Here is a 56,592-nt window from a genome sequence, read left to right on the forward strand (position 1 = left end):
GGCGGCGGGCGCCGGCACGGACGAGGTCCGCACGACGCTGGCGAGCTACACGCTGGGCAGCAACGTCGAGAACCTGACCTACACGGGCACGGGTGGCTTCAGCGGTACCGGCAATGCTTTGGCCAACGTCATCACCGGCGGTGCCGGTGCCGACGTGCTGGATGGCGGGGCCGGGGCGGACACGCTGATCGGTGGTAGCGGCAACGACACCTACCTGGTGGACGACGCCGGTGACGTGGTGACGGATGGTGCTGGAGCGGACACGCTGATCGGCGGTGCGGGCAACGACACCTACCTGGTGGATGATGCCGGTGACGTGGTGACGGAGGCTGCCGGCGCCGGCACGGACGAGGTCCGCACGACGCTGGCGAGCTATACGCTGGGCAGCAATGTCGAGAACCTGACCTACACGGGCACGGGTGGCTTCAGCGGTACCGGCAACGCTTTAGGCAACGTGATCACCGGCGGTGCCGGTGCCGACGTGCTGGATGGCGGGGCCGGGGCGGACACGCTGGTCGGCGGTGCGGGCAACGACACCTACCTGGTGGACGACGCCGGTGACGTGGTGACGGAGGCTGCCGGCGCCGGCACGGACGAGGTCCGCACGACGCTGGCGAGCTATACGCTGGGCAGCAACGTCGAGAACCTGACCTACACCGGCACGGGTGGCTTCAGCGGTACCGGCAACGACCTTGATAACGTCATCACGGGCGGCTCGGGCGATGACACCTTCGCTGGCGGGTTGGGGAATGACACCTATGTCTTCGGCCTGAACAGCGGTTCTGACGTCATCACCGATGGGGTGGGCGCCAACGTGCTGGTGTTTTCCTCCGACGTTGATCCGGGCAGCCTTGTCTTCCAGCAGTTGGGCAATGACCTGGTGCTGTCGCTGACGACGGGGAACACGGTGGTGACTTACGCCAATTACTACAGCGACCCCACCGTCATTGGATCCGTCCAGGTGGGCAGCACGGTGTTGGTCCCGCCCTTCTCCCACAGCTGAGGCCTCAAAAGGGCGGCCCCTCCTTGCGGAGATCGCCGCCCTTTCTCCCCCCTTACTGTCTTCAGATCGCGCGCAGGCGGGCGAAGAAGCCGGTGATCTCGGCGTTCAGGGCGTCGGCGTCCTGGCGCAGGGCTTCCGAGGCCGTGTGCAGGGCGTTGGCCGACTGGCTGGTCTGCTCGGCTGCGCCCGCCACGCCGACGATGTTGGTCGACACCTGCTGGGTGCCCATGGCCGCCTGGTTGATGTTGCGGGCGATTTCCGAGGTGGTGGCGCCCTGCTGTTCCATCGCGGACGCAATAGCGGTGGCGATCGTCCGCATGTCACCCACCACCGTGGCGATGCTGCCGATGGCCTCCACCGCTCGCGTGGTTTCCTGTTGGATGCCGGTGATGTAGCCCTGGATTTCGTCCGTGGCCTTGGTCGTCTGGCTGGCCAGGGTCTTCACTTCGCTGGCCACCACGGCGAAGCCCTTGCCCGCCTCACCGGCCCGCGCCGCCTCGATGGTGGCGTTCAGCGCCAGCAGGTTGGTCTGGCCGGCGATCTCCTGAATGACCTGGATGATGTTGCCGATGCTCTGGGCCGCGTCCGCCAGGCCCTGCATGGTGACGCCGGTCTGTTCGGCCTGGGCCACCGCCCGCTCCGCGATATCGGTGGAGCGCGTGACCTGGCTGTTGACCTCTCCCACGGCGGCGGCCAGTTCCTCGGCCGCGCTGGCGATCATCTGCACATTGCCGGTGGTTTCGGCCGAGGCGTGATTGGCCATCTCCACCATGCCGCGGCTCTGCGTCGCCATGTCGGCCAGGCCCGAGGAATGGTTGCGCACGTCTTCCGAGGCGTGCACCACGTTGCTGAGCACCCGGGCGGTGCGCTGCTGGAAATCGGCCAGCGAGGCCTCCACCGCTTCTTGCCGGCGCCGCTTCTCCTCCTGCTCGGCCAGCTGGGCCTGGGTCAGTTCGGCGTTGCGCAGGCCGTTGCGCTTGAACACTTCCAGCGCGCGGGCCAGGCGGCCGATCTCATGGCGGTCGTTCAGCAGGGGGATGTCGACGGTCAGGTCGCCATCGGCCAGCTGGCCCATGCGCTCCGTCATCAGCTTCAGGGGCTTGGCGATGCTGCGGGCCAGCAGATAAGCCACCAGGCCGCCGGCGACCACGACGACGGCGGTCAGCATCAGCATATCAATCAATATATCATGATAGATCTCATCGATGTCGTCGACGTAGATGCCGGTGCCCAGCGCCCACTGCCATGGCTCGAAGCCCAGGCTGTAGGTCATCTTGGGGAAGTTTTCGGCGGGGCCGCCCTTGTTACCCGGCCGCGGGTAGGTGTAGGTGAAGGACCCGCCGCCCTGCTTGGCGGCCTCGATGCCCAAACGCACGGTCTCGACGCCATCGGCCGTCTTGAAGTCCATGCGGTTCTTGCCTTCGAATTCCCGCTTGATGTGGACGACGGTCAGGCCGTCGTACTGGTTGACGTAGACATACTCGCCATTGCCGAAGCGCAGCTTGCGGATGTCGTCCTGCGCGCCCTTCTGCGCCTGGGCCCGAGTCAGCTCGCCCGACTGTTCGCGGTCGTACCAGTTCTGCGCCACCCCACGGGTGACCATCAGGATCTGCTTCAGCTCTTCCTTGCGGTCCTCGGTCAGGGTGTGGCGCAGGGTGGTCAGGGCGAAGCTGACGGCCAGCCCCAGGGCCAGCACCAGCATGGGCATGAACAGCGCCAGCCGGTGGGAAATCTTCAATTTGTTCAGCATGATCGGATCTTTCGCGCAGGGCGTAGGGGGTCAGGCGACAGCGGCGGCGGAGGGGGCGTCACCCTCACGGAGCAGGCCGCGGGGCAGATCGAGGTCGCGGGCGCAGGCGGCCGCGCTGCGGGCGTAGACCTCATCCACACCATGTCGGCGCAGCAGATCCAGGTCCGCGTCCGTGACGGCCCCCCGGTCCCGGTCCTGATAGGCGTAGCTGCCGATGCCACCCGTCTGCTGGTGCAGGCCCGGGGCGGCATAGGCCTCCGGCTCCACCGGGAACAGGATGCGCGACTGGCTGTCGTCCAGGCTGTCCATCCGCTGCCAACTGGTCACCGTTTCGGGGGTGAAGTAATCGGACAGGCCCAGCCGGTGGAACAGGGCCGCGGCCGCCAGCACCGGCTGCCGTGCCGCCTCATGAACGTAGTGGGTCACGGGCACGCCCTGCCGGCGGGCATAGTTCTCGACCCGCACGGCGTTCAGCGTGGCGACAACGAAATTCTCCAGCAGCTGGTCGCGGTTGACCCGGTGGGACCATTTGCGCAGCCACGACGCCAGGGCGTGCACCGGCTGGCGGTCCAGCATCACCAGGTGCAGGCGGCTGGCAGGGTAACCCGCCTCGATCAGCATCTGCAGTGGGATGTACAGGCACTCCGCCGTCAGATAGGGGCCGGCCACGTCCTTGCAGAAGATGTGGGGCGCCTGGTCGGCCAGGGGAACGGCCCAGGGGCCGGGGCGATCAGCGGCCAGCACATGGCGCATGACCGCCTTGGTCGGCTGGTAGTAGGAGGGGAGGCCGGCCACGCCGAACAGGTTGGCCATGGCTGTTGAGCCGACACGGGCCCGTCCCCAGGCACAGGTCAGGTGGGGAAAATCCTGTTCCGTCCGCCCGCCGAAGCCGGCAGCCAAGTAGGAGGCAACCTGGTTGGTTAAGCCATCCAAATGGAATTCCCGAACCTGATACCGCGCATCGGAGGCCAGGCAGACCTTTCCCAGGGAAGCGTCGTCCGTTTCCACCAGTTCTGCGAGCGTGTCTAAATCTATGATTTGCTTATAGAAAGCGACCATTTCTTTCCCCGCCAAGGATAGTCGGCCGACGGCCCGGATGCGGCATCCCTCCGCCTCAAGTCACGGCTCTAACCCAAAGAATAGGAAGGGAGTTATTAAGGCAATATTAAGAGAGGCAGCTGCGTAAAAATCTACTACCAACGAATTAGAAAATGAATACAAACGTATTTACGCAGTGTTTATATTGCATTTGTATTTATTGTTCCAGGGCGCTTTCCCGCCCGCTTAGACACTTGAATTTATATAAACATTCACTGGATCGCCACGAAGGTTAACCACAACGTGTAAGGCTGACGGGTCCCCACCAACCCCTGGGCGCAAACGTCCTGCTCCAGGGGAACTGTCCGGGCTTGGTCTGAGAGGGCCATTCGCCGCGTGGTGCCATGCGCGCTCCGACAAAAAACGGCCCAGCCGATGAGGGCTGGGCCGCTGTCAGAAGGGACGGGAGAGAGAATCAGTGATGGGCTTTGGCCAGGCCGCCGTTGCCGTCACCCACGCCGATCTCCACGTTCTGCATCATGCCCTGGTCCTCATGGTCCAGGATGTGGCAATGCAGGACGTATTCGCCGATGTACCGCTCATACCGTGTGCGGACGATCAGGCGGTAATAGCCCTTGGTCTTGTCCGTCAGTGTGGCGCCGAACGGGATCTTGGTCTTGACCCACAGCGTGTCCTTCCAGGCGCCGCGCAGGCCGGCGTACTGGGTATCGCCATCCTTCTCGACATAGCCCGGGGCGCTGACGTCGTTGTTGTCGGGGTCCAGGATGGCCACGATCTGGAACGGGTTCACGTGGATGTGGAAGGGGTGGTTGACGCCATAGGACCGCAGTTCCCAGGTCTGGGCCTGCCCCAGGATCAGCGAGCGGTCCACGACCTTCGGGTCGTAGGAATGGGTCTGGGGCCTGCCGTCGGCGCCCAGCTGGAAGGTGTTGCCCACGGTGAAGATGGCGGGTCCGTTCGGATTGTTGAGATCCTTCGGCCCCAGATAGAACAGCATTTCCTGCGTCGGGTTGCCCGCCACCTCGCCTTCCTGAATGGTGGGGTGGGGGACGAAGCGGGTCAGCAGGATGTTGGGCTTGCCCTTGGCGTCCTTGGTCGTCAGGTCGGCGACGATCTGGTTGCGGACGTCCGCCGGCATGTTCTTCTGGGCCGAGGCTACCAGGGTGTTCACTAGTGTCTGGATGGGATCGGCGGTGCGGGTGCCGCCCCGCACGGTGACCACGCCCAGCAGGCTGCGCAGCGTGCCGGATCGGCTGACGGTGACGTCCGCGGCCATCGGGCTCTGGGTCACGCAGTAGTTGCCGGGCTCGGGGAAAACCACCATCAGGTCATAGCGATAGCCGGGCTGCAGGGTGGTGTTGGTGTTGGTCAGGGTGTTGCCCATGGTCAGGCCATCGGCCGCCACCACCTGGTAAGGCACGGCGGGGCCGGTGCACACCGTGTCGACGAACTTGTCCGCGCCGTTCTTGCTGGGGCGGGCGGTGGCGGTCGTGGTGTCCGCCATCTTGTGGAATTCCACGTTGATGGTCTCACGCACGCCGGCGTGGATCAGGCGCCAGCGTTCCGCCGTGCCCGCCTGGGCGTCGGTGAAGGTGGGCATGATGACGCCGTTGATGCTGGTCCAGCGCCCCGACTGCGCCCAACTGCCGGGGCTGAACTCGTCACTGGTCGGGGGGACGGTTCCCGGGGGGTTTTGCACGGCGCCGTATGTTTCGATGATCCCCGTCTGGTTGGCCTTGCAGTCCCAGGTCGGCGTCTTGTTGTCGTCCAGGCAGTAGTACTGGATCTGCTGGAACACCAGGGTGCGTTCCTTGAGGGGCTTGCCGTCGGCGCCGATCAGCAGGGTATCCAGGTCGCCGTTGACCTGGGGCGTGGGCTTGCGGTCACCACGGATGATCAGCGCGCCGGCCATGCCGCTGCCCACCTGCAGGGCCGTCGAGCCGTGGCGGTGCGGATGGTACCAGAAGGTGCCGGCCGGATGGTCGGCCGGGATGTTGTACTCATACTGGAAGCTGACGCCGGGATTCAGCGAGATCAGAACGTTGTCGCTGTTGCCCGCGGGGCTGACCCACAGGCCGTGCGAATGCAGATTGGTGCCGTTGAAGCAGTGCGGCGTGTCCGGCGTGATGCTGTGGTCGTTGCAGCTGGGATCGGCCGGCAGGTCGTTGTGCAGGGTGACGCGCACGGTGTCACCAGGCGTCACGTCGATCTCCGGCGCCACATAGGGCGTGCCGGGCGACACGCCGGTGCCGACATAGCTGCGCAGGTGCACGCGCTGGTACCGCTGCTCCCCTGGGTCGTACAGGGCGGCGTCGGTGTACTGGATGTGCAGGTCGAAGGCCCGCTCCTTGCCGGCGTGAGCCGCCGGGGCGGTGGCCAGGCTGATGGCCGACGGCGCCTTGGGCAGGCCGGGAACGTTGGCTGAGCCCGTGGCCGGCGCCGTCTGGGGCAGGCTGGGGGGATTGGCGAAGGTGCTCTGCGCCGCGGCCGGCGGGGCGGCCCCCAGCAGCATCAGGCCCAGGCCGGCGACGCCGGCCCCCAGGCTTACCTTCAGTGACGCCCCGCGCGTCTGATATCCTCGCATGCTCCACCCCCTCTTCGCGGCCCGCGCCGCCTCTGGTTGAGTTATTGGGGTGCAATCTAGCAGATAAGGGCCACCAATCCACCCGTTTAACGGGTATGTGAGATTGATATACCCTCCGCGGATGTAATCGGCCTTTTAACGGCGGCACGGGAAGGTCTGTCATCGGCGGTATCGCTGGGGCTACACTGGCCATTCTTGCGATGATGAAAGGCAGCCCAATGACCGACCCTCTCTCCGATTTCGTCCGCGGCCTGCCCAAGGCGGAGCTGCACCTGCACATCGAAGGCAGCCTGGAACCGGAGCAGATGTTCGACTTCGCCCGCCGCAACCGGGTTAATCTGCCCTTCCGCACGGTGGAGGAGGTGCGGGCGGCCTACGCCTTCACCAACCTTCAGGACTTCCTGGACATCTATTACCAAGGGGCCCAGGTCCTGCGTACGGAAGAAGACTTCCACGACTTGGCGATGGCTTATTTCCAGCGGCTGGCAGCCGATGGTGGCGTGCATGCCGAGATCTTCTTCGATCCCCAGACCCATACCGACCGGGGCATCCCCTTCCAGGTGGTGGCCGACGGCCTGCTGGCCGGCATGGCGGCGGCGGAGCGGGAGTTGGGCGTCACCTCCCGCCTCATCCTCTGCTACCTGCGCCATCTGGATGAGGAGTCGGCCTTCGCCACGCTGAGGACGGCGGAGCCCTATCTGGACCGCATCACGGGCGTTGGCCTGGATTCATCCGAGGTCGGCAACCCCCCGTCGAAATTCGCCCGGGTGTTCCAGGCGTCACGGGAGCGGGGGCTGAAGCTGGTGGCCCACGCGGGGGAGGAGGGGCCGCCCGACTATGTCTGGCAGGCGCTGGACATTCTCGGCGTGGATCGCCTGGACCATGGCAACCGCGCGCTGGAGGATGCGGCCCTCACCCGGCGGCTGGTGGACCAGGGCACGACGCTGACGGTGTGCCCGCTGTCCAACCTCAAGCTCTGCGTCGTGCCCAGCCTGGAGACGCATCCCCTGCGGCGTATGCTGGACCTGGGGCTGAGGGCCACGGTCAACGCCGACGACCCGGCCTATTTCGGCGGCTATCTGCTGGACAATTACGTACGGGTGGCGGCGGCTTTGGGCCTGGACCGGGCGCAGCTGGCGCGGCTGGCCCGCAACAGCATCACCGGGTCTTTCCTGGGTGCCGCGGCCCAGGCGCCGCATCTGGCCAGGCTGGACGCTATAGTGCTTTAACCGCCAAAGCCTCCCAGGGTGTGGTCGTACAGCACCTTGGCGCCGATGCCGATCAGGCCCAGGCCGCCCAGCACCTCGGCCCAGCGGCCCAGCACGGGGCCGGCGGCCCGGCCCAACATCACCCCGCCGAAGGCCATGGTGAATGTCACCAGGCCGATCAGGGCAATGGTGGTGGGCACGTCGACATTCATATAGCCCAGGGTAATGCCGACGGCGGTGGCGTCGATGCTGGTGGCGATGGCGGTCATGGCCAGCGCCAGGGGCGAATGCCGGTCGGCCTTGGGCTTGTCCTCATCGTCGTTCTTCCACGCCAGCCAAGCCATGCGGCCGCCCACGACCAGCAGCAGGCCGAAGGCGATCCAGTGGTCGTAGGCCTCTATGTAATGGGCGAAGGACAGGCCCAGGCCCCAACCCAGAATGGGGGCCGCCAGCTCGAACAGGCCGAAATAGGCGCCCACCCGGGCCGCCTCCCGCACGCCGGGGCGGTTGAGGCTGGCGCCCTTGCCCAGTGAGGCGGCGAAGGCGTCCATGGACAGGCTGAACGCCAGGGCGAAGGACGTGGTGATGGGCATGATACAGACCTCGGGGACGGCAATGCGACAGGCCAGGCGGACGACAGCAGCAGTCGGCGTCCGGCCCGGCCAGGGCGGACGCGACATGCCACTGGTCTCGCCAACGATCCGCGCAGGGCGGATCGGTCGCACGCGCCATGGGCCGCACCGGTGAGGCACCGAATGGTGATGCACCGATGGGGCCCAAGTCTGTTGACGCGGCGCCCGCTCAAAATCGGCGGGCGGCTACTCCCCAATGATGGGCGGTGATTAGCGGCTGACGAGGCGGTCTGTCAAGGCTCCTTTCGCACTGCACAATACCCGTGGTCATGGATCCCGTGACGGGGGAACCGACGGCGTATCGCTGGCGGGAAAGCTTTCCTCCAGCGCCTCGTCCAGTAACTCGTCGACATGGCGGTCGTTGACCTTGGCGGGGCCGTTGGTACCGGTTTGGCCGGGGGTGGGGGACGGCGGCGTATGGGTGGGCATGGGCTTCCTTTCACATGATATCCTGCCGGGGACGCCAGGATGATGAGGGGGGTGCCCGCGACCGTCCCGTGCCAATGCCGTGACAGACTGTGAAGATTTGATGGCGTTGGCGGCCCGTGGCGATGCCGCGCGACGAATGTCCGCTGCGCTGGCTCCCCGCCGGCTGCGACATTCCAGATTGGTTGGCGCCCTTGATGTTACCGGTAACTTGAGCAACAGTGGCCCCGAAAACGATTACAAAATGGGGTTGGGAACGCTGTCATGACAGGAAACTCGCATTCCACGCGGGCGCGACGCCTGCTGCTCGCCTCCGTCGCGGCTCTCGCGTTGGCCGGCTGTCAGACTGATGGCAGTCAGAAGGCACCGTCCGTCGCCGCCGCGCCATCGGCGCCGCAGGGGGCCGTGCTGACCGGCCAGGCGCCCTATCACTGGAAGAACGTCCAGATCGTGGGCGGTGGCTTCGTCGACGGCATCATCTTCCATCCCACCGTGCCCGGCTTGCGCTATGCCCGCACCGATATGGGTGGCGCCTACCGCTGGGACGAGGGGGCCAAGCGCTGGATCCCCCTGCTGGACTGGGTCTCCTACGCCGATACCAACCTGATGGGCGTGGAAAGCATCGCGCTGGACCCGCACAACCCCGATCGTGTCTACATGGCGCTGGGCACCTACACCGCCCCGCAGGCGCCCGCCGGCGCCATCGTGCGCTCCGACGACCGGGGGCGGACCTTCCGCCGCGTCGACGTGCCCATCAAGTTCGGCGGCAATGAGAACGGCCGTGGCAATGGCGAACGCCTGGCGGTCGATCCCAACGATCCGGACACCCTCTACCTCGGCACCCGCCATGACGGCCTGTGGGTCAGCCACGACGGCGCGGCCACCTGGAACCGCGTCGCCAGCTTTCCCGACGTGACGGAGGATCTGTCGAAGGAGATCGCGGCCGGCGTGTCGCCCTGGGCGCGCGGCGGGGCGGGCCTGGTGTTCGTGATCTTCGACCCCAAAAGCGCCACCAAGAACGGCAAGGGCAGCCGCACCATCTACGTCGGCGCCTCCCTCAAGGGGCGGGACAACCTGTTCCGCAGCACTGATGGCGGCCGGACCTGGGCGCCCGTGCCGGGCCAGCCCACCGCCAACCGGCCGACGCGCGCCGCGCTGGCGGCCGACGGCACACTCTACGTCTCTTACGGCAGCAGCCCCGGTCCCACCCGTATGACCGACGGCGCCGTGTGGAAGCTGAACACCCGGCGGGGCAAGTGGACCGACATCACGCCGGAGAAGCCGGACGCCGCCAAGGGGGCAGCCTTCGGCTATGCCGCCGTGGCGGTGGACGCGCACAATCCCAAGGTGGTCATCGCCAGTTCCTTCGACCGGCACCGCCAGCCGGGGTCTTACCCTGGCCTGGGGGAGGACATTTTCCGCAGCCTGGATGGCGGCAAGACCTGGCACGGCGTGTTCGGCGGCCCCAAGGGCGATGGCAAGAACGGTGGCGTCTACGACTACAGTCTGGCGCCCTATGTGAGGCCCACGCCCATCCATTGGCTGTTCGATATCGAGATCGATCCCGCCAACCCTGACCACGCCATGTTCACCACGGGCTACGGCGGGTGGGAGACGTTTGATCTCACCGCCGTGGACAAGGGCCAGCCCAGCCACTGGCAGGTGATGAGCACCGGCATCGAGGAAACGGTGGGCATGGCCTTCAACAGCCCCGTCCAGGGCGCCCCGCTGATTTCCGCCATCGGCGACTATGGCGGCTTCGTGCATTGGGACCTGGACAAGCCGGCGCCGGAGGGCGCTGCCTCCTCGCCCCGGTTCGGCAACACCGACAGCGTGGTGTCGGCACCGCTGAACCCCGGCGTGGTGGTGCGTGTAGGCATCCATGACGAACGCTATCCGGCGCCCAACATCGGCTATTCCCTGGATGGCGGCCGCAGCTGGAAGCCGGCGGTGATGCCGGTGCCGGAGGCCAAGCGTGGCAAGGTCGCCGTCTCCGCCGACGGCGCCACCTGGGTGTGGACGCCGCAGGGGGCGAAGGAGGGGCTGGTGTCCGGGGCTTTCGTCACCACCGACCACGGCACCACCTGGACCTCCGCCCAGGGGCTGCCGGACGGCGTGCGGGTGATCGGCGACGCCGTTGATCCCGACACCTTCTACGCCCTGTCCCTGTTCGACGGGAAACTGTACGTCAGCACCGACCGCGCCGCCCATTTCCAGGCGCGGCCCTTCACCCTGCCGAACGGCCTGCCCACGCCGGCGGCGGTGCGCAACGGCCGGGGCGATCCGCGTGGCGGCCAGGATGCCCTGTACGCCACGCCGGGCCGCAGGGGCGACCTGTGGATCGCCGCTTTCGATGGGCTCTACCACGGCACGGCCGATGGTGGGGCCTTCACCCGCCTGCCCGGCGTGGAGGAGTTGCACGCCTTCGGCTTCGGCAAGGCTGCCCCCGGGGCCGACATCGCCGCCCTTTACCTGGTGGGCACCATCGATCGTCAGCGGGGAATCTTCCGCTCCGACGATGCCGGGCGGCATTGGGTACGGGTGAACGATGACCAGCACCAGTGGGGCCTGATCCTGCAGGTATCGGGCGACCCCAAGCGGTATGGCCGCGTCTATGTCGGGACCCATGGCCGGGGTATCGTCTATGGCGATCCCCAATAAGACTGCAGTTTGGGAATCGTAAATCACCCAAAGGGTTAGTGTCGTCCGGGCAGATCCGGGCGACACCAAGCCCGTATCCCTTGCAGCTTTGCCATTATAGGATGGGGTCCACGCCGCAGGACCCCATCCCATGCCGACCCCGCCACCCACGCCGTCCTCGTTCCGCCACCGTCTCGGCGCTTGCATCCGCCGGCAGCGCCTGGGCGAGCCCCGCCTGTGGTGGACCGTGCGGCGCAAGCGCTTCTGGGCCGTCCTCATTCTGGCGCTGTACACGCTGGTGGGCTTCTTCGTCGCCCCGCCCCTGCTGCGGCGGGAAATCGTGGACGTGACGCAGAAAGCCTTCCAACGCCCTGCCAGCCTGGACGAGGTGCACATCAACCCTTACGCCCTCAGTGTGGAGTTGCGCGGCTTCCGCCTGACGGAGGCCGATGGCGCCCCTCTGCTGGGTTTCGACCGGCTGTATGTCCGCCTGGCGCTGGGCGGACTGCTGCGCTGGGCCTGGGGCGTCAACGACATCCAGCTGGATGGCCTGAAAGCCACCCTGGTGCGCTATGGCGAGACCGACACCAACATCGGGCGCCTGATCCAGGCCGCCGCCTCCGGCGATGACCAGGCCAAGGCCGAAGCGCCCGGCCAGGGCCTGCCGCGCCTGCTGATCCATCGCGTGACCGTCACCAACGCAGCCGCCGACGTGACCGACCAGGTGCCGGGCACACCGTTCAAGACTAAGGTCGGCCCCGTCAGCATGGAGTTCAACGACCTCAGCACCCTGCCGGAACGCCAGGGGCAACAGCACCTGCAGGTGGGGCTGGAGGGCGGCGCCACCCTGGAATGGACGGGCACATCCGGCCTGAACCCCATCGTCTCCGCCGGCCATGTGGCGGCGCGCGGGCCTTACATTCCCCTGGCGGCCCGCTATTTCGGCGACGTTTTCAAGGTCACCGTGCCCACCGGCACCCTGGCGGCTGACCTGGATTATCAGGTCAGCCGTCGCGCCGACGGTGCCTATGCCCTGGCGGTCACCCATGCGGGTGTGGTGTTGCGCGACCTGGCGGTGCATGAGTCCGGGGTGGCGGCGCCTTTCCTGACCCTGCCGGAACTGCGCCTGGCTGGCGGGCGCCTGGCTTGGCCCGAACGCACCGCCGCCGCCGACAGCCTCAGCGTGGACGGCTTGACCGTGGCCTTGCGGCGCCAGGCGGACGGCCGCGTCGGCCCCATGCCCTGGCTGGTGGGGGTTGCCGATCCAGCGGCCGTGCCGGCAGCGAAGGGGGCCGACGCGCCGCCATGGACCGCCACACTGGGCAAGGTCCAGGTGCGCAAGGCCAAGGCGGTGGTGGAGGATCAGGCGCTGCATGAGCCGGCGCGGCTGGAGCTGACGCCCATCGACGTTACCCTGGACAACCTCTCCAACCAGGCGGACGCCGCATTCCCCTTCACCCTGACGGCGGCGCTGTCGGGCGGGGGCCAGGTGACGGCGCACGGCAAGGTCACGGCGCTACCGGCCCTGCGGCTTGAGGCCACGGCCGCCCTGACCGACCTGCCGGTCGCCGCTGCCCAGCCCTATGTGCGCGAAAGCGCCCGGGTGGACATCAACGATGGCCATCTGTCGGCGGAGGGTGACATCACCATCACACCGCCCGAGGGCAAGACGCCCGGCGGTCTCACCGCGGTCGGCAAGGGCGAGGTGCGGTCGCTGGCGGTGGCGGAGCAGGGCGGCGGCATCCCGGTCGTCTCCTGGGACAGGCTGAGCATCGACCGCTTTGAATACAGCCAGGCGGGCAATGAGCTGCGCGTTTCCCAGGTCACCGTGGCGGCGCCCTATCTGCGCCTGCAGGTGGCGGCCAACCAGACCACCAACTTCAACCATCTGATGGTGCCACGGGCCAAGGCCACCGCCGGGGCGGCGGCACAAGCTTCAGCCCCGGCCCCGGCGGTCAGCGTGGGCCGGGTGGTGGTTACCGGCGGCAAGGCCGATTACGGCGACGCCTCCCTGCCACTGCCCTTCTCGGCCCACATCACCGACCTGCAGGGGGAGGTGGCGGCGCTCAGTTCCAGCGCCACGGCGTCCTCGCGCCTGGCCTTGCGCGGCCAGGTGGGCGACTTCGGCCAGGTGACCGTCGACGGCCGGCTGGTGCCCTTCGACCCCGGCCGCGATTCCAACGTCAACATGCTGTTCCGCAACGTCGAATTCCCCGACCTGTCGCCTTACACGGTGAAGTTCGCCGGGCGGCGCATCGACCGGGGGCGTCTGGACGTCGACCTGCACTATCTGGTCAAGGGCGGCGCGCTGAACGGCGCCAACCGCGTCGTCATCCGGGACATCAAGCTGGGCGACCGGGTGGACGTGCCCGGCGCGCTGGATCTGCCCTTGGACCTCGCCATCGCGCTACTGAAGGATGATGAGGGCAAGATCAACGTCGACCTGCCGGTCAGCGGCAACATCAACGACCCGCGTTTCGACATCGGCAGCGTCATCCGTGCCGCCGCCGCCGACCTGCTGACCAATCTGGTCACCGCCCCCTTCCGCGCCCTGGCCGCGCTGTTCGACGGGGCGGACGCGGACAAGCTGGACCATATCGACTTCGCCCCCGGCCGGGCCGACCTTTCCCCGCCGGAGCAGGAGAAGGTCGTCCATCTGGCCCAGGCGCTGGGCGCCCGGCCGCAATTGGCCCTGGTGGTGCCCGGCGTCGTGGCGCCGGAGGCGGACAAGGCACAGTTGCAGATGGACGCGCTGGACGCCCGCATGGCTCAGGCCCTGGCCGACCACTACACCCTGGAAGGCCAGCGCCAGTTCCTGGAGGCGCAGTTCGTCGAGCGCCTAGGCGCCGACCAGCTGCCGCCGGTGCGCGATTCCTTCACCCATACGCCCCCAGCGGCCCCCGGCGCCAAGACCCCACCGACCCCCGTGCTGGATGAAACAGGCTATGTCGGCGCCCTGCGCGACCGTGTCGCCAAGACCGAACCGCTAGCGGAACAAGCCTTGAAAGCCTTGGCGCAAGCCCGGGCGACCGCGGTGGCCGGCGCCTTGAAGCAGCGGCTGCCCAACCTGGATCCCAAGCGGGTCAGCCTGCGCGGCGAGGTCCAGGCGAAGGTGGACAGGGAAGGATTGATTCCCCTGAAGCTGGACGCGGCCAGCGCCGGCGACTAGGCCGTTACCGCCTCATAGCTCCGTCCATTCGCGCATCAGGTTGGCGTAGATGCGGGCCAGGGCGTCGAACTGCGCGCTCTTGCCTTCCAGGCTGTGCAGATGGGTGCGGGCCTGGCCCAGGTCATACAGCATGGACCGATGCTCCGGGCGGCGGATCATGCTTTGCAGCCAGCCCACGGCGGCCATGCGGGTGCCCCGCGTCACCTTGGCCACGCGGTGGATGGCGCCGGACGGGTAGGCGACCAGCGACCCCGCTGCCGGCTTGAACGCCTGTTCGTGCCCGCCTTGGTCGATGATCAGTTCCCCGCCGTCATAGGACGCGGGATCGCACAGGAACAGGGTGAAAGAGATGTCCGCCCGCACCGCCCCACGGTCCGGTGTGAAGATCACCGGCATGTCGTTGTGGGCGCCGTACTCCATACCCTCGTCATAGCGGTTGAAGGCCAGTGGCGCCATGAACAGGGGGAACAGGGCGCGGCGGAAATCCTCGTACCGCTCGATGCCGCGCACCACCGTGCGGAAGGCGCCGTCATAGCCCGGCATGCCCGCCTGCAATTGCAGGTTCTTCTTCACCTGCCGGATCTGCTCCCCCGCTGTGGCGGCGCCATCGGCGAACGGCGTGCCGCGCAGGCCCGCCAGCAATTGGCCGATTTCCTGGGGGCTCAGGACATTGGGGAAGATGGTGATCATGGGCCCGCGGCGTCCCTGCGTTCGTCTTCTTGAGGCCGGTCACCTTGCCCGTTGGCTCAGGGACTGGCAACCGGGGAGAGGAATGTGGGGCCTGGATTGACCCGGATCAGAGGGCGGTATATTTTCGACCAAATAAATCGACCAATTGCTAAGGGTAGTCTCATGCGTGAGGTTCAATCATCCGATGCCAAGACGCATCTGCCCCAGCTACTGGATGAGGTGGAACGAGGTGAGACGATCATCATTACCCGTCATGGCCGCCCCGTGGCTCGTATCGTGCCGGAATCCCAGGGTCGTGAGGCGGAGATACGGCGCGCGCAGGCGTTGATTCGGGAATTCCGGCAAACCATGCCCAAGCTGACGCTGGAAGAGATCCTGTCTGCCCGGCACGAAGGGCATAAATACTGATGCCTTTCGTGGTGGATGTTTCGGTAGCCGCCAGTTGGCTTATGCCCGACGAAGGCTGTGACGCCGCGATCATCGCGTTTGAGCGTCTGGTCACCGATCCGGCCGTGGTGCCAAGCCTCTGGTGGTTCGAGATCAGAAACATGTTGCTGGTCAATGAGCGCCGTCGGCGCCTGGATGAAATGCAGACGGCGCGGGCTCTGGCGCTATTGGCTCAGCTTCCGATCCGGGTAGACAACTCACCAGATAGCGCCATCGTCATGCGCTTGGCCCGGCAGCACCGGCTGACGGCATACGACGCTGCCTACCTGGAACTGGCACAGCGATTGGCTGTGCCTTTGGCGACGTTGGACGACGCTCTGGTGCGGGCGGCCCACGCTGATGGCGTGACGTTGGTGGGGTGATGGAAGACGTAAACCTCCATCAGATCGACGACCAGGACGTGATGCGCACTAGAAGATGATTTGGCTGAGCCGCTTGCGCTGTTCCTGGGCTCTCCGTCCGCCGCGCTCGGCATTCTCATCGCAGTCTTGTTCAATCGCCTCCGATCCCCCCCGCCGGCGGCCTGACGATCGACGTCCCTTCCGCCACCAGTTCCACCACGCAGCCCGGGTTGTTGTCGCCGACGCGGGGTGCCATGCCGTGCAGGCGCGCGATGGCGGCCACCAGGCTCAGGCCCAGGCCGGTGCCCTCCAGGTGGCGGGTGCGGTCGGAGCGGTAGAAGCGGGAGAAGACCAGGTCGCGCTCGTGCGCCGCGATGCCGGGGCCGCTGTCGGCCACGCGGATGACGGTGGCGCCGTCACCCTCGCGCGGGCCCAGCGCCAGGGTGACCCGGCCGCCCGGGAGCGTGAACTTCAGGGCGTTGTCCACCAGGTTGCCCACCGCCTCCATCAGCAGGTCACGGTCGGCGAACATCGGCGGCACGGGCGTGATGTCGATGGCGAACGCGATGTCCTTGGTTTCGGCGATGGGCTGGTACAATTCCTCGATCAGCAGGATCACCTCGGCCGGATCCAGGGTGGTGAAGCCGCGCTGGCGCTTGCTGTTCTCCAGCTCGCGGATACGCAGCAGGGCGGTGATGATGGCCAGCGCCTGGTCCAGGCCGCCGATGGCCTTGCCCACCGTCTCCCGCGTCTCCTCCGGCCCCATGTCGCCCTTCAGGGTACGCTCCAGGCGGGCGCGGACGCGGGTCAAGGGGGTGCGCAGGTCGTGCGCGATCTCATCGCCCGTGGCCTTGATCTCGCCCAGCAGGCGCTCCGTCTCATCCAGGATGCCGTTGAACAGCAGGGACAGGCGGTCCAGCTCATCCCGGGGGCTCATGCCGGCGATGGGCAGGCGCTCATGCACCTCCCCGCCCATGATGCGTTCCGCCGCGCGATGCACCTCCTTCAGGCGCTGCTGGGTGCGCCAGGCCAGGAACATGCCGGCGGCCAGCGCCAAGCCCATGGCCGGGATGGCGCCCATGGTCAGGGCGTGCACCACCACCTCGCGCAGGATGACCATGTATTGGCCGTTGCGGCCGATGACCAAGACGTTGCCGCTGGCGGTGCGCCGCGCCGTCAGGCGCACGTCGATGGCGCCCATGGCCGGTAGGTCGATGCGCGCAGCGCGCACCACGTGGACCTTGCCGTCGATGGGAAGGCCGGGCGGTACTCCTTCCAGGTTGCCGGCGATGCGGCTGCCGTTGGGCGCGAACAGGGCGGCATAGCCCACACGGTGGAAGTCGCCTGTCACGTGGGTGTTGATCAGGGCCAGGATGGCGTCCTGGTCTTCGCTGGCCAGGGTGCGTGCGTCCTCGGTGATCAGGGCGTCGATGCGGTTGGTCTCGAACACCGTGGCCCGCCAGTAGATGAAGGCGAACAACAGCAGGGACGACCCGGCGAAGAAGCAGGCGAACACAATGGCCAGCCGGAAACTGGTGGTGCGGGCTATCTCGTACCAACGGTCATGCGAAGGTGTTGCCGGGGCGCGCTGGCTGGCGGGCCGCGTCGTGAGGCGCGTGAGCCAGGCTGCCGGATGGCGGCGCCCGGCACTTGCGGGCGCGCAAGGCGGCATCTCAGCGGTCACAATAGAATACCGCCGATGTCACTGAGGTTCACGAAGAACGAAGCCCACGTTGCGGATGTTGTAGATCATGGGGAAGTCGCCGGGTGCGTCCACCTTGCGCCGCAGCTTGCCGATATGGACATCCACCAAGTTGGTCTGGGGCGAGAAGCGGTAGTTCCACACGTCTTCCAGCAGCATGGCGCGGGTGATGACCTGGGCGGGGTGGCGCATCAGGTACTCCAGCAGCTTGAACTCGCGCGGCAGCAGTTCCACCGGACGGCCGTCGCGGTTGGCCTCGCGACTGATCAGATCCAACTCCAGCGGGCCCACGCGCAAGCGGGTGGTGCGCGGCTCCGCCGGCCGCCGCAGCAAGGCTTCTACCCGGGCGGACAGTTCCGACAGCACGAAGGGCTTGGTCAGGTAATCGTCGCCGCCGGCTTTCAGCCCGCGCACGCGTTCATCCACGTCGTTCAACGCGCTCAGGAACAGCACGGGCACCCGCACGTCCTCGGCCCGCAGCTGGCTGATGATGGACAGGCCGTCCACCTCCGGCAGCATGCGATCCAGGATAAGCAGGTCGTACTTGCCCTCGCACGCCCGCTCCAGGCCCACGCGGCCATTGTCGGCGTGGCTGATCATATACCCGCGGTCGGCCAGGTCGCGGATGATTTCATCGGCGGTTTCCCGATCATCCTCAATCAGCAGGATGTGAGCTTTGGAAGTCACGGGGGACCATCCCTGATCGTCGAATGTGTCGATGTCCATCCGCCGGTTCCGCCGTCAGCCGTTACGCCACTACCCTGGGCGCATGCGCGTCCAAGGCGAAAGCCTGACCATCCGCCAAGGGCGTGCCGGTGGCAACCACCAAACAGGGTGAACGCGGCGATACCGCTGGGGCGGGAAACGGACGACGGCGGTCCTCTGGCGGGGACGTTGCCGCCGGAACTTTCGGCTCGTTTGATTAACGCCGCCAATTAAAAAGGACGAATGATTTCTAAAAAAAATTATAATTTTGGCTATGCGAGCGCTGTGATAACGCATTAGCCCGTGAAAGTCTGGGATGTGACCTAATGTCGCAATATATCATGATATGTAGTTGTAAAAAACCCTGCGCATCTGCCGCAGGATTTTTAAAACTTTCGATATGGTGCGACCAATATGGTTCTTGTCAGCATGAGTTTACTGAAGACATGTTTGGTAAGTTGGTTGACTCAATTATTGAAAACCTAAAATCAGTTTTAATAAATAAACTAAGCTTTAGTTGTGACGCGAGTCCGTGACGATAACATTCGATCCATCAGTCATTCACTTGACGGTTGGAGTGGAAGATGCAGCGTATACTGAATAATGCCAAAGTGCAGAAGGCCGGTCTGGCCCTGCTGATATGGGCCGGGGTGGCGGCTTGCGCCCATGCCGCGACGGTTCCCGCCACTCAGTTGGACACCGTGAAGCGCGTCTGTCGCGACACCATGGGCCTGACGGCACCCAACACCGACTATGTCGCCTGCGTGGACAGCTTGACCGGATCGCTGGCCGAAGCCGCCACGAACCGGGCGGAGGCTTCCGCCAATCTGGCCGGCCAGTCGGCGTGCAGCCAGAAGGGCCTGACCCCGGATACGCCGGACTACGCCATGTGCGTGCTGAACTATCGCGACAAGGTCCTGGGCAACGCCACCCATGTCGCCGCCTATCACTCCACCCAAAACCCGATCGACATCGCCGGGGGGAACTAAACCATGACCATCGCCATCAGCCGCCGCCTGATCAAGGCCCATTGGGCCGCCATCCTGGCCGCCGTCACCCTCGTCGCCGGCATCGGCGGCAGCTTGGCCGCCTGCGCTGGCCCCTCCTTCGCCACCCAGCGGCTGGCGCAAGAGAACCGCGCCTGTGCTGAGGTCGGCTTTACCCCTGGCACGGGGGAACATTCCCGCTGCGTCGACAATCTCGACGCCGCCATGACCCAGACCCTGGTGCCCATCAACTAAGGCGCTTCCCGCCCTCGCCCGCCATCGACGGATCCCCGTCCCGCCTGTCTGGGGATCCGTCGTACGGCCCGGGTGGCCCCCGCAAAACCACCCAGGGCCTATCGGCCCGCCCCGCCGCCGGTTGCATCCCCCAGAAAACCCGGCGGCGGGGCGCGGTCTTTAGCTAGTAATATAGCAGTATATCGTGCTTTACATTGAATGATTTCTCGCACATGCGGCTTAAAGCCGCTCATGGGATCTTAAAAATGAATTTACTTATCTAAAAGATCCTTTAGTCGACTGCCACATTTCTTCAATCGACAACTGCTTTAAAGGGCCATCGCGCCTGTCCGGGTGCGGATAAGAAGCCAATCAGTTGATGGGAGTGGACAGTAATGTCTATTGAAGCGCGGAACGGATGGACCCATCCGCCGCATCAGATCCGGAAAGGCCGCGCCTTCGTGCGTGCCGCGTTCATGACCACGGCCTGCGTCGCCCTGATGGGTGCAGCGACCGCGGCGCGCGCTGAGGACGCCGCCAGCACCACGAAGCATAAGAAGGCCGCCTCGGCTGCCGCCACCGCCGCCACGCCGACCCAGATCGTGGCGACCCAGGCGCAGATCGACGCCCTGAACAAGCAGATCCAGGCGCTGCAGTCGCAGCTGCAGGCGCTGGCGACCCAGCAGGACACCAACGCCAAGGCGGTGGTGGAATCCCGCGCGGCTGCGGAGAAGGCGGCCACCGCCGCCACGCAGATCGCCCAGCAGCAGAAGGTGACCGACCCCAACGACAACAGCCTGCGCCTGGGCAAGGGCGTGAAGCTGACCTTCGGCGGCTTCATCGAAGCGGCCAGCGTCTACCGCTCGCGCAACATGACCGCGGACGTCGCCACCCCCTATGCCGCCATCCCGCTGAAGAACTCCTCCAACTATGATCGGGGTGAGTTCCGCGGCAGCGCGCGCCAGAGCCGCGTGACCATGCTGGCCGAAAGCGATGTCGGCCCCGATACCCACCTGGGCGCCTACTTCGAATCCGACTTCCTGGGCGTCGGCACGTCCTCCAACAGCGGGCAGAGCAACAGCTATGTTCCGCGTCTGCGCCAGGGCTACTTGACCGCCGATTGGAAGGATACCGGCTGGCACCTGCTGGCGGGCCAGTCCTTCAGCCTGGTCACCACCAACAAGTCCGGCATCGATCCCCGCACCGAAGCGCTGCCGATGGGCCCGGACGCCCAGTACGCCGCCGGCTTCGACTGGACCCGCAACTGGGGCCTGCGCGTGGTCAAGGACTGGAACCGCCATTATTGGCTGGGTGTGGCGTTGGAAAGCCCGCAGGCGTCCATCAGCGGTTCGACCGCTTTGGTACCCAACAGCAACACCAACCCCGGCGGCTCGCTGCTGAACAGCACGGCCAACTACTCCACCGACATCGCCCCCGACCTGATCGTGAAGGCCGTGGCCGAGCCCGGCTGGGGCCACTACGAGGTGTTCGGTCTGGCGCGTGAGTTCCAGAGCCGTGCCGCCGGTCAAAACTACACCGAGACCGGCTTCGGCTTCGGTGCCGCCGCCATCCTGCCGGTGGTGCCCAAGTATGTGGACATTCAGCTGAGCACCATGGCCGGCCAGGGTATCGGCCGCTATGGTTCGTCCAGCCTGCCGGACGTGACGGTGAACCCCTACGGCCGCCTGTCGCCCATCACCGAGGTCACGGCCATGGCCGGCGTCATCGGCCACCCCACGTCCGATTGGGATCTGTACGCCTACTACGGCCTGGAACAGGACGACAGCAAGGCGTTCACGGTCGCCGGCAAGGCCTACGGCTATGGCAACGGCCTGGCCGTCAACACCGGTTGCTACACCGAGAACTCGCCCCTCGCCTGCGCGGGCAACACCCGTTCGGTGCGGGAGGCTACGGCCGGCTTCTGGTGGAAATTCTACCACGGCAACATGGGCACCATGCAGTTCGGCATGCAGGGCGAATACATCCGCCGCGACCTATTCGAGGGCGTGGGCGGCAGCCCCAGCACCGACGACACGGTGCTCTACACCGCTTTCCGTTACTACCCGTTCTAAGTCCATCACCGGGCCCGGCTCCCTCGGGGGCCGGGCCTTTTCCAAGGTCCCGATGCCATCATGAAAGCTTGATGGACGGGACCGCCCCGAAGAGGAGCACGACCGTCATGCCGGAAAAAGCCACCCCCAAGCTTAAGGATCAGCGGGTCATGACCACCTTCCGCCTGGAACCCGACCTGCTGCGGCAGATCAAGATCCGCGCGGCGCTGGACGGCACCAGCATCAACGCGCTGATGGAGCAGGGCATCCGCCATATCCTGCGCATCAACCGTGAGAACGACGAGTCCGTGCGCCGTTTCATCATCTTCGTGGCCGAACTAAGCCCGGCGGAAATGCAGCGCCTGGGCGCGGGCCTGGATGACATCGTGATGGAAGCGGCCACCGGGGAGTTCTACCTGTGGGCCCACGGCTTGCGGCGCGGCGATAGGGACCGCACCGTGTTCAACAGCCACAGCCTGGCGGACACCGGCCTCAGCGGGCGCCAGATCCGCCAGCACTTGCTGGACCATGCCGACGCCCTGGTGAACGCGCCCCAGGACCTGCCGGTCAAGTCGGGCCGGGCCTGAGGTTGGCCGCGTGGGCCCTTTCCTGCGGGGGCGGAAAGGGCCTTGTGCGGGCGGCGGCCTGCCGCCCTGGACGCAGGATGCGCTGAACATCCGTCACGTCGATGCCGGCCAGGGCAACGCCACCGTCATCCTGGGGTCCGACGGCATCACCTTGGCCGGCGGACCTTATGCGTGCCGGGGCTGGTGTATGCAGAAATGGGTGTGGTGGCCAACATTTTGATCCATGAGACCGGAGTTGCATGCAACTTAGTCTTCAGGTACATATGCTCCATAACAAATGTGGAGGAGCGGTGCCATGGGTCGGGACGATCGGGCGCAGGGTGAGGGCCAGTCCTGGGTGACGGGGCGTTCGTTGGTTTCCGGGGCTGGGGCCTCTGGGCCGGATACGGCGGCGAAAGCCTGGCCGGACAACGCCTGGTACGCGGCGGCCTGGGACCATGAGGTGGGTCGGGCCCTGTTCCCGCGTACCATCTGCGGCACGCAACTGGTGTTCTATCGTCAGCTGGACCGCACGCCCGTGGCCCTGGCCGACGCCTGCTGGCATCGCCTGGTGCCCTTGTCCAAGGGCCGGCTGGTGGGCGATGGTGTGCGCTGCGGCTATCACGGCCTGGAATACGCCGCCAACGGCCGCTGCACCCACATGCCCAGCCAGGAAACGCTGAACCCGGCGGCCTGCGTGCGATCCTACCCGGTGGTGGAACGGCACCGTTTCCTGTGGGTGTGGATGGGCGATCCGGCCCTGGCCGATCCCGCGCTGGTGCCCGACCTGCACTGGAACCATGATCCCGAGTGGGCGGGCGACGGCCGCATGATGACGGTGAAGTGCGACTACCGCCTGGTGCTGGACAATCTGATGGACTTGACGCACGAAACCTTCGTGCACGGCTCCAGCATCGGCAACGACGCGGTGGCCGAGGCCCCCTTCCAGGTGACCCACACCGACAAGACCGCCACCGTCACCCGCTGGATGCACGGCATCGACCCGCCGCCCTTCTGGGCGGCCCAGCTGGGCAAGCCGGGCAAGGTCGACCGCTGGCAGATCATCAATTTCGAGGCACCCTGCACCATCGCCATCGACGTGGGCGTGGCCCCCGCTGGCACCGGCGCGCCGGAGGGCGACCGTAGCCAGGGTGTCAACGGCTATGTGCTGAACACCATCACGCCCGAAGCGGACGGCAGCTGCCATTACTTCTGGGCCTTCTGCCGCAACTACCGCCTGGGCGAACAACGCCTGACCCACGAGCTGCGCGAGGGCGTCCACCGCATCTTCGGCGAGGATGAAGAGGTGCTGGAGGCGCAGCAGCGCGCCATCGAAAGCCATCCGGATCGTCGTTTCTACAATCTGAACATCGATGCCGGCGGCATGTGGGCCCGCCGCCTGATCGACCGCATGATCGCGGCCGAGCGGCCCCAGCGGGCGGAGGCGGCGGAATGAAGCCGGTGGCCGGGGTGGCGGAGGAAGAGGGCAGGGGCATACAGGTGGCGCGCGCGCAGCAGGGTCTGCGCGAGCTGATCCTGGCGGGTGAGCTGCCGCCCGGCAAGCGCGTGTCCGAACCGGCCATGGTCGAGCGGCTTGGCGTGTCGCGCACGCCGGTGCGCCTGGCCCTGGAACGGCTGGCGCAGGAAGGGCTGGTGGCGCCCGGGGCCAGCGGCGGCTTCGTCGTGCGCGCCTTCACCGCCGCGGATCTGGCCGACGCCATCGAGGTGCGCGGCACGCTGGAGGGCCTGGCCGCCCGCCTGGCGGCGGAGCGCCGCCCCGCCGCCGCCGCCTTGGGGCCATTGCGCGATTGCGTGGCGGCGCTGGACCGGCTGGTGGCCCAGCCGGTGCTGAGCGAGGCGGACTTTGACGAATATGTCCGCCTCAACGCCTTTTTCCATGAGGAACTGGTGCGCCTGGCGGGCAGCGGCGTCGTGGCGCGCGCGGTGGAGCAGGCGGCGGCACAACCCTTCGCCGGCCCTTCCGCCTTCGTGCAATTGCACGCCACCGAGGCGGCGGGCCGCGACACCCTGGTGGTGGCCCAGGAACAGCACCGCCTGCTGCTTGAAGCCATCAGCCGGGGCGAAGGGGCCCGGGCCGAGGCGCTGGCCGCAGAGCATGCCCGCGTGGCCCAGCGCCGGTTGCGCGCCGCCCTGAGCGATCGGGACAAGCTGACCGGCCTGCCCGGCGGATCACTGCTGCGACTGGCGGCGGCGTGGCCGTGACCGTGGCGCTGAAACATAACGGGAGGAAAACGACCTATGGGATTCAAGGCGGAATGGGGATCGGGGCGCCTGCTGGCCACCCGCGACGTGGCCGATGGCATCCGCCAGTTCGACATCCAGCCGGAGGGGCCAGTGCCGGCCTACGGCCCTGGATCGCACATCCAGGTGCAGGTGCTGATCAGCGGCCAGCCGGACGTGCGCCACTATTCCCTGGTGGGGGAACCGGGCGACGGCATCCTGCGCATCGCGGTGAAGCGGCTGCCTGACAGCCGAGGCGGTTCCGCCTACATGTGGGGCCTGACGCCAGGCGCGCGCCTGACCATCAGCGCGCCCCTGAACCATTTCCAGCTGTCGGCCGGCCGGCCCGATCACCTGCTGATCGCTGGTGGCATCGGCATCACCCCCATCCTGGCGATGGCGCGCGCGCTGGCCCGCCGGGGTGCCGTAGTCCGCCTGCTCTACGCCGCCCGCCGCGCCGTGGACCTGGCCTTCGTGGAGGAATTGCGGACGCTGCTGGGTGACCGGTTGCAGATCTTCCTGGATGCCGAGGGCCAGGCCATCGACTTCAAGGTTGAGCTGGCCCGCGTGGCGCCGGGGGGCGAGGTCTATATCTGCGGGCCTGCCCCCATGATGGCGGCGGCGCGCCAGGCGTGGGCCGCCCTGGGCCGCCCGCCGTCCGATTTCCGGCTGGAAACCTTTGGTGCCGGCGGCGCCTCTCCCGCCCAGCCGTTCATCGCCCAGGTGCCCCGCCTGAACCTGACGGTGACCGTGCGCCCTGACCAGACCCTGCTGTCGGCCCTGCAGGAGGCTGGTGCCGACCTGATGTACGACTGCCGCCGGGGTGAATGCGGCCTCTGTGCCCTGGACGTGGTGGATGTGGCCGGCGGCGCCCTGGACCACCGCGACGTCTTCCTCAGCGACCGGCAAAAGGCGGAGGGCCGCCAGATGTGCGTCTGCGTCTCCCGCGCCACCGGCACGGTGACGCTGGATACGGGGGACAGGGCGGGATAGGGGCCTTACAGCGGCCCCGCCCGCTGGGCATCCAGGACGCGGATGTCAGATCCGTGCAAGACCACGGCGGACAGGCGGCCGCTGCGATAGGCGCCGGTGTCCACCGCGATGCGCTGGGGCAGAATGTCGACGTCCGGCACGATGGTGTGGCCGTGGACGATGACCTTCTCGTGCGGCCCCTCGGCCAGCATGAAGGGCGCGCGGATCCACAGCATGTCTTCCGCCGTCTGTTCGGCCAGGGGCCGGCCGGGGCGTATGCCGGCGTGGACGAAGGCGTAGTCGCCGTAGACGACTTGATACGCCAGGTCGTCCAGAAAGCGGCGGTGCGATGGGGGCAGCTGGGCGGCCAATGCCTCGCTCAACGCCACGGCCTGCAGTACGGCCGGCCCCTCCATCACCGCCGGCAGGCCATAGCTGCGCAGGGTGGCCGGTCCGCCGAAGTCCAGCCAGCGCAGGGCGGCCAGGGGATCGGCCAGGAAATCCAGCATGGATTGTTCGTGGTTGCCGCGCAGGCAATGGCGGGTGAAGCCGGGCAGCATATTGTCAAGGGTGCGGCCGGCCGGGTCGGCGCCCCCGCGCAGTAGGTCGATGACCCCGCGGCTGTCCGGACCCCGGTCGACATAGTCGCCGAGCATGATCAGCACCGGCGTCAGGGGGCCGTGGCTCTCCACCATCCTGGCGTGGTCCCGGGCGACGGCGTCCAGCAAGCGGCGCAGCAATCCCAATTCACCGTGGACGTCGCCCACGGCATAGAGGACATGCCCGTCCGGCGCCCGGGGCGCCGTCCGGTCGGGACGGGCCTGGGCCGGCCTGAGGGCGGCGCGCAGTCGGTTCAGCATCGCGAATGACATCCGGCAAGGATGCGGGTGGGGTGAAACCGACGGTAAGGGCTGGGCGTTCCCCTGTCACCATCGTTGCCATCAGGGCGACCCTGCGTTGATCGGGACACCGTGGGCTTGGGGGGCGATCAGGCGGTTCCGGCCAGGCTGGGGGGCAGCGGCAGGTCCAGCAAGCCGGCCAGGGTGCGCCGGGGCTTCACCAGGTCGGCCAGGGTATAGTCGTCCAGCACGGCCAGGAAGGCCTGCAACGCTTCCTTCAGGGCGGACTTCAACACGCAGGTTGGGTTCAGACGGCACAGCGCGGGAGAAGTGCTGGAGAAGCATTCCAGGATGTCCAGCTCCTGCTCCGTGGCGCGGACGACCTCGCCCAGACAGATATCTTCCGCCTTTCGGCCCAGGCGCAGCCCGCCGCCCCGTCCGCGCACGGCCTCGACGTATCCCAGCTGGCTCAGCTGATGCACTACCTTCATCAGGTGGTTCTTCGAGATGTCGTAGGTCTGGGCGACGTCGTTGATGGTGGCCAAGCCGTCAGACTTCAGCGCCAGGAACACCAGCGTGCGCAACGCGTAATCCGTATAGCTCGACAGCCGCATGGGGCCCTCAAAAACAGCGCGAGGAATACATCTATACCCCATACACACGGTCGTGTTCGCCGGTTTTGTTATGAGTGTCATGCGATGCGGGTCGTGACGACCGGTACTGGACGATCCCTTCCGCCCCGGCGCAGGGCGCCGGTGGATAGGCCGGGCCGCAGCCATTCTTGCACCCGGGCACGGATGCCAACCGGTTCCGACAAGTTACCGCAAAAATCACCAATCATTCCTGGGCTCAGTGCCTTAGACAATTCGACCGCTGGACGGTTCGCCCGATCAAGCGGATCTTGAGCGCACGTAAACGCCAGGGGCATTTTCAACCGCGGACAGGCTCCACCCCCCGGCGGCCTTCGAGAAGGAGACCAGTCCCATGTCCACCGACCGCCTGTTGGATCCCCTGATCCTGTCCCGGTTGCAATTCGTCTGGGTGGTGGCCTGGCACATCCTGCTGCCAGCCTTCACCGTGGGGATCGCCTCTTACATCGCCATGCTGGAAGGGCTGCACGCCTGGACCAAGAACCCCGTTTACTTGAGGATTTCCAAGTTCTGGATCCGCGTGTTCGCCGTCACCTTCGGCATGGGCGTGGTCAGCGGTATCGTCATGCCCTTCCAGTTCGGCACGAACTGGAGCCGCTTCACCGACGCCGTGTCCAACGTGGTGGGGCCGCTGTTCGCCTATGAGGGCCTGACGGCGTTCTTTCTGGAGGCCGCCTTCCTGGGCGTGCTGCTGTTCGGGCGCAAGCTGGTGCCGCCCTGGGCCCATTTCGTGGCGGCCAGCATGGTGGCCCTGGGCACCCTGCTGTCCACCTTCTGGATTCTGGCGGTGAACAGCTGGATGCAGACGCCCCGCGGCTACACCGTCGTCGACGGACGCTTCTTCCCCGCCAGCTGGGTGGACATCATCTTCAGCCCCAGCTTCCCCTACCGCCTGGCCCACGTGGTCAGCGGCTTCTATGTCACCACCGCCTTCGTCGTGCTGGCGGTGGCGGCCTACACCCTGCGCAAGGGCCGCTTCCCGGATGAGGGACGGGTGATGATGCGCATGGCGCTGGGCTTCCTCACCCTGTTCGTGCCGCTACAGATCGTGCTGGGCGACATGCACGGTCTGAACACCCTGGAACACCAGCCGGCCAAGCTGGCCGCCATGGAAGGGCTGTGGGAAGGCGGGCAGGGCGTCCCGGCGTCGCTGTTCGGTTTCCCCGACCAGAAGGCGGAAACCAACCATTTCGAGATCACCGTGCCCAAGCTGGGCAGCCTGTACCTCACCCATCACTGGGATGGGGCGGTGAAGGGACTGAAGGATTTCCCGGCCGACGAACGGCCGCCGGTGATCGTCGTCTACTGGGCCTTCCGCGTCATGGTGGGGGCGGGCCTGGCCATGCTGGCCATCGTCGGCGTGGGCTGGCTGCTGCGCTGGTCCGGGCGGCTTTATACGACCGGCTGGTATCTGCGCGGCCTGCAATGGGCAGGGCCTCTCGGTTTCATCGCCGTGCTGGCCGGCTGGACCACGACGGAGGTGGGTCGCCAGCCTTGGACCGTCTATGGCCTGATGCGCACGGCGGACTCGGTGACGCCGTCTCTGACCGGCGGGGACGTCATCCTGTCATTGCTGATGTACATGGCGGTCTATCTGCTGATCTACCCCACGGGTTTGCTGCTCCTGCGGCGCATCGTGCGCAACGGGCCGCTGGATCACGATGCGGAGCACGACACGCCGGTGGAAAGCGGCCGGCCGGCCCAGCCGGTGGTGGCCCTGCCACTCGCCCAACTTCCCGAGGGACATGCTGCGGAGGGACATACGCCATGAACGGCCCCATGCTCGACCTGGTCGGCGTCTGGACGGTGATCCTGGGCGCCGGCGTCTTCTTCTATGTGCTGCTGGACGGGTTCGACCTGGGCGTGGGCATGCTCTACGGCCTGAACCCCGACAGCACGTCGCGCGGCATCATCATGAACTCCATCGCCCCCATCTGGGACGGTAACGAGACCTGGCTGATCCTGGGCGGCTTGGCCCTGCTGGCGGCCTTTCCCCTGGCCTTCGCCATCATCATCCCGGCCTTGTATTTCCCCGTGCTGCTGATGCTGTTGGCCCTCATCTTCCGTGGCGTGGCCTTCGAGTTCCGCTTCAAGGACAAGGAGCACCGGGGCTTCTGGGACAACGCCTTCGCCTACGGTTCCGCCGTCGCCACCTTCGCCCAGGGCACCGTGCTGGGCGCCTTCATCCAGGGTTTCCAGGTGGAGGGGCGGCAGTTCACCGGCGGTTCCTTCGATTGGCTGACGCCCTTTTCCGTCATGACGGGCGTGGCCCTGATGGCGGGCTACACCCTGCTGGGCGCCGGCTGGCTGATCCTGAAGACGGAGGGGGGCCTGCAGGACTGGGCGCGGGTGCAGGGGCGGCGGGCGCTGATCCTGGTGCTGGTTGGCATCGGCATCGTCAGCCTGTGGACTCCCTATGCCGAGCCCGACATCGCCCAGCGCTGGTTCACTTGGCCCAATATCATCTTCCTGGCGCCGGTGCCCCTCGCCAGCGCGGTGCTGGCCTGGGCCACCTGGCGCAGCCTGGGCCGTGACCATCACGCCTGGCCCTTCGTCTATGGCATCGGCCTGTTCATCACCGCCTACCTGGGCCTGGCCATCAGCCTGTGGCCCAACATCGTGCCCCACAGATATTCGCTGTGGGACGCCGCCAGCTCGGAAAGCACCCAGGCCTTCCTGCTGGTGGGTACGCTGTTCCTGCTGCCCATCATCCTGCTCTACAGCGGCTGGTCCTATTGGGTCTTCCGCGGCAAGGTGAAGGCGGACGCGGGCTATCATTGATGATGGGCGCCCCGGCCGGCGTCGATGCCGGCCGGGGCGCCGTTCATTTCGCGATGTACTTTCCGCCCCGCGGTTCATTCCGGCGGCTGGGGAAATGGCGGAAGATCAGCGAATGGACGTTGCCGGTGCTGGTGCCCAGAGCCGCGGCAATCGCCTTGTAGGATTGGCCGGCATCCAGCATCTCCCCGATCTTGCGGATCCGATCCTTCAGGACGACGGGGTTGCGCGGCTTCAAGGTGGGGAAGTACTGGCCGATGGCGTTACGGACATAATATTCCGAGACGCTGGTTTCCCGGCTGATATGCGCTGGCTTATGGCCCTGGCGGTACAGGGCGCCGATATGGGCGATGATCTCGGGCGTCAGCTTGCTCGTCCCGCCAAATCCTGGGATATTCCTATATATGTACTGTCGGATGGTGTGCTGACTCTTGCCCAGAATCACGGCGATCGAGGGCACGGTTTCACCAGCGCGCAGCAGCGCTTCGATCGTTTCAAGCTGATATAATCGCAGGTCGATATTTCGGCTGGAGAGTTCCGGAAAATACCAATTTATCAATATTGATAAATAACTTGGGCTCATATTCAATGCGCTGGCGATCCTGTAAATCGGATAACCTTGATCGCACATTAATTTTATAAGAGCAATCGTATCCGGATTATGCCGTTTTGGCGATTTATTAAGAATTGTATTCTTCATGGCGTTTTCCCGGATATGAATTACGAATTTTCCGTGACTGCCACCCATGCCAAAAGTAAAATATATTACGAGAGCGGATGTTCTGCGCATATAGAACACCCAGGCTGATCGATTTGCTTGGCAAATCGCGGAGGAGAGCCTATCGGATTTTTTTTGATCTTCAAAATATACGAACATCCCGGGTTGGAGTCTCGAAGAAAAGTCGAGACGCACACCCAGTGCGACAAATTTTCTGGTCAACTGCGGCGATGGCCTCGTGCGGGGGTGAGGTCGGCCGACAGGGACCTGTCGCGCCCAAGTCACAACGGCCGGCTTCGTCGGTCTTGCCGCAAGCGGCCTCACGCGATCCGCTCCAGGCGCGGCCGCCGCCAATAAGGCAGATAGCGCGCCGCGAACAGGGCGAAGGCGGCGATCCAGAGCAGGGCCGAAAGGACCAACAGCGATAGGTGCGCGCCCCCATCAGGCTGGCCACAATGCGGGACAGGGTGGCGCCGTTGACCAGCAGATAGACACCGACCGTCACCGGTCGGCAGTCAGGGGGCAGCCGGTATGGCCCAGTGTGGCCCGGCTCATGACCGCCAGCATCATGGTGCCGATGGACCCGGCGGTCAGGGCGTGTCTCGCCGTCGCCATGGGCACGGCATTATCGAACTGCGGCGGGCGCTACCCTAGGCGATTACAGCGGCCAGTCGCTACCCGTGACGAACAGGTCCGCCAAGGCCTCGACACCAGCCTGGTCTTGCGCGTCGAAACGGGCCGGGCTGGGGCTATCCAGGTCGATGACGCCCAGCACTTGGCCATCCAGGATCAACGGTACCACCAGTTCGGAGCGCGAGGCCGCGTCGCAGGCGATGTGGCCGGGGAAGGCGTGCACATCCTCCACCAGCACGGACTGGCGCCGTTCCACGGCGGTGCCGCAGACGCCCCGGCCCACGGCGATGCGGACGCAGGCCGGCTTGCCCTGGAACGGGCCCAGCACCAGCTCTCGCGTGCCGCCCAGGTTACCCTTGGCAGCGTTGCGCATGAAGTAGAAGCCGGCCCAGTTCAGGTCGGGCAGGGTGGTGAACAGCAGGGCCGACAGGTTGGCGGCGTTGGCGATGGCGTCGCGCTCATCGGTCAACAGGCCGCTGAGGTCGGATTTCAGGTCGCTGTACAGCGTGGCCTTGTCGCGCGGGGTGTCGCTGGTGCGGGCTTGGAACATGGGAAGGCGTCCTCGAGGGGCAAACGATGGCGCTGGCTCAGTCCAGCCGCGCCAGCCAGGGGTTGAATATACGCGTCGCCTGGTCGGCGGCGCGGGCAGCCATCACAGTTCCGGCGGCGCGCAGCTCCGGCACCGACAGGCCTGCGGCCGACAGCTCTGCCGCGTGGCCCACGTACCACAGGTTCAAGCGCGCCGGATCGGCCTCGATATGGAACTGCAGGGCCAGGGCGTTTGTGCCATGGCTGTAGGCCTGGTTGGGATAAAGGCCGCTGCCGGCCAGGCGGGTGGCGCCCTGCGGCAGATCGAAGGTGTCGCCGTGCCAATGCAGCACCCGGGCCCCGGGTTCCCCTAACGGCGCCAGGCAGGAGGCGCGCCCAGCCTCGGTCAGATCCAGGGCGCCCCAGCCGATCTCCTTGGCGTGACCGGCATAAACACGGGATCCCAGGGCGCGGGCCATCAACTGGGCGCCCAGGCAGATGCCCAGCACCGGCCGCCCGGCCGCCAGCCGGCATTCCAGCAGGGCGATCTCCTGGGTCAGGAAAGGATGTTCCTTATCCTCATACACGCCGATGGGGCCGCCCAGCACCACCAGCAGGTCGGCATCGGCGATGGCCGGGTCGGCCAGGTCGTCCACTGGCGCCTCGCGATACTCCACATCCCAGCCGCCGGCGGCCAACACGGGCGCCAGCAGGCCCAGATCCTCAAACGCCACATGGCGCAGCGCCACGGCTTTCCTGGTACGCGACATGGGCCTGGTACGCGACATGGGAAGGAACCTCCGGTGCCGGAATGGAGGGTCCGTTATAGGGGGCGGGGAAGCACGCCGGGTAGGGGATTTTGCTGCAGCTGGGGCAGCACGTATCATGGGCGCCCATTTCCCTGGCTATCGATGTAAAGGTTTACATGAACGCCAATCAGCCCTATGAGTCGGCCAAGCCGCAGGGATGGGCGGCAAACCGAAAAATGGGGGAGGGGCATGAGGACGCGCCTGCTGGTGATGATGGCGTTGCAGATCGCCATCTGGGGTGCCTGGGCGCCCAAGCTGTTCCCCTATATGACCATGCTGGGCTTCGGGCCCGGCCACCAGGCGCTGGTGGGCAGCGCTTGGGGCATCGCGTCGGTCATCGGCATCTTCTTCTCCAACCAGTTCGCCGACCGCCGCTTTTCGGCGGAGCGTTTCCTGGCGGTCAGCCACCTGATCGGCGGGCTGTGCCTGGTCGGGGCGGGGTTCGCCACCGACTTCTGGCCCTTTTTCGCCTGCTTCCTCGGCTACAGCCTGGTCTATGTGCCCACCCTGTCGGTGGGCAACACCCTGGCTTTCGCCAACTTGGCGCAGCCGGCGCGGGAGTTCGGGGCGGTGCGTGTGGGCGGTACGCTGGGCTGGGTGCTGGCCAGCTGGCCCTTCGTCTTCCTGCTGGGCGCGCAGGCGACAGCGGCCCAGGTGCGTTGGATCTTTCTGGTCGCCGCCATCCTCTCCTTCGCCATGTCGGCCTACGCCCTGACCCTGCCGCACACCCCGCCCCAGCGGGAAGGGGGGCGGGAGGGTACGGTCGACCGGCTAGCCTGGCGCCGCGCCTTCGCCAGCCTGCGCCAGCCCGCGGTGGCCGTGCTGTTCCTGGTCACGCTGTTGGACGCCGTGGTCCACAACGGTTACTTCGTGATGTCGGATGCCTTCCTCACCAATCGCGTGGGCATCGCCGGCAACCTCAGCATGGTGGTGCTGAGCCTGGGCCAGGTGGCGGAGATGGCGACCATGGCCGTGCTGGGCTGGGTGCTGGCCCGCCTGGGTTGGCGGCTCACCATGATCATCGGCATCCTGGGGCATGCCGCCCGCTTCCTGGTCTTCGCCTTCCTGGCGGACAGCGTGCCCGCCATCGTGGCGGTGCAGTTGCTGCACGGCGTCTGCTACGCCTTCTTCTTCGCCACCGTGTACATCTTCGTCGATGACGCCTTCCCCAAGGATGTCCGGGTCAGCGCCCAGGGTCTGTTCAACCTATTGATCCTGGGCGTCGGTAACGTCATCGCCAGCTTTGTCTTCCCCGCCCTGTCCAGCCGGTGGACGGTGGTGGTGGAAACGGCCACCGGGCCGCAGGCGGCGGTGGACTACCGCACCCTGTTCCTGGTGCCGACGGCCCTGGCCTTGGCCGGGGCCGTGCTGCTGGCGCTGTTCTTCCGGCCCGGTCAAAGGGTGGGCCGGGGGGTGGACCAGGGAGCGGAGCAGCCGGTCGAGGTCTGACCGTCGCCATTCCCGCCCCTCTTCCGCCACCGCAGCCAGCGCCGCCTGGTCGTGCAGGGTGATGCGGGACCGTCCCTGGGCGCGGCCGCTGGACAGCCAGCCCAGCTTTTCCCAGGCCGCCACGGTACGGTGAAGGGCGTGATCCGGCCAGGCGGATGCGCTTTCGGCGGGGGAGGGATGAGCGATGGGCCGTTGCGCCGCTTCCCGGTCCCCCGCACCTTAACCGCAACGCCGCGTAGCGAAAGGCGCGCTATCACACGGGAGATTCGCAGGATGAACATCGGTGTCATGGGGGCCGGCGCGGTCGGCTGCTTCTTCGGGGGCCTGCTGGCCCGTGCCGGGCATGCCGTCACCTTGGTGGGCCGGCCGGCCCTGGTGGAGGCGGTGCGCGCCCATGGCCTGCGGCTGCAGATGAAGGATGGGTTCGACGGCCAGGTCGCCATCGCCGCCGCCCCGGGGCCGGAGGCGCTGGCCCATGCCGACCTGGTGCTGTTCTGCGTGAAGTCCGCAGATACCGAGGCGACAGGGCGCGCCATGCTGCCTCATCTGAAGCCGGGTGCTGTGGTGCTGGCGATGCAGAACGGCGTCGACAACGCCGAACGGCTGGCCGCCGTGCTGGGCCGGCCGGTGGTGCCGGTGGTGGTGTATGTCGCGACCGACATGGCGGGGCCGGCCCATGTGCGCCACCATGGCCGGGGCGACCTGATCCTGGGCACGGGCCCGGACAGCGGGCGGGTGGCCGAAGTGCTGCGGGCGGCCAACATTCCGGCCACGGTGTCGGCCGGCGTCACCGCCGCCTTGTGGGACAAGCTGATCATCAACTGTGCCTACAACGCCATGTCGGCGGTGGCGCAGGTGACCTATGGCACCATGGTGACGGTGCCCGAGGTGCGCGCCGTCATGGCCGACGTGGTGGCGGAGGCCGTGGCCGTGGCGCGCGCCCGCGATATCGCCGTGGGCGAGGACATCCTGGATCGGGTCATGGCCCTGGCCGCGGCCATGCCCAACCAATTCTCCTCCACCGCCCAGGATTTGGCGCGGGGCAAGCGGAGTGAGATCGATTACCTGAACGGCCATATCGTGCGCCAGGGCGCGGCCCTGGGCATCCCCACGCCGGCCAACCAGGCGCTGCTGGCCCTGGTCAAGCTGCTGGAGGCCAAGGCCGCCCTGGCCGTCTAAAGCCGCACATGCAGGCCCCTGCGGTGCAGGGGCAGCAGCGCCAGCACCACCACGCTCAGGATGCCCAGCGCACAGGCGAAGGATGCCAGGTAGGGGTCGGCGATGACCGCCCCCGCCAGCCCATCGCCCCAGCCCTGCGGGGTGATGGGACCTTGCGCGGTGACGATGAAGGGCACGCCGCCGATGGCGCTCAGACTCTGTGACAGGGTGAAGGCCAGGATGGCGTTGCCGCCCAGCACGCGGAAGGGGAAGCTCAGCGCCTGGGGCAGGGTGGCGTGCCCTTGGTCGAGCAGCACCGACAGGAGGACCAGGACACCTAAGGAAAAGCCGCTGCTGAACAGGGCGAAGCTGCTGGTCCAGATGCGCTTGTTGATGACCAGCACGGGGTCCAGCGCCAAGCCCGCCATCATCAGCAGGACGGCGGCGACCAGCAGGTTCAGGCGGCTTTCGGACGCCTTCAGCGCCGTGCCGGCCAGCACGCCCGCCAGCACGTTGACCGTGGCGGGCAGGGTGGACAGCAGGCCCTCGGGATCATAGACGACGGCGCCGGCCGCATCGGTGCCATAAGGCCACAGATGCGGCACCGTGAAGACGTCGCGGTCGATCCAGGATGGCAGGTTGCCGCCCGGGTCCAGATGCCCCGCGCCGATGCCGGGCACCGGCACCCAGGCCAGCACCCCCCAATAGCCCAGCAGGATGGCGACCATGGCCACCAACAGTGCTCGCCGGTTCACCGTGCTGCCGGCGTCCGGATCCACCCTGGCGGTCGCCAGGCATAGCGTGGTGGCCAGGGTGTAGCACAGGGCGATGCGCTGCAGGATGCCGGGCAGGCGCAGATGCGGCAGGTCGAAATAGGGCAGGGCATTCAGAACCAGGCCCAGGGCGATCAGCGTCAGGGCCCGCCGCGCGATCTTGGCCCCCGCCGCCCGCTTGTCCTGCGCCAGCTTGCCGAAGGACAGCGCGATCGCCAGGCCCACGCTGAACAGGAAGGTGGGGAACACCATGTCCGCCAGGGTCCAGCCGTCCCACGGGGCGTGCTTCAGCGGCGCGTAGGCCTTGTCCCAGTCGCCGGGGCTGACCACCAGGATCATGCCGGCGACGGCCAAGCCCCGCAGCACATCCAGCGAAGGGAGGCGGTTGGTCGTTGGGGCGAGCCCGGCGCCGTGCGCACGGCATGACGTGTCGGCGGCGATGGTCATGACTTTCCGGTCCTCCCCAATTTTCTTGTGGGACACAGCATGACATTTTCTGACAGCGTTGTCACATGGGATTTGACCAAGCCGAAGCGGCCCATTTTGCCGCTTGACCTCAACTTATGTTGAGGTCTTAGCCTGCGGAGGCCTTTGAACAATCCGGTTGGAGCCAGCCCTTATGAACGCCCATGCCCCCGTGCCCTCCTGCGCGGACGCCAGTCACCGCTATCGCATTGACAAATTCACCGTGCCGGCGGCGGCGCGCGACGCCTTTGTCGAGCGTATCCGCTTCATCGACGGCTTCCTGCATGATCAGCCCGGCTGCCTGCAGCATGGCCTGTATGAATGGCGGCTGGATGATGGCGACTACGGCGTCGTCACCCTGGTGCAGTGGGAAAGTGAGGAGGCCATGGCCGCCGCCAAGGCCCGTGCGGCTGAGGAGTACCGGCGCCAGGATTTCGACCCCGGCGCCTTCCTGGCCAAGTGGGGCATCAAGGCCGACATGGGCAGCTACATGCGCCTGGGCTGATCAGTGGATCAGGCTGTTGGTTTGGCGGCGATGCCGTTCACCAGGATGTCGATGACGCCGTCCATCCAGGCGTCATCGGTGGGCACGTGCAGCAGCAACTGGTGGTAGATGGCGCCGAAGGTCAGATCCAGGATGGTGTGTGGTGCCACGCCCGGGCGGATGGATCCGTCCTGGATGCCCCGTTCCAGCAGGGGCACCACCTCCGCCCGACGGGGGGCCACCAGGTTCTCCTTGAACAGGCGCAGGGTTTCCGGGTCGCGCTGACATTCCGCCAGGATGCCGGCCATGATGGGGCCGGTGCTGCCCCGCATGGCCCGCGCCACCGACTTCAGCAGCCGGCGAAACTCCGCCAGGGCGTTGTCGCCCTTGGGTTCCAGCGACAGCTCCCGATTCAGCATGTCCAGCGTCGCCTCCATGGCAATGGCGCCCCGGCTGGGCCACCAGCGATACAGCGTGCTGCGCGAGGCGCCTGCCCGGGTGGCCACCTTGTCCAGGGTCAGCCGCGCCAGCCCTTCTTCCCGCAGCAGCTCATAGGTCGCCTTCAGGATGGCGGCGTGGCTGGCGTCGCTGCGGGGTCGACCGACGGGGGCCATGGGGGTTCTCCTCAGCAATGGTCCGGGGCGTGGGCGTGCCCGGGCATCCACTCCACCTCACCATAGGCCCCATTCGGAGGCGGGGCGAGGGCAGTGAGACATTACGACACGACATGTCTCGTATTCAAAGGCGACGCTGCTCGTTAATTACGAAACGGTCCAACTTGTATCGAAATTTGAACCCACCCCTTCTGGTTCCTCAGGAGATTTCCATGGTCGACATCACTGATACCGCCGCCCCCGCTGTCGCCGGTGCCCGTGCCGGTGGCCTCCTCAAGCGCGTCCTGCTGGCCGGTGTCGGCATCGCCGCCCTGGCCGCCGCCGGCCACTATGGTTTGGACTACTGGCGTACCGGCCGGTTCCTGGTGGAAACGGACGACGCCTACGTCGATGCCGACGCCTCGACCATCGCGCCGCACGTTTCCGGCTACATCGCCAAGGTGCTGGTGGACGACAACCAGATGGTCAAGGCGGGCCAGCCCCTGGCCATCATCGATGACAAGGATTTGAGGACGGCGCTGGACCAGGCCCGGGCCGCCCGCCAGACGGCGGAGGCCAAGGTGGCCAACATCCAGGCGCAGATCACCCTGCAGCAGGCCCTCATCGACCAGGCCGCCGCCCGCCGGGTGTCGGCCAAGGCCGCGGCCACCTTCGCCGGCCAGGACAGCGACCGCTTCAACCAGCTGGTCATCACCGGCGCCGGCAGCGCGCAGAAGGCGCAGCAGGCGACCTCCGTGCGCCAACAGGCGGATGCCGACCTCAGCACGGCCGAGGCCGGCCTTGTCGCCGCCTGCCAGCAGGTGGAGGTGCTGAAGACCCAGAAAGTCACGGCGGAGACGGAGGTGGACCAGGCGCGCGCTGCGGAGCACCAGGCCGAACTGAATCTGGGCTATGCCACCATCACCGCCCCGGTGGACGGCGTGGTGGGCGCCCGCTCCGTCCGCGTCGGCCGCTATGTCCAGGCGGGTACCCAGCTGATGGCGGTGGTGCCGCTCCACCAGGTCTATGTTGTCGCCAACCTCAAGGAAACCCAGCTGACCGACGTGAAGCCGGGCCAGCCGGTGGACATCGCCGTCGACACCTATCCCGGCGTCGTCGTCCATGGCCGGGTGGATAGCATCTCCCCCGCCAGCGGGCTGAAGTTCGCGCTGCTGCCGGCTGACAATGCCACCGGCAACTTCACCAAGATCGTCCAGCGCGTGCCGGTGAAGATCACGCTGGACGCCTACGCCGCCGCCGGCAAGGGCGCGGTGCAGCTGCGCCCCGGCATGTCTGTGGAACCCACCATCAACACGAAGGACGCGGACTGACGGCCCGTCCCGCTCAACCCGCCACGTCCAGGAGTGAGGGTCATGGCAAACGCAGTATCACAGGCGGCGCCCGCCGGGGCTGAAGCGCCCACCAGCTTCAAGACCTGGTTGGCTGTGGTGGGGTCGATGATCGGTGCCTTCATGGCGGTGCTGAACATCCAGATCACCAACGCCTCTCTGCCCGACATCCAGGGCGCCATCGGCGCCGGCATCGACGACGGCGGCTGGATCTCCACCTCCTACCTGGTGGCGGAGATCGTGGTCATCCCCCTCACCGGCTTTCTGGTGCCGGTGTTCTCGCTGCGCCGTTACCTGCTGGCCAACACGGCCCTGTTCCTGGTGCTGTCGGTGGCCTGCGCCTTCGCCGGCAACCTGCAGCAGATGATTCTGCTGCGCGCCCTGCAGGGCTTCTTCGGCGGCGTGCTCATTCCGCTGGCCTTCACCATCACCCTGACGATGCTGCCCCGGTCGAAGCAGCCCATCGGCCTTGCGCTGTTCGCCATATCCGCCACCTTCGCGCCCGCCATCGGCCCCACCATCGGCGGCTACCTGACCCAGACCTACGGCTGGCAGTACATCTTCTACGTCAACGTGGCACCGGGTGCCGTCATGCTGGCGGCCCTGTTCCCCACCCTGCCGTCGGCCCCCATGAAGCTGTCGTTGCTGAAGAAGGGGGATTGGCCCGGCATTGCCACCCTGGCCATCGGCCTGGCCGCCCTGCAGACGGTGCTGGAGGAAGGCAACAAGGACGACTGGTTCGGCTCCCCCTTCATCGTGAAGCTGTCGGTGGTGGCGGTGCTGTCGCTGGGCGCCTTCCTGTGGATCGAGCTGACGGTGGCCAACCCGCTGCTGAACCTGCGGCTGCTGACCCGTCGCAATTTCGGCCTGGGCAGCGTCAGCAACATCATCCTAGGCATGGCGCTCTATGGGTCGGTCTTCCTGCTGCCCAGCTACCTGTCGCAGATGCAGGGCTATAACTCGGAACAGGTGGGTGAGGTGCTGGCCTGGACTGGCTTTCCGCAGTTGGTCATCATCCCCTTCGTGCCCTTTCTGATGAAGAAGGTCGATGCCCGTATCCTAGTGGGCGTGGGCTTCGTCCTCTTCGCCGCCAGCTGCTTCCTGAACATCCATTTGTCCAAGGACTACGCCGCCGACCAGCTGGTCCTGCCCAACGTGGTCCGCGCCGTGGGCCAGTCCCTGGTGATGACGCCCCTGTCGGCGCTGGCCACTGGCGGCATCGAGCGTGAGAACGCCGGCTCCGCCTCCGCCCTGTTCAACATGATGCGCAACCTGGGCGGCTCGGTCGGCATCGCCGGCCTGCAGACCATCCTGACCAAGCGGGAACAGTTCCACTCCACCGTCATCACCACCCATGTGACGGGCTTCAGCGAGGCGACGGCCGACCGCATCCAGGAATTGCAGGAACGCTTCCTGTCGGTGGGCGGCGTCGATCCCGACCTCGCCTGGAACCAGGCGGTGCAGGCCATCGGCAAGTCGGTGAAGCTGCAATCCTTCCTGCTGGCCTACAGCGACGCCTTCTACCTCATGGGTGGCGCCCTGGTGCTGGCCCTGCTGGCCGCCCTGATGATGAAGAAGACCAGCGGCGGCGGGGCGGGCGCGCATTGAGCTGACGCTGAAATCGGAAACGTTCCTATCCACGATGGTATGGGGACGTTTCCGATTTTAAGGGGTGGTCCCGGCTTCAGGCCAAGGGGCCTTGTTGAATCCGGGTGCGGACCGGCAGGCGGACCTTAGCCCCTGAGCATCCGGTCCAGCTCGTTGATCTGGTTCTGCAGACGTGCCGCGCCAAGCAGGCTAACCAGCACGACGATGGCCAACATCAGCAGGCCGATGACGCCGCCCAGGATGATGAAGGTATGGTCGAGGTCCAGCGGCCGTCCGCCGGCATGATCCTGCCGATAGCGGCCGACATAGATCAGGATCAGCCCGGGCAGGAACAGGGGAAGGTCGCGGCGGCAGAAGGCGGCTGCGCCCCGGTACTGGCGGACCAGGGCGTCGCGGTAGGCATCGACCACCGTCCGGGCGTCGCCCCCGGCAGCCCGCGCATTGCCCCGCTGCTGCAACCGCCACATGGTCCAGCCCAAGGCGAGGATGGTCAGCGCGCTGCCCAGCTTGATCATCCAGCCGGGGAACAGCCAGATGTAGGACGCGAAGATCGCGGCCGCGACGGCGGTCCCGATGTATTCCCGCAGGTTGCGGCGGCGGATCTTGCGTTCGAAGGCGGCGGCCTTGGCGCGGATTTCGTCGAGGGTCACGGGCGGAATCTCCTGTTCCTGGGTTTGCCACAAGGCTTGCAGGGTGTCGGCGGGATCGGCCGTCATTTCGGGCCTCCCTTCTGCGTGGGCGCGGGTTGGAAATGCCGGGCCAGCACGGCCTTGGCGCGGTGGATCTTGGTGGTGACGGCGCCAGGCGAAAGGCCGGTGACCTCGCCGATGGCGGCCCCGTCCTCACCTTCCAGGTACAACAGCATCACCTGCTGGTCCGGGGCCTTCAGCCGGCGGATCAGGTCATATAGCCGGTTCAGGGTCTGTTGCCGGTCGGCCATCTGTTCGGGGTTGTCAGGGGCGGCGAGGCCATCCAGCTCTTCCAGGCTGACCGGCTTGCCAGGGCGTGAGCGGCGTTGGCGCAGGGTGTGGGTGGCCCCGGTGTTGTGGGCCAGGCGGAACACCCAGGTGCGCAGGGCCGCGCGCCCGTCGAAACTGTCCAGGCTGCGCCACAGGGCCAGGTGGATGTCTTGCAGCAGGTCGCGCGCCAGGTCGGGGTCGCGCTCATAGGCGCGGGCCAATCGCTCCAGCGCCGGGCCGAACTGGGCGACCGCCTGCTGGTATCGCGTGTCCCGGCTGTCCTGCCCGCCGTCCATGACCCATCCCTTGGCATCAGTGATGACAAGGTAGTCCGGAACGCGGGGAATTTCTTACGGCCGCCGTTTGGGAAAAAAGCCCCCACCCCTAGCCGTCACCTGGATGGGGGGCCAGGGGTGGGGTGGCCAGTCACTGATGGCGGGAAGGGGTGTCGCCGCCATCAATTTCCTCGGGCGGGGCCGAAGAAGCGGGGAAGGCGGTTCAGGCAGCCGGGCGGTAGAAGAGGCCCAGTTGCAGGCTGGTGGCGATGCGGGCGGCCTTGGCCAGGGCATCGGCGGCGGCGTCCGGCGGCAGCACGTCGGCCGTGGCCTGCGACCACAGGGCGAGCCAGCGGTCGAACAGGGCGGGGGTTAGGCGTTCCAGATGCTTCAGGTGGGCAGCCATGGGGTTGCCCTTGTAGCGCGGACCGGCCTGCCGCTCCGGCGACAGCAGCAGCGCGGACCAGAAGGCGGTCAGGGTTTCCAGATGGTGGTCCCAGTCGCGGATGGCGTGGTTGAACACCGGCCCCAAATCGGGATCGCGGCGCACCCGGGCGTAGAATTGGGAGACTAGGGTGGCGATCAGCGGCTCATCCATCACTCACCTAAAAACATGCATTGATAATGAATGTTATTTTGCCGCCAAAAGGATGTAAGTGGCGCATTTGTTTTGCGCCGCGGGCATGCGGCTGGTGCATCGCAGGGAATGCGCTCCGCAGCTCCCTTGGGCCCGGTCCGCTAGGGCGGACGCCATCTGGTGCGAAAAGTCCTTGAAAGGGGCTTGTCAGGGCGTGTCACGCCCGGGCGTGCGCGGTCGCCAGCCATCCACCGGCCAACCGGCAGGGAACGAGCAACAGCAGGGTGGCGGCAGCGGCCACCTGCAGGCGCTGCAGCAAGGCCGCCAGCAGCAGGCGGGGATGGTCGGCCCACATCAGGAAATCCGGCACGTCCATGCGCAGCGGATGCTGCACGCTGCCGAGTTCAGCCAGAGAGCCCAGGGCGGCGCCGCCGCCAAACAGGGGCACCAGCACCATCAGCGCCTGGGTGGCGCCCTGCAGCAGCGGGAAGGGGGTGGCACTGCTGCGGCCCAGGGCCAAGCGGGCCAGGGCCAGCAGCAGGACGGCGACGCCCAGCATCTGGTTGACCTCGCGCAGCGCCGCCTCGCTGGCGGTGAATGAAACGGCATGCAGGCTTAGGCTCAAGGCCGACACCTCATGGGCCAGGGCCAGGCCCATGGACAGGCGGTCGCGGGGCAGCAGGGCGGAGATCAGGGGGCGGATGGCCAGGGGGGGTAGGATGGTCATCGGGCAAACCTCCGGCTGTCCGGGCATGAGCCCGGCGTCTGGAACGCGGCGCTGGTTGGGAAGGCGGGGCGGGGGGGACAGCCCCCGGAATTGATGGCTTAGGTGTACTGTGGGGCGGCCCTGCGGATAAGACAGCGCGCCGGCACTTCATTGATGAAGAAAAGCGACTAATGTGGGGGCTGCGGGGCGTTTTGGCCCCTAATCATGCGTTCCCAGGAACGCACTGTTGCCATTTGGGGATAGCTGATGCCGCATTTGCCGGATTTCGAGGCCTGGGCCGTCTTCGCCAAGGTGGTGGAGCGGGGGTCGTTCTCCGCCGCTGCCGAGGATCTGGGCCTGTCCAAGACCACGGTGTCCAAGATCATCACCCGGCTGGAGGAGCGCATGCGCACCACGCTGCTGCACCGGACCACACGGCAGCTGTCCCTGACGGAAAGTGGCCGCTCAGCCCTGACACGGGCCAGCCGCATCCTCAGCGACGGCGCCGCCATCGAGGAAGACATCTCGGAAGAGGCGGCGACGCCGCGCGGCACCGTCAAGATCGCCGTGACCATCACCTTTGGCTTGGAACACCTGGCGCCGGTCATTCCGGACTTCATCGCCAAGTATCCGGAGGTGGGCGTCGACCTGCACCTGACCGACGATGCCATCGACATGGTGGCCGAGGGCTATGACCTGGCGGTACGCGTGGGGGCGGCGGCTGATTCCTCCCTGCTGATCAGCCGGCTGTTCTCCTTCCGGCTGCCCGTCGTGGCGTCACCCGCCTATTTCGAGCGTCGCGGCAGGCCGGCCCATCCCCGGGATCTTGAAGGGCACGAAGCGCTGCTCTTTTCCCACGTTCCCGACCATGCCCACTGGCGTTTCCAGCATCCGGAGCATGGCAGTCTGGTCGTGCCGGTCACGGGCCGTTTCCACGTCAACAACGGCTTGGCCGCCGTTCCGGCGCTGGTGGCCGGCATGGGCATTACCGTGTTGCCGGAATCCTTCGTCTGGCGGGAACTGGAGGACGGCCGGCTGGAAGAGGTGCTGGCCGACTGGACGGTGCCCTCCATCCCCGTCAACATGCTGACACCACCCCGCCGGGTACGGCCGGCGCGGGTGCGGGTGATGATCGAATTCCTGCGCCAGCGCTTCATGACCATGCCCTGGGCGCGCGGAGTGGAGATGTAGTGTCAGGCGAAGTTACTTGGGAATTTCAGGGCCAATGAGCTGCAGGACTTTATTGTCCTTTTCGGACAGCAATATGTAGCCCGTTCCCCCAATATCGAGTTTCCACTCGAGAGTCCTGCCGTCGCGTGTTGTTAAGTGGCCCTTGAAGACACAGCCTGTCACTGTCGCCTTCTCATTGAAATCGTATCCAGGCTCTTCGTGAGATTTCCTGAACCATTTCAAGGCACTATCATCCGACAATTCCTGGGTGTCGCAATTCGGCGTATACACTTTATCTTTTTCAGCACCCTCGAATAAGCCCTTCGTCTCCACGGACACGGACTTGATGTCGATCGTCTTGACCTTGGCAGTGGCGATTTGCGGCGATATCACCATGGTCGCGACCAGGACATGGCTAAGCCTGTTTACCATGCTGCCGTCTCCGCTTCGTGCTTGTTTTTGTATGAAACGTCGGGGTGGCGATATATTTCGACTGTTGGATATTTCAGAACGGCTTTGAAGCTGTCCACGAGCCAGTGCAGTGATTTGTTTTGTGCATCCGTGCACGGCTCGAAGGTCGATGTGCTAAGTCCGTTCTTTATCTCCATGGAAACGATCTCTATGCCGATGGAGTCGTCATTCATGGGAAAGCGCTCCGGGAATGGCTTCTCCTTCTCCACTTCGTTGATATTTGAGTATTTGTTGCCTACGATCAGATCAACTTCCGTGGCGGGGCAGGTGTTCTCCAGAACGCAACGTGGTTTTAATTTGCCGACGTGCCACAGTTTCCATTTGATGGACGCGGTCTGATATAGTGTCCCATCTTTATCGATCAGGAAATGGGCGCCATTCGGGTTTGCCCCGCCATAGCTATTAAACGTGGCTTCGGCGGTGGGGGATGCTGTCTGATGGACTATTATCCCATTGATAACCGCCATTTTCCCATGATTGAGATTTGGGAACGGCTTGCGCGTCACCTTGGGATCCACTGCCCAGCCATCGGCGTCGATGATCATTTCCCAACTCCCGGCCTGGTCAAGCCTCGTGGCGGCTTTGCACACCATCGAAGTTGTATCGGATGGGAGGCGCGGCAACTCGGCTACCGCGAGAGGGTAGGGACGATCGCCCTGATTTGCTGAGTCAGAACAGGTCCAGCCGGACGTTTAGGCCGTTGCGGGTGGCGTGGGAATAGGGGCAGGCGATGTGGGCCTGCTGCACCAGATCCTTGGCCACGTCCGGGTCCACGCCTGGCAGGCTGATGGTCAGCGCCACGTCCAGACCATAGCCCTGGCCATCGTCGCGCTTGCCGATGCCGACCTCCGCGCTGACGGTGCTGTCGTCCGCCAGCTTGACCTTGCGGCCGGCGGCAACGGACTTCAAAGCGCCGAGGAAGCAGGCGGCGTAGCCGGCGGCGAACAGTTGCTCCGGCGTGTTGCCGTCACCGCCCTTGCCGCCCAATTCGCGCGGGGCCGCCAGGGTCACGTCCAGGCCGCCGTCCGCCGTCCGCACCGTGCCGGTGCGACCGCCAGTGGCGATGGCGCGGGTCTGGTACAGGGTCTTCATGCGGGACGGGCTCCGGGCGATGGGGGCGGTACTGCCCACCCATCTTCAATAGCGCCGTCGCATGGCCGGGACTATCGCCCAGGCCCCACATCACTGTTGACGAGAAGGAACTAATACCGGGCTGTATAGGGATCTCTGTCCTTCCATTGCGCCAGGAACGGCAACAGCCGGGCGGTGGGCGGCCCGGCCGTTGGTATCTGGGACTGTTCAAACCTTGGCGGCGGCCGGCACGGCGCGGAAGCTGATGGCCATGCGGTTGTAGGCGTTCATCAAGCCGATGGCGATGGTAAGGTCGGCCAGCTCCTTGTCGCTGAACTGCGCGCGGGCGGCCTGGAACTCCGCGTCCGGCACGGCGGTCTCGGCCACGCGGGTCACCGTCTCCGCCCAGCGCAGGGCCGCCTGCTCCTGCTCCGTGAACAGGGCGCCGGCCTCATGCCAGGCTGGGACCAGCACCAGCTTTTCCACGTCCAGTCCGCCCTTCAGCAGGTCGCGGGAATGCATGTCGATGCAGTAGGCGCAGCCGTTGATCTGCGAGACGCGCAGGTAGACCAGGTCCACCAGCTGGGCGGGCAGGCCGCTTTGCGTGAGGTAGCCGTAGACACCGCCCAAGGCTTTCATGCCGGCGGGGGAGGCGTTGGCGTAGTCGAGACGCAGGGTCATGATCCGTTTCCTTATAGCTGTCTGTCGGGTTGGGCGGCGGGGGCCGTTGACAAGAAGATGCGCCCGGCATGGATCAGGAAACAGGACCAAGAATTATCAAAAAGGCTGTACCATGATGGTCCATGGACACCGACCTTTCCATCGTCCTGGACCGTACGGCGGCGATGCCGCTGGCGGCCCAGATCCACGGCGCCCTGCGTCAGGCCATCCTGGGCGGCCGCCTAGCCGCCGGCGCCCGCCTGCCGTCCTGGCGCGATCTGGCGGCCCAGCTGGGCGTGGCGCGCGGCACCGTGCGGGTGGCCTATGAACGGCTGATGGATGAGCAGCTGGTGGTGGGCATGGGGGCGGCCGGCACCCGGGTGGCGCGCTGGCCGGTGCCCGACCTGCCGCCGGTGCCGCCGCCGGCGGAGACCTTGCCCATGGCGGCCTTCTTCCATGATTTCGAGGGCATGCCGCTGGCCTTCCAGATGGGCGTCCCGGCCCAGGACGCCTTCCCCTATACCCAGTGGTCCCGCGCCCTGGCCCGGGCGGCGCGCACGGCGGCCCAGGCGCCGGTGGGCTATCCCGACCCGCGCGGCCATCCCGAGCTGCGGCACGCGATCGCCGCCTATCTCGCGATCGCCCGCGGGATCCAATGCGCGCCGGGCCAGGTGCTGGTGACCAACGGCTATGCCGGGGCCCTCAACTTGGTCGTCCGCGCCCTGGGGCTGGAGGGCAGGGCGGCGTGGATGGAGGAACCGGGCTTCCCGCTGACCCGCACAGCCCTGACGCTGGCCGGGATGCGGCCTGTGCCCGTGCCGGTGGATGGCCAGGGGCTGGACGTGGCCGCCGGGGTGGCTGCGGCCCGTGACGCCGCCCTGGCCGTGGTAACGCCGGGGCAGCAGGCGCCCCTGGGCATGGCGCTGTCGCTGGCCCGCCGCATCGCCCTGCTGGATTGGGCCCGCCACGCCGGCGCCTGGGTGCTGGAGGATGATTATCTGAGCGAGCTGCAACTGGCCGGTCGGGCAGCACCGGCCCTGGCGGCGGTGGACCACGCGGCGGGCGGCGACGCCCGCGTGCTGCACGCCGGCACCTTCAGCAAGACCATCAGCCCGGCCCTGCGCCTTGGCTTCCTGGTGGTGCCGGCCGCCCTGGCCGGCCATTTCGGCGACGTGGCCGCCTGCCTGTCGCCCGCGCCGGCGGCCCCGGTGCAACGGGCCGTCGCCGCCTTCCTGGCGGAGGGGCACTACCTGCGCCACCTGCGGCGGATGAAGCGGCTCTACGCCGCCCGGCGGGCCGCGCTGCTGCGCGCCCTGGAGGGCCTGCTGCCGGTGCGGGCCACGGCCGGCCTGTCGGTGGTGGTGTCGCTGCCCCCGGGCACTAATGATATCGCCATCGCCAACCAGGCCCTGGCCTTCGGCATGGCCCCGGTGCCGCTGTCGCCCTGGTACGTGGCCGAAGGCGCATGTGAAGCCGGCCTGCTGCTGGGCGTCACCAACCTGAACGACCGCCACTTGGCCGCCGACTGTGAACGACTGGCGGAGTTGGTGGCACGTTTCCGGTGAGGGCAGGGACGTTGGATAAGGGGGCTTGACTGCGGCCCTCACCCCCCTGCATGGTGCCGGCCATGAACGCCTTCTTCGCCCTGACTGTCAAAACCATCACCACCACCGCCATCGGCGGGCGGTGCGGGATGGGCTTGTCGGCGTAAAGCCAGGTCGTTCCGCAACCCCCGCCCTAACGGGACGGGGGAGATGGCCAAAGGCGCCTCCGTTCCAGAACCCGAACGGAGATCCCTCATGAGACCCCAACACTCCCGTCGTTCCTCCTCCGCCCTCATCGTTCTCGACATGCAGGTGGGCCTGGTGCATGGCCCCGTGCCGCCCCATGGCGGCGCCGGCGTGGTTGTGCGCATCCAGGACATGGCCGATCGCGCCCGCAAGGCCGGCGGCATGGTGGTCCTGGTCCAGCATGACGGCCCGGAAGGGTCGCGCGCCGCCCCGGGCTCCGCCGATTGGCAGCTTGTGGAACAGCTGGCGCCCCAGGCCGGCGACCTGGTGGTGCGCAAGTCGCGGCCCAGCGTGTTCGCCGGTACGGAACTGGCGGCCCTGCTGCGCGACCACGGCATCGGGCGCGTGGTGCTGTCTGGCATGAAGACGGAATATTGCGTCGATGCCTCCTGCCGCGCCGCCCGTGATTTGGGCTTCGAGGCCGTGCTGGCCGGCGACGCCCATACGACGATCGACACGCCGGCCCTGCCCGCGGGCGCCATCATCCACCACCACAACCTGACGCTGGGCGGGCCCTTCGCCCAGGTCATGGCGGCGGCGGCCGTGGGGTTTTGACGGGGGATTCCGGCCTGCCCATCCGCCGCTGTCCAAAATACCCAGGTAGGGACAAGTGATGGAAAAGACGCAGGTTTGTTGAGCACCCTCCGTTTCGCGCCCGCTGGTCACCGTTTGGTCACAGGCCAAGGCCAACCCCGGCACGCTTGAAAGGGGCGGCGCCCGCTCAAGGGTGCGCCCAGATCAAGGCGGGGAGGGCCATATGGGGCTTAATACGGGCACGGCGGCGCGACTGCTGAAGGGCGGGTCCTCCTTGCTGGCGCTGGGTGCCGCGCTGGCGGCGGGGGCGGCGCGGGCGCAGGATGTCACGCTCACCGGGGCCACCATCGGCTATGCCAACGCTGGCACGCTGGGCTCCTTGCTGATCACCGGCACGGCCACCGTGGCGGGCGGCACGGTGGCGGGTATCGCCAACACCGGCACCATCGCCACCCTGACCAATGACGGCACGCTGACCGGTACCTTTGGCGTGCTGAACCAGGGCGGCATCGGCGCGCTGATCGACAGCGGCACGATCCAGGGCGCCGCCACAGCGCTGCGCAACGAAGGCACCATCGCCAGCCTGACCATCACCGCTAGCGGCGGCCTAAGCGCGAATTCCACGGCCTTTTACAATGGCGGCAGCATCGGCACGCTGGTGAACCAGGGGCGGATCGGCGACGGCATCGGTTTCGGACAGCATGCCCTGTTGAACGCCGGCAGCATCGGTACCTTTCTCAATGGCGGGGTCATCAGCGGCTTTTCCGGCGGCGTGGTCAACCTCGGCACAATGGGCCGCCTGGGCAACACCGGCACCATCGAGGGGCCCGTCATCGCCCTGATGAACCAGGGCACGGTCGGCCGCCTGGACAATGCGGGCATCATCAACGCCGCCAGCACCGCCCTCTATGTCCACACCGTGGGCGGCGTCGGCCTGTTTAACAACAGCGGCCTGATCGCCGGCCAGGCCGGCCTGTGGAACGATGGCAGCATCACCACACTGGTCAACACCGGTACCCTCAGCGGCGGCACCCAGGCCGGCCTGACCAACCGGGGATGGATCGGCCAGGTGGACAACGGCGCCACCATCTACGCCCTGCTCACCGGCCTGGACAATGCGGGCATGCTGGACAGCGTCATCAACAGCGGCACCATCATCGGGCGCAGCGACGGCCTGGTGAACGCCGGCACCGTGGGCACGCTCAGCAACAGCGGTACCCTGACCAGCAGCCGGGGGGAGGCCATCTATAACGGCCAGGGCACCCTGGCCGTGCTGGACAACAGCGGCACCATCAGCGGCTACAAGGCCATCGCCAACGCCGCCAGCCTGGGCCAGGTGACCAACAGCGGGCTGATCAGCGGCACGGAGTTCGCGTTCGATCTTTCAGGCACCACGGGGACGGTCAGCAACAGCGGCACCATCATCGGGCCCACCGCCCTGCGGTTGAACAGCGGCGCCACCCTGGCCGGGCTGATCAACCAAGGCACCATCATCGGCAATATCGTGAACCTGTCGTCGGCCCCCCTGACGCTGGCGGGCGGGGCTGTCCTCGGCACCTACACCGGCACCAACGGCGGCCAGGCCATGGTATCCAGTACGCTGGCCAACGTGGTGCTGGGCGGCGGGCGCCTGCTGCTGAACGATGGCGTGGATGTCGGCGGCCACACCCTGGTGAACGCCGGTGCCACCGTGGTGCTGGATACGGTGGTCAGTGTCACCGGGGCCTATGCCCAGGCGCAAGGCGGGCTGGACCTGGCCACCGTCGCCGCCCGGCTGGTGGTCGGCGGTGCCGCCCTGATCAGCGGCGGCACGGTCATGACATCGCCCGCGCCCACGGCCACCTATCGGGTGGGCGATACCGTGGGTACGTTGGTCCAGGGCGGCACCGGATCCAGCTATGCCGGCGTCACCGTCGCCAGCGGCGTGGCGGGCCTTGCCTTGGCGGGCCGGGCGGGCGGAACCGATCTGCTGGCGGTGGCGGCCAATGATTACATCGGCGATGCCCAGGGCTCACTGGCCAACACCGGCACGCTGGCGGCCGTCACGGCCGTCCATATCGCGGCGACCGGCAGCCTGGCCACTCTGAACAACAGCGGCACCCTGCAGGGGACGGCCTACGCGATCTACGGTGCCGGCACGCTGGACACCGTGGTCAACAGCGGGGTGATCGCCGGCACCATCGTCAATGCCACCACCCATGCCCTGACCATCGCCGGTGGCCTCGGGGGGGGCACACTGACCGGCCTGGCGGGCGGCCCGGGACTGCTGCGCAGCGGCGGCGATGTGGTCCTGGCCGGTGGCGCCCTGCTGCTGAACGACGCCATCGACGCCACCGGACACACGGTGGCCAACATCGGCGCCACCGTCGCGCTGGGCGGCACGCTGACCATCACCGGCGGCTACAGCCAGACCGGTGGCGTTCTGGCGCTGGGCGGCAACACCCTGGTGGTGACCGAAGCGGCGCTGCTGAGCGGCGGCACGGTGACGGCCAGCCTGTCCGCCACCGCCAACCGGATGGCGGGAGGGGTCGCGGGCACCTTGGTTGCGGGTGGCATGGCGTCGCGCTATGGCGGCGTGGCGGTGGACGTCGGCGTCACCGGCCTGTCGGTGGCTGCGGTGGCGATGACCATCGGCGGGCGGGTGGACCTCGTGGCCACGGCCACCAACGACTATGTCGGCGGTGCCCTGCCCGCGCTGGAGAACGCCGGTATGATCACGGCCGCCACGGCTGTCCACATCGCGGCCACGGGCAGCGTGGGCACCGCCGGCAATACCGGCGCCCTGGTGGGCACCGTGGCGGGCGTCGCCAACCTCGGCGCCGTCGGCCTGCTCAGCAACCAAGGTACCCTCAGCGGCGTGACGCGCGGCCTCTACAACACGGGCACCATCGGCACCGTAACCAACAGTGGCCTGATCACCGGGGCGACAGCGCTATACACCAGCGGCAGCATCGGCGCCGTCGGCAACAGCGGCGTGATTGCGGGGCGGATCATCAACGCCTCGCCCAACGCGCTCAGCATCAATGGCGGTCCCAGTGGCGCCATGGGCACCCTGACGGGGCTGGCCGGCGCGCAAGGGGCCATCGTCAGCACCGGCGCCGACGTGGTGCTGCCGACCGGCAGCCTGCTGCTGAATGACGCGGTGGACGTGACTGGACACACGCTGGTCAACAGCGGGGCGTCGGTGCTGCTGGCCAGCATCGTCAGCGTGACCGGCAACTATGTTCAGACGGGCGGCACCCTGGCGGCGGGCATCGGCGGGGCCTCCGTGGGTGGATTGGTCGTCAACGGGGCGGCCAGCCTGACGGGCGGCACCGTGGCCGTGGCGGCGATGGCCGGATCCAACCTGCTGGCGGGCGACAGCTACACCATCGTGGCGGCCGGCAGCCTGACCGCCACGGGCCTGACCGCTGCGGCCAGCGGCTTCACCGCCACCCTTGGCACAACCACCAGCGGGGCCGCATCCGACCTGGTGCTGACGCTGGTCAGCGACTATATCGGCGGCACCCTGGGCACCCTGGCCAACAGCGGGGTGTTGTCGGCCGCCACCGCGGTGATGATAACGCCGGCCGGCAGCCTGGGCACCCTGGCGAACACCGGCGCCATCCTGGGAGATGTGGTGAACGCCAGCGCCAACGACCTGGTGGTGACGGGCGGCGGTGGCGGCACGGTGGGGACGCTCGCCGGCGGCATCATCCACAACAGCCTCAGCAACCTGATCTTCGCCGCCGGTGACCTCAGCCTGGGCGACGTTATCGACGCCGCTGGCCACACCGTGGTCAACGGCGGCGCCAACATCGCCCTGTCCCGCGACGTGGCCATCACCGGCGCCTACACCCAGGCGGCGGGCACCCTGGCCGCCGCCGGCAACGTGCTGAGCGTCAGCGATGCGGCCATGGTGACGGGCGGCGTGGTTTCCGCCGGGGTGAACGCCGGGGGCAATTACCAGGTGGGCGACAGCGTCACCCTGATCCACGGCGGGGTGGGGTCCAGCTACGCGGGTGCCACGGTCACCAGTGGTGTTGCCGGCCTGTCGGCCACAGGCGCCGCCAGCGGTACCGATCTGCTGGCCGTGGCCGGCAACGACTATGTCGGGGGCGGTCTGGACAAGCTGGACATCTCCGGAACGCTCACCAACACCGCCGGTGGTGCCACGGCCTTGTATATCGCGGCCACCGGCGCCCTGGGCACCTTGGCCAACAGCGGCATCATCGCCGGTGACATCGTGAACCAGTCAGCCAACCCCCTGGTGGTCAGCGGGGGCACGGACGATGCTCCCGGCACGCTGACCGGGGCAGGCGGGCGGCTGGGGTCCATCACCAGCCGCTTGGCCGACGTGCGCTTCATTTCCGGCACGCTGCTGCTGAACGACCATCTGGACGTTGGCACGCATGGCGTGGTCAACAGCGGCGCCACCCTGCTGGTCAACAGTGCCATCAACATCACGGGCAGTTACAGCCAGACGGGCGGTGGTCTGGTGATCGGTGTCGCCTCCACCAGCAGCTACGGCAGCCTGGTGATCAGCGGCAGCGCCAGCCTGGACGGCGGATCGGTGACGCTGAAGCCCACGGCCGGCGGGGCGCTGCCGGCCGGTAGCTACACCATCGTGTCGGCGGGTGGTGGGCTCAACACCGGTACCCTGTCCCTGGCAGCCGCCGGCTACACGGTGACAAGTTCCACCATGACCAGCGGGGGCCACACCCAGCTGGTGCTGACCCTGAGCACCGCCAGCACTGGCACCACGGGCGGGAACACGGGTGGCAATACAGGCGGCAGTACGGGTGGGAACACGGGTGGCAATACAGGTGGCAGTACGGGTGGGAACACGGGCGGCAATACAGGCGGCAACACGGGTGGGAGTACAGGTGGCGGGAATACCGGCGGGTCGACCGGGGGCGGGACCGACACCGGGGGAACGAATGGCGGAACGGGAAACACGGGTGGAACGGGCACCGGTGGCGGCACGACCAACCCGACGTCCCCCGTTGGTTCCCGCTATGCCGCGGTGGGCCTGGCCCAGGGTGGGGCGGCCATGGGGGCCGGCACGGCGCTGGATGCCATCGCCGCCAGCGGCGGCGGTGCGGCCGCGGCCTTCCAGGCGGCGGTGCTGACGCCCCTGTCCGGCCTGCCGGTCACGGCGCAACGGCTGGCGGTGGCGCAGCTTGCGCCCAACCAGACGACGCCGCAGATGACCCTGTCCATGACGGCGCCCACCACCACGGCCATCAGCCAGCACCAGCAGACGGTGGCGGGCCTGATGGCTGGCACCGGCGCCTCGGCCGGTTCCGGCGTAGAGCAGGGTGCTATTTGGGGGGAAATCCTGGGCGGTGGCGCCCTGCGCGCCAATAGCGCGGATGCGGCCGGGTATCGCGCGAGCAGCGCCGGTCTGGTACTGGGCGCGGACTGGTATGCCGATGACCAGGTGATGGCTGGCCTGGCTTTCAGCTGGCTGAACAGCGCGGCCGTGGGTCAGGGGGTATCGGCAAACAGCCTGACGCGGGCGGGCAGCTATCAACTGACGGCCTACGGCGTCTGGCGGCCGGACATCGCCGACCAGCGGCTGTCCGTCGCCGGCCAGGTCAGCTTCGGCTACAACCATTACGACCAGCGCCGCTGGATCGATTTCTTGGGCGCGCGCGCCAACGCCAACTATGGGGGGGAGCAGTACCTGGGCAAGCTGACGGTGGGCTATGACCTGCCGCTGACGGAGACCTTCACCCTGACGCCGCAATACAGCCTGCGGGCCGTGCGCCTGACCAACCACGGATACCAGGAACACGACGCGGGCGTGGCCGACCTGGCAGTGGACGCGCTGGTGACCAGCAACATCACCCAAGAGCTGGGGGCGACGATGGCCACCCAATTCAATACGGGGCTGGGCGCCCTGGTGCCGGAACTGCGCGTGGCCTGGGTGCACGATTACCTGAACGGCCCCGTCGCCACCACGGGCGTGCTGGCCGGCGTGGCTTTCGCCAGCACCACGGCCCAGGTCAGCGCTGACGGTGTCGCCATCGGTGTGGGCGCCACCCTGCGCCAGGGCGACAGCGTCAGCGTGCGCCTGGAATACAGCGGGGAATACCGCCGGGATTATCAGACGCACGCCGGCATCCTGCGTGCCACCTGGGCGTTTTGACAGCGCGGAGGTTCGTCTCAGCGCATGTAGCCGAGATGTGAACGAATCACTTGGACGTCAGGTTCGCACAGATTTGGCCAAAGCGTGAAAAGCCACTTGCCATTTACAGACAGTCGCTCATTTTTCATCAGAATTGATCAGAGGTAGGGGGACCATTTCCCCGGGTCTACCGCCGACACCGCCGCCCACCCTCTAAATGGCGCAAAAAAAGCTTTTGAGAGCTTGACCTTGTTATCGCCCTGTTGGTTAGTCCCTTATCGTCCTTCCGTATAGGCTGTGGGCGATAGTTAGGACATGGCGGGAAGCCGCCATTTCATTCTATAAGCGGTTAGACCGCATACTTGCAGGGGCCGGAGTACCGAGATGAGCATAGTGGCGAGGGCGGCGTTGGTCGCGATGACGGCCGGCGTGTTGGCGGCGTACACCGGGGTGGCCACCGCCACCGTGGCGGCGGAGCCGGTGAAGACACCCCCGCCGGCGACGTCCGTTCCTGCCCCTGCCGTTCCCGCCCCTGCCAACGGTCCGGCCGCCGGCAAAGGCCCCGAGGTGACCAAGGCGCCGGGCCCGCTGTGGTCCAAGAGCTGCGCCAAGACCGACGCCGGCGCCGAAATCTGCTATGTCGAGCAGTTTGCCATCGCCACGCCACAGAACGTCATGATGCTGCATGTCCGCGTGGGCTATCTCGGCCCCGACGGCAAGCCGCGCCTGATCCTGGCGACGCCCCTGGGCGTCCTGCTGCAGCCGGGCATCACCCTGGTGGTGGACCAGGACAAGCCCTTGTCCCTGCCCTTCGACGCCTGCCAGCAAGGCGGGTGCGTCGCCGCGGCCGACCTTGAGGACGGCAAGGTGTTGGACCACTTCACCGGCGGCAAAGTCCTGGCGGTGCGTTATATCAATGGTGACAAGGCCGCCGTCGACATCCCCGTGCAGCTGAGCGGCCTGGCCGCGGCGCTGAAGGCCCTGCCGGCGCCGCCCAAGCGCACCCCGTAAGCCATCCGCCCTGACCCACTCCTGAAAAGCGCTGTGAAGCCATGAACACTCAACCGCAGACCACCATGACCGTTGAGCAGGCGCTGGGCCAGGCCCACGCCCATTGGAACGCCGGCCAGGCCGACCAGGCCGAACGGTTGTGCCAGCATGTGTTGGCGCTGTGGCCGGGGCAGTCGGACGCCCTGCACCTGATGGGGCTGATGGCCCACGCCTACGGCAATCTGGACCTGGCGATCGACCATCTGCGCCGCGCCTGTCAGGCGCCGCGCGTGCCGGCGGTCTACCTCAGCAACCTGGGTGAGATGCTGCGCCAGCGGGGCCTGCTGGCCGAGGCCGAGGTGGCCGCCCGCCGCGCCGTCACCATGGACAACGCCCTGGTGGCCGGTTGGAACAACCTGGGCATCATCCTGCAGGAAGCCGGCAAGCTGGAAGACAGCCTGACCTGCCTGGAGCGAGTGGTGGCGCTGCAGCCCAATTATGCCGAGGCGCACAACAACCTGGGCAACACGCTGAAGCGCATGGGCCGGCTGGACCAGGCCCGCCAGCGTTACGAATACGCCCTGAACCTGGCCCCGGCCTATGCCGAGGCGCAGAGCAACCTGGCCAACCTGCTGAACGACCTGGGCCGCCCGGACGAGGCCCTGGCCGCGGCGCGCAAGGCCATCGACCTGAACCCGCGCCTGTCGGACGCCTACATCAACGCGGCGGCGGTGGAACTGGGCCGCAACCGCAATGAGGACGCGCTGCGCTGGATCGACGCGCTGCTGAGCTACGCCCCGCTGCATGCCGGCGCCCTGACCGTGCGCGCCACGGCCCTGCGCCATCTGGAGCGGCTGGAGGAAGCCTTGGCCGACGCCCGCCGCGCCGTGGCGCAGCAAGCCGACAATGGCGAAGCGCAGAACGTCCTGGGCGAGGTGCTGCAGGCCCTGGGGCAGCATGACGAGGCGCTGGCCGCCTTCGATCGCGCGTCCAAGACCCTGGGCTTCGCCCCCGAAAAGGCCTTGATCAACCGCGGC

The 56,592-nt window shown here is 67.0% G+C and carries 50 protein-coding genes and 1 riboswitch (1 of these 51 running past the window's edge); of the genes, 26 read left to right on the forward strand and 24 right to left on the reverse strand.

Going from position 1 to position 56,592, the window contains the following annotated elements:
* Positions 1-1,003 (forward strand): calcium-binding protein (locus P5F91_RS18625; RefSeq protein ID WP_277907902.1); only part of this gene is annotated, 1,003 nt, incomplete at its 5' end.
* 61 nt (positions 1,004-1,064) lie between these two features.
* Here the strand turns inward: P5F91_RS18625 and P5F91_RS18630 are convergent.
* The 3 genes from P5F91_RS18630 to P5F91_RS18640 form a co-directional block, all read right to left on the reverse strand.
* Positions 1,065-2,753, reverse strand: coding sequence for a methyl-accepting chemotaxis protein (locus P5F91_RS18630; RefSeq protein ID WP_277907903.1), 1,689 nt, complete (start codon positions 2,751-2,753; stop codon positions 1,065-1,067).
* A gap of 30 nt (positions 2,754-2,783) precedes the next feature.
* Positions 2,784-3,686: a sulfotransferase family protein gene (locus tag P5F91_RS18635; protein WP_246134574.1), complete on the reverse strand. Its 903-nt coding sequence runs from the start codon at positions 3,684-3,686 to the stop codon at positions 2,784-2,786.
* A gap of 580 nt (positions 3,687-4,266) precedes the next feature.
* On the reverse strand, positions 4,267-6,396 hold the full coding sequence (locus P5F91_RS18640) for a multicopper oxidase family protein (protein WP_145613196.1): 2,130 nt from the start codon (positions 6,394-6,396) through the stop codon (positions 4,267-4,269).
* 218 nt (positions 6,397-6,614) lie between these two features.
* On the opposite strand from P5F91_RS18640, the gene P5F91_RS18645 reads away from it, so the two are divergent.
* Positions 6,615-7,625: an adenosine deaminase gene (locus P5F91_RS18645; protein WP_145613195.1), complete on the forward strand. Its 1,011-nt coding sequence runs from the start codon at positions 6,615-6,617 to the stop codon at positions 7,623-7,625.
* Here the strand turns inward: P5F91_RS18645 and P5F91_RS18650 are convergent.
* Together P5F91_RS18650 and P5F91_RS18655 are read right to left on the reverse strand one after the other, a co-directional pair.
* Positions 7,622-8,197, reverse strand: coding sequence for a manganese efflux pump MntP (locus P5F91_RS18650; protein WP_145613194.1), 576 nt, complete (start codon positions 8,195-8,197; stop codon positions 7,622-7,624). The genes P5F91_RS18645 and P5F91_RS18650 overlap by 4 nt on opposite strands.
* A gap of 77 nt (positions 8,198-8,274) precedes the next feature.
* Positions 8,275-8,443, reverse strand: a riboswitch (yybP-ykoY riboswitch).
* Between the two features lie 60 nt (positions 8,444-8,503).
* Positions 8,504-8,665: a hypothetical protein gene (locus P5F91_RS18655; protein ID WP_186454957.1), complete on the reverse strand. Its 162-nt coding sequence runs from the start codon at positions 8,663-8,665 to the stop codon at positions 8,504-8,506.
* Positions 8,666-8,926: 261 nt separating this feature from the next.
* On the opposite strand from P5F91_RS18655, the gene P5F91_RS18660 reads away from it, so the two are divergent.
* On the forward strand, positions 8,927-11,323 hold the full coding sequence (locus P5F91_RS18660; protein ID WP_277907904.1) for a beta propeller repeat protein: 2,397 nt from the start codon (positions 8,927-8,929) through the stop codon (positions 11,321-11,323).
* 130 nt (positions 11,324-11,453) lie between these two features.
* Positions 11,454-14,471, forward strand: a complete 3,018-nt coding sequence (locus tag P5F91_RS18665) for a DUF748 domain-containing protein (RefSeq protein WP_277907905.1) — start codon at positions 11,454-11,456, stop codon at positions 14,469-14,471.
* A gap of 12 nt (positions 14,472-14,483) precedes the next feature.
* Here the strand turns inward: P5F91_RS18665 and P5F91_RS18670 are convergent, their stop codons facing one another.
* Entirely contained in the window at positions 14,484-15,161 is a 678-nt protein-coding gene (locus tag P5F91_RS18670) for a Fe2+-dependent dioxygenase (protein ID WP_277907906.1), read from the reverse strand.
* A 162-nt stretch (positions 15,162-15,323) separates the two neighbouring features.
* Here P5F91_RS18670 and P5F91_RS18675 point away from each other — a divergent pair, with 162 nt between their 5' ends.
* Together P5F91_RS18675 and P5F91_RS18680 are read left to right on the forward strand one after the other, a co-directional pair.
* Positions 15,324-15,569 carry a type II toxin-antitoxin system Phd/YefM family antitoxin gene (locus P5F91_RS18675; RefSeq protein ID WP_145613191.1) on the forward strand — a complete coding sequence of 82 codons (246 nt, stop codon included), beginning with the start codon at positions 15,324-15,326 and terminating at the stop codon, positions 15,567-15,569.
* Positions 15,569-15,970: a type II toxin-antitoxin system VapC family toxin gene (locus P5F91_RS18680; RefSeq protein ID WP_145613190.1), complete on the forward strand. Its 402-nt coding sequence runs from the start codon at positions 15,569-15,571 to the stop codon at positions 15,968-15,970. Before P5F91_RS18675 ends, P5F91_RS18680 begins: the two co-directional genes overlap by 1 nt.
* Before the next feature lie 130 nt (positions 15,971-16,100).
* On the opposite strand, the gene P5F91_RS18685 is transcribed toward P5F91_RS18680, so the two are convergent.
* Positions 16,101-17,465 carry a sensor histidine kinase gene (locus tag P5F91_RS18685; protein ID WP_186454956.1) on the reverse strand — a complete coding sequence of 455 codons (1,365 nt, stop codon included), beginning with the start codon at positions 17,463-17,465 and terminating at the stop codon, positions 16,101-16,103.
* Between the two features lie 186 nt (positions 17,466-17,651).
* Positions 17,652-18,338: a response regulator transcription factor gene (locus P5F91_RS18690; RefSeq protein WP_422394478.1), complete on the reverse strand. Its 687-nt coding sequence runs from the start codon at positions 18,336-18,338 to the stop codon at positions 17,652-17,654.
* Positions 18,339-18,940: 602 nt separating this feature from the next.
* Here P5F91_RS18690 and P5F91_RS18695 point away from each other — a divergent pair.
* From P5F91_RS18695 to P5F91_RS18725, 7 genes are all read left to right on the forward strand, one after another.
* A complete protein-coding gene (locus P5F91_RS18695) occupies positions 18,941-19,345 on the forward strand; it encodes a hypothetical protein (RefSeq protein WP_145613187.1) in 405 nt (134 codons plus the stop codon).
* A gap of 3 nt (positions 19,346-19,348) precedes the next feature.
* Positions 19,349-19,597 (forward strand): hypothetical protein, encoded by a 249-nt coding sequence (locus P5F91_RS18700; protein WP_040849120.1) that lies wholly within the window; start codon positions 19,349-19,351, stop codon positions 19,595-19,597.
* 440 nt (positions 19,598-20,037) lie between these two features.
* Positions 20,038-21,648, forward strand: coding sequence for a FlxA-like family protein (locus tag P5F91_RS18705; protein ID WP_145613186.1), 1,611 nt, complete (start codon positions 20,038-20,040; stop codon positions 21,646-21,648).
* Between the two features lie 107 nt (positions 21,649-21,755).
* Complete coding sequence (locus P5F91_RS18710) at positions 21,756-22,214, forward strand: hypothetical protein (RefSeq protein ID WP_145613185.1); 459 nt, start codon at positions 21,756-21,758, stop codon at positions 22,212-22,214.
* 295 nt (positions 22,215-22,509) lie between these two features.
* Entirely contained in the window at positions 22,510-23,649 is a 1,140-nt protein-coding gene (locus P5F91_RS18715; protein ID WP_277907909.1) for an aromatic ring-hydroxylating dioxygenase subunit alpha, read from the forward strand.
* Entirely contained in the window at positions 23,646-24,416 is a 771-nt protein-coding gene (locus P5F91_RS18720) for a GntR family transcriptional regulator (protein WP_277907910.1), read from the forward strand. Before P5F91_RS18715 ends, P5F91_RS18720 begins: the two co-directional genes overlap by 4 nt.
* 36 nt (positions 24,417-24,452) lie before the next feature.
* Positions 24,453-25,427 (forward strand): PDR/VanB family oxidoreductase, encoded by a 975-nt coding sequence (locus tag P5F91_RS18725; protein ID WP_145613183.1) that lies wholly within the window; start codon positions 24,453-24,455, stop codon positions 25,425-25,427.
* Positions 25,428-25,432: 5 nt separating this feature from the next.
* Here the strand turns inward: P5F91_RS18725 and P5F91_RS18730 are convergent, their stop codons facing one another.
* Both P5F91_RS18730 and P5F91_RS18735 read right to left on the reverse strand, forming a co-directional pair.
* Positions 25,433-26,266, reverse strand: coding sequence for a metallophosphoesterase (locus tag P5F91_RS18730; protein WP_277907911.1), 834 nt, complete (start codon positions 26,264-26,266; stop codon positions 25,433-25,435).
* 128 nt (positions 26,267-26,394) lie between these two features.
* On the reverse strand, positions 26,395-26,859 hold the full coding sequence (locus tag P5F91_RS18735) for an Rrf2 family transcriptional regulator (RefSeq protein WP_145613181.1): 465 nt from the start codon (positions 26,857-26,859) through the stop codon (positions 26,395-26,397).
* A gap of 370 nt (positions 26,860-27,229) precedes the next feature.
* On the opposite strand from P5F91_RS18735, the gene P5F91_RS18740 reads away from it, so the two are divergent.
* Together P5F91_RS18740 and cydB are read left to right on the forward strand one after the other, a co-directional pair.
* Complete coding sequence (locus P5F91_RS18740; protein WP_277907912.1) at positions 27,230-28,666, forward strand: cytochrome ubiquinol oxidase subunit I; 1,437 nt, start codon at positions 27,230-27,232, stop codon at positions 28,664-28,666.
* On the forward strand, positions 28,663-29,676 hold the full coding sequence (gene cydB, locus P5F91_RS18745) for a cytochrome d ubiquinol oxidase subunit II (protein WP_211107164.1): 1,014 nt from the start codon (positions 28,663-28,665) through the stop codon (positions 29,674-29,676). The genes P5F91_RS18740 and cydB overlap by 4 nt, the downstream gene beginning before the upstream one ends.
* Positions 29,677-29,719: 43 nt before the next feature.
* On the opposite strand, the gene P5F91_RS18750 is transcribed toward cydB, so the two are convergent.
* The 4 genes from P5F91_RS18750 to P5F91_RS18765 form a co-directional block, all read right to left on the reverse strand.
* On the reverse strand, positions 29,720-30,373 hold the full coding sequence (locus tag P5F91_RS18750; RefSeq protein ID WP_277907913.1) for a hypothetical protein: 654 nt from the start codon (positions 30,371-30,373) through the stop codon (positions 29,720-29,722).
* Between the two features lie 519 nt (positions 30,374-30,892).
* Complete coding sequence (locus tag P5F91_RS18755) at positions 30,893-31,006, reverse strand: NnrS family protein (RefSeq protein ID WP_145613178.1); 114 nt, start codon at positions 31,004-31,006, stop codon at positions 30,893-30,895.
* A gap of 43 nt (positions 31,007-31,049) precedes the next feature.
* Positions 31,050-31,574, reverse strand: a complete 525-nt coding sequence (locus P5F91_RS18760; protein WP_145613177.1) for a GAF domain-containing protein — start codon at positions 31,572-31,574, stop codon at positions 31,050-31,052.
* A 37-nt stretch (positions 31,575-31,611) separates the two neighbouring features.
* Positions 31,612-32,340, reverse strand: a complete 729-nt coding sequence (locus P5F91_RS18765) for a glutamine amidotransferase (protein ID WP_277907914.1) — start codon at positions 32,338-32,340, stop codon at positions 31,612-31,614.
* Positions 32,341-32,550: 210 nt separating this feature from the next.
* Here P5F91_RS18765 and P5F91_RS18770 point away from each other — a divergent pair, with 210 nt between their 5' ends.
* Both P5F91_RS18770 and P5F91_RS18775 read left to right on the forward strand, forming a co-directional pair.
* Positions 32,551-33,810 carry an MFS transporter gene (locus P5F91_RS18770; RefSeq protein WP_145613176.1) on the forward strand — a complete coding sequence of 420 codons (1,260 nt, stop codon included), beginning with the start codon at positions 32,551-32,553 and terminating at the stop codon, positions 33,808-33,810.
* 273 nt (positions 33,811-34,083) lie between these two features.
* Positions 34,084-34,989: a ketopantoate reductase family protein gene (locus tag P5F91_RS18775; RefSeq protein ID WP_145613175.1), complete on the forward strand. Its 906-nt coding sequence runs from the start codon at positions 34,084-34,086 to the stop codon at positions 34,987-34,989.
* Here P5F91_RS18775 and P5F91_RS18780 read toward each other — a convergent pair.
* Complete coding sequence (locus P5F91_RS18780) at positions 34,986-36,188, reverse strand: acyltransferase family protein (protein ID WP_277907915.1); 1,203 nt, start codon at positions 36,186-36,188, stop codon at positions 34,986-34,988. The two genes, P5F91_RS18775 and P5F91_RS18780, sit on opposite strands and share 4 nt — an antisense overlap.
* Positions 36,189-36,360: 172 nt before the next feature.
* On the opposite strand from P5F91_RS18780, the gene P5F91_RS18785 reads away from it, so the two are divergent.
* On the forward strand, positions 36,361-36,711 hold the full coding sequence (locus P5F91_RS18785; RefSeq protein ID WP_277907916.1) for an antibiotic biosynthesis monooxygenase: 351 nt from the start codon (positions 36,361-36,363) through the stop codon (positions 36,709-36,711).
* Positions 36,712-36,719: 8 nt separating this feature from the next.
* Here the strand turns inward: P5F91_RS18785 and P5F91_RS18790 are convergent, their stop codons facing one another.
* Positions 36,720-37,304, reverse strand: a complete 585-nt coding sequence (locus P5F91_RS18790; protein ID WP_145613172.1) for a TetR/AcrR family transcriptional regulator — start codon at positions 37,302-37,304, stop codon at positions 36,720-36,722.
* A gap of 212 nt (positions 37,305-37,516) precedes the next feature.
* On the opposite strand from P5F91_RS18790, the gene P5F91_RS18795 reads away from it, so the two are divergent.
* Together P5F91_RS18795 and P5F91_RS18800 are read left to right on the forward strand one after the other, a co-directional pair.
* A complete protein-coding gene (locus P5F91_RS18795; RefSeq protein ID WP_246134570.1) occupies positions 37,517-38,614 on the forward strand; it encodes an HlyD family secretion protein in 1,098 nt (365 codons plus the stop codon).
* A 42-nt stretch (positions 38,615-38,656) separates the two neighbouring features.
* Positions 38,657-40,240: an MDR family MFS transporter gene (locus P5F91_RS18800; RefSeq protein WP_145613171.1), complete on the forward strand. Its 1,584-nt coding sequence runs from the start codon at positions 38,657-38,659 to the stop codon at positions 40,238-40,240.
* A gap of 125 nt (positions 40,241-40,365) precedes the next feature.
* On the opposite strand, the gene P5F91_RS18805 is transcribed toward P5F91_RS18800, so the two are convergent.
* The 4 genes from P5F91_RS18805 to P5F91_RS18820 all read right to left on the reverse strand — a co-directional run bounded on the left by P5F91_RS18805 (position 40,366) and on the right by P5F91_RS18820 (position 42,778).
* The gene (locus P5F91_RS18805) at positions 40,366-40,956 is read right to left on the reverse strand and encodes a hypothetical protein (RefSeq protein WP_145613170.1); all 591 of its coding nucleotides are present in this window, start codon (positions 40,954-40,956) and stop codon (positions 40,366-40,368) included.
* Positions 40,953-41,495, reverse strand: coding sequence for an RNA polymerase sigma factor (locus P5F91_RS18810; RefSeq protein WP_145613169.1), 543 nt, complete (start codon positions 41,493-41,495; stop codon positions 40,953-40,955). The genes P5F91_RS18805 and P5F91_RS18810 overlap by 4 nt, the downstream gene beginning before the upstream one ends.
* Positions 41,496-41,697: 202 nt before the next feature.
* Entirely contained in the window at positions 41,698-42,072 is a 375-nt protein-coding gene (locus P5F91_RS18815) for a group III truncated hemoglobin (protein WP_145613168.1), read from the reverse strand.
* Between the two features lie 196 nt (positions 42,073-42,268).
* A complete protein-coding gene (locus tag P5F91_RS18820) occupies positions 42,269-42,778 on the reverse strand; it encodes a hypothetical protein (RefSeq protein WP_145613167.1) in 510 nt (169 codons plus the stop codon).
* Positions 42,779-43,024: 246 nt separating this feature from the next.
* Here P5F91_RS18820 and P5F91_RS18825 point away from each other — a divergent pair, with 246 nt between their 5' ends.
* Positions 43,025-43,948 (forward strand): LysR family transcriptional regulator, encoded by a 924-nt coding sequence (locus P5F91_RS18825; protein WP_145613166.1) that lies wholly within the window; start codon positions 43,025-43,027, stop codon positions 43,946-43,948.
* 12 nt (positions 43,949-43,960) lie between these two features.
* Here P5F91_RS18825 and P5F91_RS18830 read toward each other — a convergent pair whose 3' ends face one another.
* The 4 genes from P5F91_RS18830 to P5F91_RS18845 all read right to left on the reverse strand — a co-directional run bounded on the left by P5F91_RS18830 (position 43,961) and on the right by P5F91_RS18845 (position 46,150).
* Positions 43,961-44,359 (reverse strand): hypothetical protein, encoded by a 399-nt coding sequence (locus tag P5F91_RS18830; RefSeq protein ID WP_277907917.1) that lies wholly within the window; start codon positions 44,357-44,359, stop codon positions 43,961-43,963.
* Positions 44,353-44,943, reverse strand: a complete 591-nt coding sequence (locus P5F91_RS18835; RefSeq protein ID WP_145613164.1) for a peptidoglycan recognition protein family protein — start codon at positions 44,941-44,943, stop codon at positions 44,353-44,355. The genes P5F91_RS18830 and P5F91_RS18835 overlap by 7 nt, the downstream gene beginning before the upstream one ends.
* 124 nt (positions 44,944-45,067) lie before the next feature.
* Positions 45,068-45,490, reverse strand: a complete 423-nt coding sequence (locus P5F91_RS18840) for an organic hydroperoxide resistance protein (protein ID WP_145613163.1) — start codon at positions 45,488-45,490, stop codon at positions 45,068-45,070.
* 207 nt (positions 45,491-45,697) lie between these two features.
* On the reverse strand, positions 45,698-46,150 hold the full coding sequence (locus P5F91_RS18845; protein ID WP_145613162.1) for a carboxymuconolactone decarboxylase family protein: 453 nt from the start codon (positions 46,148-46,150) through the stop codon (positions 45,698-45,700).
* A 122-nt stretch (positions 46,151-46,272) separates the two neighbouring features.
* Between P5F91_RS18845 and pdxR the strand changes: the two genes are divergently transcribed.
* From pdxR to P5F91_RS18870, 5 genes are all read left to right on the forward strand, one after another.
* Positions 46,273-47,694: a MocR-like pyridoxine biosynthesis transcription factor PdxR gene (gene pdxR / locus P5F91_RS18850; protein WP_277907918.1), complete on the forward strand. Its 1,422-nt coding sequence runs from the start codon at positions 46,273-46,275 to the stop codon at positions 47,692-47,694.
* Between the two features lie 234 nt (positions 47,695-47,928).
* Complete coding sequence (locus tag P5F91_RS18855) at positions 47,929-48,474, forward strand: cysteine hydrolase family protein (protein ID WP_145613160.1); 546 nt, start codon at positions 47,929-47,931, stop codon at positions 48,472-48,474.
* A gap of 202 nt (positions 48,475-48,676) precedes the next feature.
* Complete coding sequence (locus tag P5F91_RS18860) at positions 48,677-54,586, forward strand: hypothetical protein (RefSeq protein WP_277907919.1); 5,910 nt, start codon at positions 48,677-48,679, stop codon at positions 54,584-54,586.
* Positions 54,587-54,949: 363 nt separating this feature from the next.
* Positions 54,950-55,576: an invasion associated locus B family protein gene (locus tag P5F91_RS18865; protein WP_246134569.1), complete on the forward strand. Its 627-nt coding sequence runs from the start codon at positions 54,950-54,952 to the stop codon at positions 55,574-55,576.
* 41 nt (positions 55,577-55,617) lie between these two features.
* Positions 55,618-56,592, forward strand: the 5' portion of a protein-coding gene (locus P5F91_RS18870; RefSeq protein WP_277907920.1) for a tetratricopeptide repeat-containing sulfotransferase family protein. It continues 1,362 nt past the right edge of the window; 975 of the gene's 2,337 nt are visible here — the first part of the coding sequence; the start codon lies at positions 55,618-55,620; its stop codon lies beyond the right edge, outside the window.

The organism is Nitrospirillum amazonense (assembly GCF_029594735.1).
Lineage (GTDB): Bacteria > Pseudomonadota > Alphaproteobacteria > Azospirillales > Azospirillaceae > Nitrospirillum > Nitrospirillum amazonense.

What these genes read in the sequence shown, in the direction of transcription:
- P5F91_RS18630 (WP_277907903.1), bottom strand. Translation starts at nt 2,753, where the DNA reads ATGCTGAACAAATTGAAGATTTCCCACCGGCTGGCGCTGTTCATGCCC.
- P5F91_RS18640 (WP_145613196.1), bottom strand. Translation starts at nt 6,396, where the DNA reads ATGCGAGGATATCAGACGCGCGGGGCGTCACTGAAGGTAAGCCTGGGG.
- P5F91_RS18645 (WP_145613195.1), top strand. Translation starts at nt 6,615, where the DNA reads ATGACCGACCCTCTCTCCGATTTCGTCCGCGGCCTGCCCAAGGCGGAG.
- P5F91_RS18650 (WP_145613194.1), bottom strand. Translation starts at nt 8,197, where the DNA reads ATGCCCATCACCACGTCCTTCGCCCTGGCGTTCAGCCTGTCCATGGAC.
- P5F91_RS18655 (WP_186454957.1), bottom strand. Translation starts at nt 8,665, where the DNA reads ATGCCCACCCATACGCCGCCGTCCCCCACCCCCGGCCAAACCGGTACC.
- P5F91_RS18660 (WP_277907904.1), top strand. Translation starts at nt 8,927, where the DNA reads ATGACAGGAAACTCGCATTCCACGCGGGCGCGACGCCTGCTGCTCGCC.
- P5F91_RS18665 (WP_277907905.1), top strand. Translation starts at nt 11,454, where the DNA reads ATGCCGACCCCGCCACCCACGCCGTCCTCGTTCCGCCACCGTCTCGGC.
- P5F91_RS18670 (WP_277907906.1), bottom strand. Translation starts at nt 15,161, where the DNA reads ATGATCACCATCTTCCCCAATGTCCTGAGCCCCCAGGAAATCGGCCAA.
- P5F91_RS18675 (WP_145613191.1), top strand. Translation starts at nt 15,324, where the DNA reads ATGCGTGAGGTTCAATCATCCGATGCCAAGACGCATCTGCCCCAGCTA.
- P5F91_RS18680 (WP_145613190.1), top strand. Translation starts at nt 15,569, where the DNA reads ATGCCTTTCGTGGTGGATGTTTCGGTAGCCGCCAGTTGGCTTATGCCC.
- P5F91_RS18695 (WP_145613187.1), top strand. Translation starts at nt 18,941, where the DNA reads ATGCAGCGTATACTGAATAATGCCAAAGTGCAGAAGGCCGGTCTGGCC.
- P5F91_RS18700 (WP_040849120.1), top strand. Translation starts at nt 19,349, where the DNA reads ATGACCATCGCCATCAGCCGCCGCCTGATCAAGGCCCATTGGGCCGCC.
- P5F91_RS18710 (WP_145613185.1), top strand. Translation starts at nt 21,756, where the DNA reads ATGCCGGAAAAAGCCACCCCCAAGCTTAAGGATCAGCGGGTCATGACC.
- P5F91_RS18715 (WP_277907909.1), top strand. Translation starts at nt 22,510, where the DNA reads ATGGGTCGGGACGATCGGGCGCAGGGTGAGGGCCAGTCCTGGGTGACG.
- P5F91_RS18720 (WP_277907910.1), top strand. Translation starts at nt 23,646, where the DNA reads ATGAAGCCGGTGGCCGGGGTGGCGGAGGAAGAGGGCAGGGGCATACAG.
- P5F91_RS18725 (WP_145613183.1), top strand. Translation starts at nt 24,453, where the DNA reads ATGGGATTCAAGGCGGAATGGGGATCGGGGCGCCTGCTGGCCACCCGC.
- P5F91_RS18730 (WP_277907911.1), bottom strand. Translation starts at nt 26,266, where the DNA reads ATGCTGAACCGACTGCGCGCCGCCCTCAGGCCGGCCCAGGCCCGTCCC.
- P5F91_RS18735 (WP_145613181.1), bottom strand. Translation starts at nt 26,859, where the DNA reads ATGCGGCTGTCGAGCTATACGGATTACGCGTTGCGCACGCTGGTGTTC.
- P5F91_RS18740 (WP_277907912.1), top strand. Translation starts at nt 27,230, where the DNA reads ATGTCCACCGACCGCCTGTTGGATCCCCTGATCCTGTCCCGGTTGCAA.
- cydB (WP_211107164.1), top strand. Translation starts at nt 28,663, where the DNA reads ATGAACGGCCCCATGCTCGACCTGGTCGGCGTCTGGACGGTGATCCTG.
- P5F91_RS18750 (WP_277907913.1), bottom strand. Translation starts at nt 30,373, where the DNA reads ATGAAGAATACAATTCTTAATAAATCGCCAAAACGGCATAATCCGGAT.
- P5F91_RS18755 (WP_145613178.1), bottom strand. Translation starts at nt 31,006, where the DNA reads ATGGCGACGGCGAGACACGCCCTGACCGCCGGGTCCATCGGCACCATG.
- P5F91_RS18760 (WP_145613177.1), bottom strand. Translation starts at nt 31,574, where the DNA reads ATGTTCCAAGCCCGCACCAGCGACACCCCGCGCGACAAGGCCACGCTG.
- P5F91_RS18765 (WP_277907914.1), bottom strand. Translation starts at nt 32,340, where the DNA reads ATGTCGCGTACCAGGCCCATGTCGCGTACCAGGAAAGCCGTGGCGCTG.
- P5F91_RS18770 (WP_145613176.1), top strand. Translation starts at nt 32,551, where the DNA reads ATGAGGACGCGCCTGCTGGTGATGATGGCGTTGCAGATCGCCATCTGG.
- P5F91_RS18775 (WP_145613175.1), top strand. Translation starts at nt 34,084, where the DNA reads ATGAACATCGGTGTCATGGGGGCCGGCGCGGTCGGCTGCTTCTTCGGG.
- P5F91_RS18780 (WP_277907915.1), bottom strand. Translation starts at nt 36,188, where the DNA reads ATGACCATCGCCGCCGACACGTCATGCCGTGCGCACGGCGCCGGGCTC.
- P5F91_RS18785 (WP_277907916.1), top strand. Translation starts at nt 36,361, where the DNA reads ATGAACGCCCATGCCCCCGTGCCCTCCTGCGCGGACGCCAGTCACCGC.
- P5F91_RS18790 (WP_145613172.1), bottom strand. Translation starts at nt 37,304, where the DNA reads ATGGCCCCCGTCGGTCGACCCCGCAGCGACGCCAGCCACGCCGCCATC.
- P5F91_RS18795 (WP_246134570.1), top strand. Translation starts at nt 37,517, where the DNA reads ATGGTCGACATCACTGATACCGCCGCCCCCGCTGTCGCCGGTGCCCGT.
- P5F91_RS18800 (WP_145613171.1), top strand. Translation starts at nt 38,657, where the DNA reads ATGGCAAACGCAGTATCACAGGCGGCGCCCGCCGGGGCTGAAGCGCCC.
- P5F91_RS18805 (WP_145613170.1), bottom strand. Translation starts at nt 40,956, where the DNA reads ATGACGGCCGATCCCGCCGACACCCTGCAAGCCTTGTGGCAAACCCAG.
- P5F91_RS18810 (WP_145613169.1), bottom strand. Translation starts at nt 41,495, where the DNA reads ATGGACGGCGGGCAGGACAGCCGGGACACGCGATACCAGCAGGCGGTC.
- P5F91_RS18815 (WP_145613168.1), bottom strand. Translation starts at nt 42,072, where the DNA reads ATGGATGAGCCGCTGATCGCCACCCTAGTCTCCCAATTCTACGCCCGG.
- P5F91_RS18820 (WP_145613167.1), bottom strand. Translation starts at nt 42,778, where the DNA reads ATGACCATCCTACCCCCCCTGGCCATCCGCCCCCTGATCTCCGCCCTG.
- P5F91_RS18825 (WP_145613166.1), top strand. Translation starts at nt 43,025, where the DNA reads ATGCCGCATTTGCCGGATTTCGAGGCCTGGGCCGTCTTCGCCAAGGTG.
- P5F91_RS18830 (WP_277907917.1), bottom strand. Translation starts at nt 44,359, where the DNA reads ATGGTAAACAGGCTTAGCCATGTCCTGGTCGCGACCATGGTGATATCG.
- P5F91_RS18835 (WP_145613164.1), bottom strand. Translation starts at nt 44,943, where the DNA reads ATGATCATCGACGCCGATGGCTGGGCAGTGGATCCCAAGGTGACGCGC.
- P5F91_RS18840 (WP_145613163.1), bottom strand. Translation starts at nt 45,490, where the DNA reads ATGAAGACCCTGTACCAGACCCGCGCCATCGCCACTGGCGGTCGCACC.
- P5F91_RS18845 (WP_145613162.1), bottom strand. Translation starts at nt 46,150, where the DNA reads ATGACCCTGCGTCTCGACTACGCCAACGCCTCCCCCGCCGGCATGAAA.
- pdxR (WP_277907918.1), top strand. Translation starts at nt 46,273, where the DNA reads ATGGACACCGACCTTTCCATCGTCCTGGACCGTACGGCGGCGATGCCG.
- P5F91_RS18855 (WP_145613160.1), top strand. Translation starts at nt 47,929, where the DNA reads ATGAGACCCCAACACTCCCGTCGTTCCTCCTCCGCCCTCATCGTTCTC.
- P5F91_RS18860 (WP_277907919.1), top strand. Translation starts at nt 48,677, where the DNA reads ATGGGGCTTAATACGGGCACGGCGGCGCGACTGCTGAAGGGCGGGTCC.
- P5F91_RS18865 (WP_246134569.1), top strand. Translation starts at nt 54,950, where the DNA reads ATGAGCATAGTGGCGAGGGCGGCGTTGGTCGCGATGACGGCCGGCGTG.